The organism is Deinococcus grandis (assembly GCF_001485435.1).
Classification (GTDB): domain Bacteria; phylum Deinococcota; class Deinococci; order Deinococcales; family Deinococcaceae; genus Deinococcus; species Deinococcus grandis.
In genome coordinates this window covers 161517-216342 of sequence record NZ_BCMS01000001.1, presented here as the reverse complement: position 1 = coordinate 216342, position 54826 = coordinate 161517, and the positions used below count along the sequence as shown (strand labels likewise).

Annotated in this window: 61 protein-coding genes and 1 tRNA gene (1 of these 62 running past the window's edge); 28 read left to right on the top strand and 34 right to left on the bottom strand. The window is 69.8% G+C overall.

Annotated features, from left to right (window positions below):
- Positions 1 to 373: the beginning of an LptF/LptG family permease gene (locus DEIGR_RS01150; protein ID WP_058974552.1), read on the bottom strand. It extends 674 nt beyond the left edge of the window; 373 of the gene's 1047 nt are visible here — the first part of the coding sequence; it begins with the start codon at positions 371 to 373; its stop codon lies beyond the left edge, outside the window.
- Between the two features lie 73 nt (positions 374 to 446).
- Complete coding sequence (gene ddrC, locus DEIGR_RS01145; protein ID WP_058974550.1) at positions 447 to 1142, bottom strand: DNA damage response protein DdrC; 696 nt, start codon at positions 1140 to 1142, stop codon at positions 447 to 449.
- 206 nt (positions 1143 to 1348) lie between these two features.
- On the opposite strand from ddrC, the gene DEIGR_RS01140 reads away from it, so the two are divergent.
- Positions 1349 to 3238, top strand: a complete 1890-nt coding sequence (locus tag DEIGR_RS01140) for an acetate--CoA ligase (protein WP_058974548.1) — start codon at positions 1349 to 1351, stop codon at positions 3236 to 3238.
- Positions 3239 to 3346: 108 nt separating this feature from the next.
- Here the strand turns inward: DEIGR_RS01140 and DEIGR_RS01135 are convergent, their stop codons facing one another.
- The gene (locus DEIGR_RS01135) at positions 3347 to 3676 is read right to left on the bottom strand and encodes a hypothetical protein (protein ID WP_058974546.1); all 330 of its coding nucleotides are present in this window, start codon (positions 3674 to 3676) and stop codon (positions 3347 to 3349) included.
- 484 nt (positions 3677 to 4160) lie between these two features.
- Between DEIGR_RS01135 and der the strand changes: the two genes are divergently transcribed.
- The gene (gene der, locus DEIGR_RS01130) at positions 4161 to 5483 is read left to right on the top strand and encodes a ribosome biogenesis GTPase Der (RefSeq protein WP_058974544.1); all 1323 of its coding nucleotides are present in this window, start codon (positions 4161 to 4163) and stop codon (positions 5481 to 5483) included.
- A gap of 31 nt (positions 5484 to 5514) precedes the next feature.
- Here der and DEIGR_RS01125 read toward each other — a convergent pair whose 3' ends face one another.
- Complete coding sequence (locus DEIGR_RS01125) at positions 5515 to 6198, bottom strand: winged helix-turn-helix domain-containing protein (protein ID WP_058974542.1); 684 nt, start codon at positions 6196 to 6198, stop codon at positions 5515 to 5517.
- A gap of 108 nt (positions 6199 to 6306) precedes the next feature.
- Positions 6307 to 6382, bottom strand: a tRNA-Ala gene (locus tag DEIGR_RS01120).
- Between the two features lie 109 nt (positions 6383 to 6491).
- Here DEIGR_RS01120 and DEIGR_RS01115 point away from each other — a divergent pair.
- Positions 6492 to 7724 (top strand): class I SAM-dependent RNA methyltransferase, encoded by a 1233-nt coding sequence (locus DEIGR_RS01115; protein ID WP_058974539.1) that lies wholly within the window; start codon positions 6492 to 6494, stop codon positions 7722 to 7724.
- A 256-nt stretch (positions 7725 to 7980) separates the two neighbouring features.
- Positions 7981 to 8406, top strand: a complete 426-nt coding sequence (locus tag DEIGR_RS01110) for a hypothetical protein (protein ID WP_236704618.1) — start codon at positions 7981 to 7983, stop codon at positions 8404 to 8406.
- Here the strand turns inward: DEIGR_RS01110 and DEIGR_RS01105 are convergent.
- Positions 8378 to 8878, bottom strand: coding sequence for a hypothetical protein (locus DEIGR_RS01105; RefSeq protein ID WP_058974538.1), 501 nt, complete (start codon positions 8876 to 8878; stop codon positions 8378 to 8380). The two genes, DEIGR_RS01110 and DEIGR_RS01105, sit on opposite strands and share 29 nt — an antisense overlap.
- Positions 8879 to 8971: 93 nt before the next feature.
- Complete coding sequence (locus DEIGR_RS01100) at positions 8972 to 9355, bottom strand: 4'-phosphopantetheinyl transferase superfamily protein (RefSeq protein ID WP_058974535.1); 384 nt, start codon at positions 9353 to 9355, stop codon at positions 8972 to 8974.
- A gap of 50 nt (positions 9356 to 9405) precedes the next feature.
- Between DEIGR_RS01100 and DEIGR_RS01095 the strand changes: the two genes are divergently transcribed.
- Positions 9406 to 10116: a HepT-like ribonuclease domain-containing protein gene (locus tag DEIGR_RS01095; protein WP_058974533.1), complete on the top strand. Its 711-nt coding sequence runs from the start codon at positions 9406 to 9408 to the stop codon at positions 10114 to 10116.
- 33 nt (positions 10117 to 10149) lie between these two features.
- On the opposite strand, the gene cax is transcribed toward DEIGR_RS01095, so the two are convergent.
- The 6 genes from cax to DEIGR_RS01065 form a co-directional block, all read right to left on the bottom strand.
- Entirely contained in the window at positions 10150 to 11292 is a 1143-nt protein-coding gene (gene cax / locus DEIGR_RS01090) for a calcium/proton exchanger (protein ID WP_058974531.1), read from the bottom strand.
- A gap of 71 nt (positions 11293 to 11363) precedes the next feature.
- Entirely contained in the window at positions 11364 to 12332 is a 969-nt protein-coding gene (locus tag DEIGR_RS01085) for an aldo/keto reductase (RefSeq protein WP_058974529.1), read from the bottom strand.
- Positions 12329 to 12763 (bottom strand): hypothetical protein, encoded by a 435-nt coding sequence (locus DEIGR_RS01080; protein WP_058974528.1) that lies wholly within the window; start codon positions 12761 to 12763, stop codon positions 12329 to 12331. The genes DEIGR_RS01085 and DEIGR_RS01080 overlap by 4 nt, the downstream gene beginning before the upstream one ends.
- Complete coding sequence (locus DEIGR_RS01075; protein ID WP_058974526.1) at positions 12736 to 13113, bottom strand: hypothetical protein; 378 nt, start codon at positions 13111 to 13113, stop codon at positions 12736 to 12738. Before DEIGR_RS01075 ends, DEIGR_RS01080 begins: the two co-directional genes overlap by 28 nt.
- Positions 13114 to 13162: 49 nt before the next feature.
- Positions 13163 to 13543 carry a RidA family protein gene (locus DEIGR_RS01070; RefSeq protein WP_058974524.1) on the bottom strand — a complete coding sequence of 127 codons (381 nt, stop codon included), beginning with the start codon at positions 13541 to 13543 and terminating at the stop codon, positions 13163 to 13165.
- A gap of 85 nt (positions 13544 to 13628) precedes the next feature.
- Positions 13629 to 15323: a dynamin family protein gene (locus DEIGR_RS01065; protein ID WP_058974522.1), complete on the bottom strand. Its 1695-nt coding sequence runs from the start codon at positions 15321 to 15323 to the stop codon at positions 13629 to 13631.
- A gap of 280 nt (positions 15324 to 15603) precedes the next feature.
- Here DEIGR_RS01065 and DEIGR_RS01060 point away from each other — a divergent pair, with 280 nt between their 5' ends.
- The 5 genes from DEIGR_RS01060 (at position 15604) to DEIGR_RS01040 (ending at position 20376) form a co-directional block, all read left to right on the top strand.
- Positions 15604 to 17604 carry a DUF4900 domain-containing protein gene (locus DEIGR_RS01060; RefSeq protein ID WP_058974521.1) on the top strand — a complete coding sequence of 667 codons (2001 nt, stop codon included), beginning with the start codon at positions 15604 to 15606 and terminating at the stop codon, positions 17602 to 17604.
- Positions 17601 to 18074 (top strand): pilus assembly FimT family protein, encoded by a 474-nt coding sequence (locus tag DEIGR_RS01055; protein WP_058974518.1) that lies wholly within the window; start codon positions 17601 to 17603, stop codon positions 18072 to 18074. Before DEIGR_RS01060 ends, DEIGR_RS01055 begins: the two co-directional genes overlap by 4 nt.
- Complete coding sequence (locus DEIGR_RS01050; RefSeq protein ID WP_058974516.1) at positions 18061 to 18516, top strand: prepilin-type N-terminal cleavage/methylation domain-containing protein; 456 nt, start codon at positions 18061 to 18063, stop codon at positions 18514 to 18516. Before DEIGR_RS01055 ends, DEIGR_RS01050 begins: the two co-directional genes overlap by 14 nt.
- Entirely contained in the window at positions 18513 to 19361 is an 849-nt protein-coding gene (locus DEIGR_RS01045; RefSeq protein WP_083523882.1) for a PilW family protein, read from the top strand. Before DEIGR_RS01050 ends, DEIGR_RS01045 begins: the two co-directional genes overlap by 4 nt.
- Positions 19362 to 19473: 112 nt before the next feature.
- Complete coding sequence (locus tag DEIGR_RS01040; RefSeq protein WP_058974512.1) at positions 19474 to 20376, top strand: acyltransferase; 903 nt, start codon at positions 19474 to 19476, stop codon at positions 20374 to 20376.
- Positions 20377 to 20442: 66 nt separating this feature from the next.
- Here the strand turns inward: DEIGR_RS01040 and DEIGR_RS01035 are convergent, their stop codons facing one another.
- Entirely contained in the window at positions 20443 to 21123 is a 681-nt protein-coding gene (locus DEIGR_RS01035; RefSeq protein WP_058974511.1) for a metal-dependent hydrolase, read from the bottom strand.
- 218 nt (positions 21124 to 21341) lie between these two features.
- Between DEIGR_RS01035 and cdaA the strand changes: the two genes are divergently transcribed.
- The 5 genes from cdaA (at position 21342) to rsfS (ending at position 25635) form a co-directional block, all read left to right on the top strand.
- Positions 21342 to 22130 (top strand): diadenylate cyclase CdaA, encoded by a 789-nt coding sequence (gene cdaA / locus DEIGR_RS01030; protein WP_058974509.1) that lies wholly within the window; start codon positions 21342 to 21344, stop codon positions 22128 to 22130.
- Positions 22127 to 23101 carry a CdaR family protein gene (locus tag DEIGR_RS01025; RefSeq protein WP_236704617.1) on the top strand — a complete coding sequence of 325 codons (975 nt, stop codon included), beginning with the start codon at positions 22127 to 22129 and terminating at the stop codon, positions 23099 to 23101. Before cdaA ends, DEIGR_RS01025 begins: the two co-directional genes overlap by 4 nt.
- Before the next feature lie 223 nt (positions 23102 to 23324).
- Positions 23325 to 23849 carry a bis(5'-nucleosyl)-tetraphosphatase (symmetrical) YqeK gene (yqeK, locus tag DEIGR_RS01020; protein ID WP_083524091.1) on the top strand — a complete coding sequence of 175 codons (525 nt, stop codon included), beginning with the start codon at positions 23325 to 23327 and terminating at the stop codon, positions 23847 to 23849.
- A gap of 4 nt (positions 23850 to 23853) precedes the next feature.
- Positions 23854 to 25101, top strand: coding sequence for an LCP family protein (locus DEIGR_RS01015; protein ID WP_058974506.1), 1248 nt, complete (start codon positions 23854 to 23856; stop codon positions 25099 to 25101).
- Between the two features lie 162 nt (positions 25102 to 25263).
- Positions 25264 to 25635 carry a ribosome silencing factor gene (gene rsfS / locus DEIGR_RS01010; protein WP_058974504.1) on the top strand — a complete coding sequence of 124 codons (372 nt, stop codon included), beginning with the start codon at positions 25264 to 25266 and terminating at the stop codon, positions 25633 to 25635.
- A gap of 179 nt (positions 25636 to 25814) precedes the next feature.
- Here rsfS and DEIGR_RS01005 read toward each other — a convergent pair whose 3' ends face one another.
- Together DEIGR_RS01005 and DEIGR_RS01000 are read right to left on the bottom strand one after the other, a co-directional pair.
- Positions 25815 to 26282: a DUF3809 domain-containing protein gene (locus DEIGR_RS01005; RefSeq protein WP_058974502.1), complete on the bottom strand. Its 468-nt coding sequence runs from the start codon at positions 26280 to 26282 to the stop codon at positions 25815 to 25817.
- Between the two features lie 13 nt (positions 26283 to 26295).
- Positions 26296 to 26568 carry a DUF3248 domain-containing protein gene (locus tag DEIGR_RS01000; RefSeq protein WP_058974500.1) on the bottom strand — a complete coding sequence of 91 codons (273 nt, stop codon included), beginning with the start codon at positions 26566 to 26568 and terminating at the stop codon, positions 26296 to 26298.
- A 45-nt stretch (positions 26569 to 26613) separates the two neighbouring features.
- Between DEIGR_RS01000 and DEIGR_RS00995 the strand changes: the two genes are divergently transcribed.
- From DEIGR_RS00995 to coaD, 3 genes are all read left to right on the top strand, one after another.
- Positions 26614 to 26868: a hypothetical protein gene (locus DEIGR_RS00995; RefSeq protein ID WP_058974498.1), complete on the top strand. Its 255-nt coding sequence runs from the start codon at positions 26614 to 26616 to the stop codon at positions 26866 to 26868.
- Positions 26869 to 27096: 228 nt separating this feature from the next.
- Complete coding sequence (locus tag DEIGR_RS00990) at positions 27097 to 27675, top strand: RsmD family RNA methyltransferase (protein ID WP_058974496.1); 579 nt, start codon at positions 27097 to 27099, stop codon at positions 27673 to 27675.
- Positions 27676 to 27687: 12 nt separating this feature from the next.
- Positions 27688 to 28218: a pantetheine-phosphate adenylyltransferase gene (gene coaD, locus DEIGR_RS00985; protein WP_058974494.1), complete on the top strand. Its 531-nt coding sequence runs from the start codon at positions 27688 to 27690 to the stop codon at positions 28216 to 28218.
- Between the two features lie 58 nt (positions 28219 to 28276).
- On the opposite strand, the gene metK is transcribed toward coaD, so the two are convergent.
- On the bottom strand, positions 28277 to 29491 hold the full coding sequence (gene metK, locus DEIGR_RS00980; protein WP_058974492.1) for a methionine adenosyltransferase: 1215 nt from the start codon (positions 29489 to 29491) through the stop codon (positions 28277 to 28279).
- A gap of 250 nt (positions 29492 to 29741) precedes the next feature.
- Between metK and DEIGR_RS00975 the strand changes: the two genes are divergently transcribed.
- The 6 genes from DEIGR_RS00975 to DEIGR_RS00950 all read left to right on the top strand — a co-directional run bounded on the left by DEIGR_RS00975 (position 29742) and on the right by DEIGR_RS00950 (position 34901).
- Positions 29742 to 30431 carry a winged helix-turn-helix domain-containing protein gene (locus tag DEIGR_RS00975; protein WP_058974490.1) on the top strand — a complete coding sequence of 230 codons (690 nt, stop codon included), beginning with the start codon at positions 29742 to 29744 and terminating at the stop codon, positions 30429 to 30431.
- The gene (locus tag DEIGR_RS00970; protein ID WP_236704616.1) at positions 30428 to 31396 is read left to right on the top strand and encodes a sensor histidine kinase; all 969 of its coding nucleotides are present in this window, start codon (positions 30428 to 30430) and stop codon (positions 31394 to 31396) included. Before DEIGR_RS00975 ends, DEIGR_RS00970 begins: the two co-directional genes overlap by 4 nt.
- Before the next feature lie 207 nt (positions 31397 to 31603).
- Positions 31604 to 32248, top strand: coding sequence for a phosphate signaling complex protein PhoU (gene phoU, locus DEIGR_RS00965; RefSeq protein WP_046843648.1), 645 nt, complete (start codon positions 31604 to 31606; stop codon positions 32246 to 32248).
- 65 nt (positions 32249 to 32313) lie between these two features.
- Positions 32314 to 33546, top strand: coding sequence for a bifunctional phosphopantothenoylcysteine decarboxylase/phosphopantothenate--cysteine ligase CoaBC (gene coaBC, locus DEIGR_RS00960; protein WP_269083785.1), 1233 nt, complete (start codon positions 32314 to 32316; stop codon positions 33544 to 33546).
- A 193-nt stretch (positions 33547 to 33739) separates the two neighbouring features.
- Complete coding sequence (gene argR, locus DEIGR_RS00955) at positions 33740 to 34210, top strand: arginine repressor (protein WP_058974488.1); 471 nt, start codon at positions 33740 to 33742, stop codon at positions 34208 to 34210.
- A gap of 115 nt (positions 34211 to 34325) precedes the next feature.
- A complete protein-coding gene (locus DEIGR_RS00950; protein WP_058974485.1) occupies positions 34326 to 34901 on the top strand; it encodes an HD domain-containing protein in 576 nt (191 codons plus the stop codon).
- Here DEIGR_RS00950 and DEIGR_RS00945 read toward each other — a convergent pair.
- The gene (locus DEIGR_RS00945) at positions 34867 to 36072 is read right to left on the bottom strand and encodes a CaiB/BaiF CoA transferase family protein (protein WP_058974484.1); all 1206 of its coding nucleotides are present in this window, start codon (positions 36070 to 36072) and stop codon (positions 34867 to 34869) included. The two genes, DEIGR_RS00950 and DEIGR_RS00945, sit on opposite strands and share 35 nt — an antisense overlap.
- Positions 36073 to 36287: 215 nt before the next feature.
- Between DEIGR_RS00945 and DEIGR_RS00940 the strand changes: the two genes are divergently transcribed.
- Both DEIGR_RS00940 and DEIGR_RS00935 read left to right on the top strand, forming a co-directional pair.
- The gene (locus DEIGR_RS00940; RefSeq protein ID WP_058974482.1) at positions 36288 to 36824 is read left to right on the top strand and encodes a xanthine dehydrogenase family protein; all 537 of its coding nucleotides are present in this window, start codon (positions 36288 to 36290) and stop codon (positions 36822 to 36824) included.
- Between the two features lie 34 nt (positions 36825 to 36858).
- A complete protein-coding gene (locus tag DEIGR_RS00935; RefSeq protein ID WP_058974480.1) occupies positions 36859 to 38070 on the top strand; it encodes an MFS transporter in 1212 nt (403 codons plus the stop codon).
- 64 nt (positions 38071 to 38134) lie between these two features.
- Here the strand turns inward: DEIGR_RS00935 and DEIGR_RS00930 are convergent, their stop codons facing one another.
- The 13 genes from DEIGR_RS00930 to DEIGR_RS00870 all read right to left on the bottom strand — a co-directional run bounded on the left by DEIGR_RS00930 (position 38135) and on the right by DEIGR_RS00870 (position 50674).
- Positions 38135 to 38809 carry a V-type ATP synthase subunit D gene (locus DEIGR_RS00930; protein WP_046843652.1) on the bottom strand — a complete coding sequence of 225 codons (675 nt, stop codon included), beginning with the start codon at positions 38807 to 38809 and terminating at the stop codon, positions 38135 to 38137.
- 92 nt (positions 38810 to 38901) lie between these two features.
- Positions 38902 to 40317, bottom strand: a complete 1416-nt coding sequence (locus tag DEIGR_RS00925) for a V-type ATP synthase subunit B (protein WP_058974478.1) — start codon at positions 40315 to 40317, stop codon at positions 38902 to 38904.
- Complete coding sequence (locus DEIGR_RS00920; RefSeq protein ID WP_058974475.1) at positions 40314 to 42062, bottom strand: V-type ATP synthase subunit A; 1749 nt, start codon at positions 42060 to 42062, stop codon at positions 40314 to 40316. The genes DEIGR_RS00925 and DEIGR_RS00920 overlap by 4 nt, the downstream gene beginning before the upstream one ends.
- A gap of 112 nt (positions 42063 to 42174) precedes the next feature.
- Positions 42175 to 42516, bottom strand: coding sequence for a V-type ATP synthase subunit F (locus tag DEIGR_RS00915; RefSeq protein ID WP_058974473.1), 342 nt, complete (start codon positions 42514 to 42516; stop codon positions 42175 to 42177).
- On the bottom strand, positions 42513 to 43490 hold the full coding sequence (locus DEIGR_RS00910; protein ID WP_058974472.1) for a V0D/AC39 family V-type ATPase subunit: 978 nt from the start codon (positions 43488 to 43490) through the stop codon (positions 42513 to 42515). The genes DEIGR_RS00915 and DEIGR_RS00910 overlap by 4 nt, the downstream gene beginning before the upstream one ends.
- Before the next feature lie 8 nt (positions 43491 to 43498).
- The gene (locus DEIGR_RS00905; protein ID WP_058974469.1) at positions 43499 to 44068 is read right to left on the bottom strand and encodes a V-type ATP synthase subunit E; all 570 of its coding nucleotides are present in this window, start codon (positions 44066 to 44068) and stop codon (positions 43499 to 43501) included.
- 1 nt (position 44069) lies between these two features.
- Positions 44070 to 44372: an ATP synthase subunit K gene (locus tag DEIGR_RS00900; protein ID WP_046845058.1), complete on the bottom strand. Its 303-nt coding sequence runs from the start codon at positions 44370 to 44372 to the stop codon at positions 44070 to 44072.
- Positions 44373 to 44388: 16 nt separating this feature from the next.
- Complete coding sequence (locus DEIGR_RS00895) at positions 44389 to 46446, bottom strand: V-type ATP synthase subunit I (RefSeq protein WP_058974467.1); 2058 nt, start codon at positions 46444 to 46446, stop codon at positions 44389 to 44391.
- Positions 46443 to 46760: a V-type ATPase subunit subunit G family protein gene (locus DEIGR_RS00890; RefSeq protein WP_058974465.1), complete on the bottom strand. Its 318-nt coding sequence runs from the start codon at positions 46758 to 46760 to the stop codon at positions 46443 to 46445. Before DEIGR_RS00890 ends, DEIGR_RS00895 begins: the two co-directional genes overlap by 4 nt.
- 265 nt (positions 46761 to 47025) lie before the next feature.
- Positions 47026 to 48336, bottom strand: a complete 1311-nt coding sequence (locus DEIGR_RS00885) for an ammonium transporter (RefSeq protein WP_058974463.1) — start codon at positions 48334 to 48336, stop codon at positions 47026 to 47028.
- On the bottom strand, positions 48336 to 48713 hold the full coding sequence (locus tag DEIGR_RS00880; RefSeq protein WP_058974461.1) for a P-II family nitrogen regulator: 378 nt from the start codon (positions 48711 to 48713) through the stop codon (positions 48336 to 48338). Before DEIGR_RS00880 ends, DEIGR_RS00885 begins: the two co-directional genes overlap by 1 nt.
- Positions 48714 to 48970: 257 nt before the next feature.
- Entirely contained in the window at positions 48971 to 50278 is a 1308-nt protein-coding gene (locus DEIGR_RS00875) for an ammonium transporter (RefSeq protein WP_058974460.1), read from the bottom strand.
- A gap of 24 nt (positions 50279 to 50302) precedes the next feature.
- Positions 50303 to 50674: a P-II family nitrogen regulator gene (locus DEIGR_RS00870; protein ID WP_046843662.1), complete on the bottom strand. Its 372-nt coding sequence runs from the start codon at positions 50672 to 50674 to the stop codon at positions 50303 to 50305.
- 470 nt (positions 50675 to 51144) lie between these two features.
- Here DEIGR_RS00870 and DEIGR_RS19525 point away from each other — a divergent pair, with 470 nt between their 5' ends.
- Positions 51145 to 51642, top strand: coding sequence for a winged helix-turn-helix domain-containing protein (locus DEIGR_RS19525; protein ID WP_322787165.1), 498 nt, complete (start codon positions 51145 to 51147; stop codon positions 51640 to 51642).
- Positions 51624 to 52205 (top strand): IS630 family transposase, encoded by a 582-nt coding sequence (locus DEIGR_RS00865; protein ID WP_153013576.1) that lies wholly within the window; start codon positions 51624 to 51626, stop codon positions 52203 to 52205. The genes DEIGR_RS19525 and DEIGR_RS00865 overlap by 19 nt, the downstream gene beginning before the upstream one ends.
- 118 nt (positions 52206 to 52323) lie before the next feature.
- Here the strand turns inward: DEIGR_RS00865 and DEIGR_RS00860 are convergent, their stop codons facing one another.
- The 3 genes from DEIGR_RS00860 to pth all read right to left on the bottom strand — a co-directional run bounded on the left by DEIGR_RS00860 (position 52324) and on the right by pth (position 54760).
- Positions 52324 to 52881: a DUF4126 domain-containing protein gene (locus tag DEIGR_RS00860; RefSeq protein ID WP_058974456.1), complete on the bottom strand. Its 558-nt coding sequence runs from the start codon at positions 52879 to 52881 to the stop codon at positions 52324 to 52326.
- Positions 52882 to 52971: 90 nt separating this feature from the next.
- Positions 52972 to 54069: a M42 family metallopeptidase gene (locus DEIGR_RS00855; protein ID WP_236704615.1), complete on the bottom strand. Its 1098-nt coding sequence runs from the start codon at positions 54067 to 54069 to the stop codon at positions 52972 to 52974.
- Complete coding sequence (gene pth / locus DEIGR_RS00850) at positions 54044 to 54760, bottom strand: aminoacyl-tRNA hydrolase (protein WP_083523878.1); 717 nt, start codon at positions 54758 to 54760, stop codon at positions 54044 to 54046. Before pth ends, DEIGR_RS00855 begins: the two co-directional genes overlap by 26 nt.
- Positions 54761 to 54826: the final 66 nt, after the last annotated feature.

The window sequence follows — 54826 nt, the reverse complement described above, 5'->3', positions numbered from 1 at the left end:
GCGGCGCGAACTGGTTGGCGTTCCCGTACGTGACGGCCGCGACGAGCAGGAACGGCAGCGCGAGGGGCCACACGAGTCGCAGGGGCGGCACGCCGCCGGCGCTGATGGCCTTGAGTTCGTTGTCGCTCTGCATGCGCGCCAGCGCGAGCAGGATCGCGAAGGGCACGGCCAGGACGAGGCTGCGGTTCAGGAAGCTGGGCGCGAGGCTCAGGAAGGCTCCGGCGGCGGTGCTCAGGGGGGGTCTGTACGTGAGGAGGTTGGCGACGGTGCTGCTCAGGGCGTCCGTGAGTTGCAGCGCGAGGAACAGCGCGACGCCCGCCGCGTACCAGCGCGTGACCTCGGCCAGAACGAGGCGGATCAGGAGTGACGGCACGTGCCGGATTCTAGCGGGACTGCATGAGGGCGGCGGGGGACTTGCGCGTCCACCCGCCGCCCCCGTTCCCGGGTTATCCGGCCTGGGGAGGCTGCGCGCCGTCCCAGCCCTGCCGCTCGTGCCGGGCGAGGTGCTCGTGCACCCGCAGGATGGCGGCGTTGCCGTGCGCGCCGCGGTCCTGGATGGCGCGGGCGGTGGCGGCGTCGAGGTACGCGAGGCGCAGCAGTTCGGTGCTGCTCAGTCCGTCGCGGGTGTGTTTCACGCCGCGTTCCCGGCGGATGGTGGCGCTGTCGGTGCCCAGGACGCTGCGGTTGCTGATACTGCCCAGCTGCCCGTACACGTTCCCGGCGCCGCCGTGCCGGGCGACGGTGCTCATGAGTTCCCGGCGGGCGTGGGTGCTGTCCAGGCGCGCGGCCAGCCAGCGGCGCGCTTCGGGGTCCGGGTTGCGTTCGGCGATGCTGGCGGCGAGGCGCACGTCACCCTGGAGGGCGCCGGTCAGGAGGTCCTGGGCGCGCTTCCGCCAGCGGCGGGCCTGGGTGGTGTCCAGCGCGAAGCACAGCGCGGTGAAGGCGGGGACGCTCAGGGCGTCTTCCGGACCGGCGCCGAAGTCGGCGGTGTCGGGGGTCAGGTCGTGCGCGGCGAGGGTGGCGCTGTACGCGTCTTCGGGGACGCCCAGCTGCGTCAGGGCCGCCGCCGCGTGGAGGAGGCCGTCCGCGCTGACAGGCAGCCGGACGGTGCCGAAACCGAGGGTCAGGGGTACGTTCTTCACAAGAAAAGTATAGCACGGATTATGCTTTCAGCATAATTTGGTTGTGGGGTGTAGGTTGTGGGATGTGGGAACGGCAGGTCGCCCGGCATGCCTGCTACAACGGTGTTTTTTAATCTTTTCCGACAACCCACATCCCACCTCCCACAACCCCTATACACTGAGCGGCACGCACAATCCGACGCCGCTCCCCCACGGAGGTTTCACCCATGACGGATGCCCATCGCCCTGACCGCTGGTTCGTGCCCGAGTCCGTGCTGCGCCGCCTGAACAGCGACCCCGAGGGCGACATCGAGGCCGCCCGCCGCGACCCGGACGCGTTCTGGCTGGCGCAGGCCCGCGCCTTCGAGTGGACGAAGGCGCCCACGACGGGGCTGACCTGGGACCGCCCGCACATGCAGTGGTTCGCGGACGGCGAGACGAACATTACCCTCAGCGCGCTGGACCGCCACGCACGGGGCGAGGCGCGCACCCGCGCGGCGCTGATCTGGCTCTCGGAGACCGAGGAGGCGCAGGTCATCACGTACGGCATGCTGCACGAACGGGTCGAGCGGGCCGCCGCCGGGCTGCGCGCGCTGGGCGTGAATACGGGCGACCGCGTCGTGATCTACATGCCCCTGACCCCGGAGGGCGTGATCGCCATGCTGGCCTGCGCCCGTCTGGGCGCGGTGCACTCGGTCGTGTACGCGGGCCTGGGCGTGGGCGCGCTGCGCGACCGCATCACGGACGCCGGGGCGCGCGTGGTCATCACGGCGGACGTCGGGTACCGGCGCGGGAAACTCGTGGACCTGTACGCCATCGCCTCGGAGGCCATCGCGGACCTGGGCGGCGTGGAGCACCTCGTGCTGTGGGAACGCATCAAGACGTACCAGCGCGAACACGACGCCCGCACCGTCCCCTGGGAGAGCCTCTTCACGCACGGCCGCGCCGGGGCGGTGTCCGTGAACGCCGAGCACCCCCTGTACGTGCTGTACACGTCCGGCAGCACCGGGAAACCCAAGGGCGTCATCCACACGCACGGCGGGTACATGGTCGCCAGCACCTACCACCTCGGACAGCTGTTCGACGTCCGGGCCGGGGACGTGTTCTTCTGCACCAGCGACATCGGCTGGATCGTCGGGCACAGCTACATCGTGTACGCGCCGCTGGCCGCCGGGGCGACCGTCCTCTTCCGCGAGGGCGCGCCGGACTTCCCGGACCCCGGCGTGTTCTGGCGCGCCGTCGAACGCTACGGCGTGAACGTGCTGTTCACCGCGCCCACCGCGCTGCGCCTGTTCATGAAACTCGGCCCCGACGTCGTGAAGGGCCATGACCTGAGCAGCCTGCGCGTGATCGCCTGCGCGGGCGAGGCCCTGAACCCGGAGGCGTGGCGCTGGGCGCAGGAGCACCTCGCCGGGGGGCTGGAGGAGGGCGCGCACGCGGTCGTCATCGACCACTGGTGGCAGACGGAACTGGGCGCCCCGATCCTGGGGACCCACCCGCGCTGGCCCGCCCGGCCCGGCTTCGTGGGCCGCCCCCTGGCGGGCGTGGACGCCGACGTGGTCGACGAGCAGGGCCACAGCCTCCCGGACGGCGTGCAGGGGCACCTCGTGCTGCGCCGCCCGACGCCCGGCATGATGCGCGGCATTCACGGCAACCCCGACAAGTACGCGCAGGTCTGGAACGAGAACCCCGCCGGGTACCTGTCCGGGGACCTCGCCGTGCGGGACGAGCACGGGTACATCAGCATCCTGGGCCGCGCGGACGACGTGCTGAACGTCGCCGGGCACCGCATCGGCAGCGCGGATGTCGAGGACGCCCTGGTGTCCCATCCCGCCGTTGCGGAGGCCGCCGTGATCGGCATTCCCGACGACCTGAAAGGCGAGAGCATCGTCGCGCACGTCATCCTCAGAAAAGGTTTCGAGGATCAGGTGGGGCGGGGCCTGCGCGCCAGCATCAGCGAACACGTCCGGCGCGAACTCGGCCCCATCGCCACGCCCGGCGAGATCCGCGTCGTCACGGCCCTGCCCAAGACCCGTAGCGGGAAGATCATGCGCCGCGTCCTGCGCGCCCAGGCGCTCGGGCAGGACCCCGGCGACCTCACCACCCTGGAAGGATAGGCGGGAACAGCAATAAAAAATCCGCCTCGTGGGCGGTGATGTCCAGAACTATAGCGCGGTATGCAGGGGAGGTCAAGGATATCCACCCGAAACCGTCCCTGCCCCGATTCACGTACTGGGGCCTTCGCGGCGCAGGAGCTCCAGCCAGTTCAGGGCGACCGCCCACGGCAGGAACGCCAACCCCGCCGAAACGATGTTCCAGATGACCATCAGCACACTCCCTCTCAGGCCACCCGAGCTGGGGAAGAGGAGTTGCGGCGCGCTCCACATGACGATCATGGGGAGCAGACCGCCCATCAGGACCGCCACCATGACCCCCATGGCCGCCCGCAGGCCCAGATCACGGCGACCCAACCACACGCCGTACATGAAGATCAGGCCTGCCGCGAGGATGCCAGTGCTGGCGCCCAGACTGCTCAGATTCAGGGTGGTGTTCACACCTGCACGCTCCGCGGCCCGGACCGCCCGGGTTGCCTCACCTGCGGCACGCTCACGGGATCAAAACGAAAAATCCGCCCTTATCGGACGGTGATAAAAATAGGATAACGCGGTATGCGGCGCATGTCAACTCATGCGCATAGGCCTGAAAAATGCGTGCAGCACGACCTCTGCCAATCCGCCATCCAGCGGTATGCAGCCTCATCTCCCCTCTCCCGGCTGGAACCGTTCCTTGCGCACCGACGCCCGCACGGCCCGGTGCGGTAGACTCGTCTGTCGCAGGCCCCCTCACCGTGAGGCACAGGCCGTTTCGGCGGAACCCCCCAGACGCCCGGGGTGGAACCGACACCGTACAAGGAGCGTCACCATGCACCCAGACTGCACTCCTCCGGCCCGAGCCTGCCGGCCGTGCCTCCGGACTTCCGTCCGGGCGCAATAACTCCCACTCGCTTCGCTCGTCGCCCAGACGGGCGCGGAGGACACTATGCATAAAGTCGCCATCGTCGGCCGACCCAACGTCGGCAAGTCCAGCCTGTTCAACCGCCTCATCGGCCGCCGCGAGGCCGTCGTCGCCGACTTCCCCGGCGTGACCCGCGACGCGAAAGAAGGCCTGATGCTGTACCACAACCACCGCATCACCCTGATCGACACAGGGGGCCTCTGGAGCGGGGACGAGTGGGAAGAAGCCATCCGCCAGAAGGCCGAGTGGGCCATGGAAGGCGCGCAGGCCATCATCTTCGTCCTCGACCCCCGCGAGGGCCTGTCCGCCGCCGACTACGAGGTCGCCGACTGGCTGCGCCGCCTGAACAAACCCGTCATCATCGCCGCGAACAAGATCGACAGCCCCAAGCACGAGGTCTACATGGCGGAACTGTGGGGCCTGGGCTTCGGGGAACCCCTCCCCATCAGCGCCGAGCACGCCCGCGGCCTCGATGACCTCATGGACCGCGTCCTGACGCACATGCCCGAGGACACCGAGGACGTCCCCGAGATCGCCCCCATCCGCATCAGCCTGATCGGCCGACCCAACGTCGGCAAGAGCAGCCTCCTGAACGCCATCACCCAGACCGACCGCGCCATCGTCGCCGACCAGCCCGGCACCACCCGCGACAGCCTGGACGTCGAATGGGACTACGGCGGGCAGCGCTTCGTGCTCGTGGACACCGCCGGGATCCGCAAGAAACCCGACACCGCCATCGAGGACTACGCCATCCAGCGCTCCCAGGCCGCCATCGAACGCAGCGACCTGATCTGGCTGGTGCTGAACGCCGGGGAACTCGGCGATCACGAACTGAAACTCGCGAACCTCGCGTACGACAGCGGTAAACCCGTCATCGTCGTCGTGAACAAATGGGACCTCGTGCCCGACGAGGACCTCAAACGCGTCGAGAAGGACCTCAACCAGAAACTCAACCACATCTCTTACGCGCCGCGCGTGTACACCAGCGCCATCAACGAGTACGGCATTCACGACATGCTCGCCGAGGCCATGAAACTCCACGAGAAATGGCAGAGCCGCATCCCCACCAGCGAACTCAACCGCTGGCTGGAAGTCTGGCAGATGCGTCAGGCCGTCCCGAACTTCCACGGGAAGAAACTCAAGATGTACTTCATGACCCAGGTGGAAACCGCGCCCCCCACATTCGCGATCTTCTGCAACCGCGCCGACTTCGTCACCCGCGCGTACGAGGGCTTCCTGCAGAACCGCATCCGCGAGGACCTGCAACTCGCCGGGATTCCCGTCCGCCTGAAATGGAAGGAAAAGGGCCCCTACAAACGCGAGAAGAAAAACGAAGCCGACGAGTAACCACACAGCCCCCGCCCCACGCGGGGGTTTCTCACGGCGCCGGATTCAGGCCCAGGAAGGTATTCAGGTTGCGGGATAGGGAGAGGGTTCCAGCGGGCTGCGCGGGGTCGCTGAAAGCCAGCACGGCCAGCGTGCAGGAGTCTCCCGTCTCGCTGTGGCCCTCGGCGGCGGCGCGGGTCAGGACGTCACTCAGGTCGCGGGCCAGCCGCGCGTACCGTTCCGGGGTGAGGCGCAGCGTCAGGCGGTCGAGGTGGGCGGGGAAGGGCACGTGGATGGGGTCGGTCACGTCGTCCAGGGGCTCGGTAGGATGCTCCTCGTTCCCGAAGCCGACCACGTCCTCCTCGCCGTCACGCATGACGGCCCAGCAGCGCTCGTACGCCGCCAGGAACCCGTCCGTGAGGTCACGCAGGTCGCCCCGTCCGTTGCCGTCCGAGTCCTGCGGGGGCAGCAGGTCGCTGGCTACCCGGAAGGTGCGGGCGCGCAGCTGGTAGTACACGTGTCCGGCCTCGCGCCGCTGCTCGAACAGCAGGCCCAGGCCCGCCAGTCGCCGCGCGTGGTGATCCACGAGATTCGCGGGCATCCCGGCGCGGGCCGCCACGTCACTGGGCGAGGCGGGACTCAGGAACAAACCCAGCAGATGGGTGTCCTGCCGCAGGGCGCGGGCGGCGGGTTCGTCGGTGACGCGCAGGCTCTCCAGCTGGGTGGGTTCGGACATGGCCGCAGCATGCCCCGAGAGGCTTTCAATGCGCGACAGGCGGGGCTGAAAGCGCCTCAGCCAGTAGGGGGCACATGGAAAAACCCCTCCGGGTGGAGGGGTCTACTCTGGTGGAGCTGAGGGGATTCGAACCCCTGACCTTCTGAATGCCATTCAGACGCGCTCCCAACTGCGCCACAGCCCCTGATGCCTCAGGGCTCAGGGAATGTATCACTCCGTGGGGCGCGTGTCCAGTGGGGGCGTGTGTGGGGTCGGTCCTGCGCGGTGGGGGTCGTCCGCGCTACGCTGTGGGGATGTCGGACGCACTGCTTACGCTGGAAATCGAGAAACTTGTAGCCGGGGGGCTGGGGCTGGCCCGGGACGAGTCCGGCGTGGTGCTGGTCCGGGGGGCGCTGCCGGGTGAGCAGGTCACGGCGCGGGTGCGCAGCGGGAAGGGCGTGCGTCAGGGCGTGACGGTGGAGGTGCTGCGCCGCAGCCCGGACCGCGTGGACGGCCCGGACCTGCCCACGGCGGATCTGGCGCACGCGAGTTACGAGGCGCAGCTGGGCTTCAAGCGGGCGTTCGTGGAGGAGGCCCTGAGCCGCATCGCGAAGGTGCGGCACGGGGTGGCGGCGACGGTGCCCAGCCCGCAGGAGTGGGGCTACCGGAACACTGCGCAGTACCTCGTGACGCCGCAGGGTCTGGCGTACCGTGAGCGGCGCGGCAGTGATCCGCTGGTGGTGCGCGCAGACCCGCTGGTGATGCCGCAGATTCAGGCGGTGCTGGACCGCATTGACCCGGAGCGGCTGGACCCGGCGACCGAGGTGGCATTCCGCGCCAGCCGCCTGACGGGCGAGGTCGTGGCGGCGGTGATCGGCGCGGGGGAACCGAAGGCGTTCCTGCGGGCCAGCGATCACCTGATGGAGGCCGGGGTGGTGGGCGTGAGTCTGGCGCAGCCGGCGGGTCGGCGCTTCAGTGCGGGCGTGCGCCTGATCGCGGGTGAGGGCGAGATCACCGAGCAGTTCGGGGAGGTGCAGGTGCGGGTGTCCGCGACGGGCTTCGCGCAGGTGAACCCGGAGGCGGCGGGTCTCGCGTACCGCCGGGCGACGCAGCTGGCCGGTGAGGGCGAGCACGCGGTGGACCTGTACGGCGGGGCGGGCGCGATCGGTCGTCACCTCGCGAAGCACTTCCGGCGGGTGACGGTGCTGGATTCGTCGGCGGAGGCGCTGGCGCGTGGGCGGCAGGACGTGGCGAACACCGGCGAGGGGAACGTGACGTTCCGCAACGGGGACGCGGCGCGCTTCAGTGAGCTGGGCACGGACGTGATCGTGGTGGACCCGCCTCGGGCGGGGCTGGAGGAGGCGGCGCGGGATCACATTCACGCGAGCACGGCGGACCGGCTGGTGTACGTGTCGTGCGATCCGGCGACGTGGGCGCGGGACGTCGGGGATCTGGTGCGGCGCGGCTGGAAGCTGGGCGAGGTGGTCCCGCACGACTTCTACCCGCAGACGAGTCACGTGGAGATCGTGAGCGTCCTGAACCGCTGATACTGACTCCGGTTGAAAGGTTTGCAAAATCTTTCAACCCGAGCGGAGCGAGTGGGAGAAAAACGGGTTCCGGGCGTGGAGTTGGCAGATCGGCGGTGTTCCGATCTGTTAACGAAACAAACGGAACCCGCATGACGCGCCCTCGCCTGTTCGCCCTGCCCGGCCGCTCCGGTGGTCTGGGCAGGGCGACCTTCATGAAGCCCTTCGTGAGTGGACCCTGACGCAGGCTTCGCCTTCAGGCGCTAGGCTGCCGCGCGTGAAGGTGCTCCCCCTGCTGCTGTGTTCCGTCCTGCTGTGCGGCTGTCAGGACCGCGAGGCCCGCGCGCAGAACGCGGCGCTCCAGGCGCGCGTGACGGAACTGGAAGCGCAGGTAAGGGCCATGCAGGCCGAGCAGGAGACGGCCCTGCCGTCGGACGCCCGGAGCGTCACGGTGCGGGCGGCGGGGCAGACCTGCGCGAACGCCCTGACCCGCACGCTGGAGGTGTTCCGGGAGGACAGCCTGGATGACCGCTACCCGTCCGCGGCGCAGACGCAACTTCCGGCGGAGTGCGTGGACCTGCGGGTGAACTGGGTGGCGCGCAGCGAGCGGGCGTACACGTTCACGGTGACGGACGCCTCGGGGCGTGAACTGGCCCGCCAGAGTGGCGGTGTGCCTACGGCTGATCCAGCCAGCGGGGGCTGAGGCCCGCGACCGGGTCGTTCCCGGTCTCCCCTTCCCGCAGGATCACGAAGGTGCTCACGCGGGTGCCCGTGAAATCGATGATCAGTGCCCAGACGGTCGTCGGGTCGCGCTGGAAGGTGGCGCTGCGGACGTAGAAGGTCTCGCCGCCTCTGGTCAGGGTCCGCTCGCCGATCTGCTGCCGCTGCGCGCCGAAGGTCTGCACGCCCGCCTCGCGGTACGCGCGGAAGTCCGCCAGGGTGCCCCACTGCGCGCGGACCTCCGGCGTGAAGGCCTGCCACAGGGCATCGAGTTTCACGGGGTAGAACTCGGTCAGCAGGGCGCGACCACGGGTCAGGGCGGCCTGCTCGGCGGCGGCCTGCACGCTGGGTCCAGGCAGGCTCTGCGCGGGGGCCGGAGGCGCCACCAGCAGGCAGAGGCTCAGGCCGACTCCCCGGCCCACGGTACGGCACACGTCCCGGACGCTGGTGTTCATGCTCCAGCGTACGCCCGCCCTGTCGGGCACGCTGTCAGCGGGCGGACAGTTCCGGCCGCGTGCCGTCCAGCTCGGTAGCGCTCAGGCGGGGCCTCAACGCGCCTCCAGGATCACGACCGCCGAGGCGTGTTCCTTGGTGTGCGTCAGGGTCAGGTGCGCCACCCAGCCGCGTTCGGCCAGTTCGGCGGCGATGTGGGGCGCGAAGCCCAGCACGGGCGGCGCGAACGGGAAGGGACCGTCCGGGGTGCGGTCGCGCTGCACCCACACGTCCCGCCAGCCGTGCGGGCGCGGCCAGACCTTCTGGAAGGCTTCCTTGGCGGCGAAGCGCGCGGCGAGGCTGGGTGCGGGGTCGGTCAGGCGCGCGCAGTACTCGAGTTCGGTGGGCGCGAAGAGCTTCTCGGCGCGTCTGCCTTCACGCTCGAGCATGCGCCGGATGCGGCTGATCTCGATCAGGTCATGCCCCACGGCGACGATCATGAGGGTCAGCATAGCGGCTCGCCCGCGCCGCGCCCCCTATCCTGGGGCGCATGCCCGCCGCCGAGCCGCTGTTCCCGGACCTGCGCCTGCCGACCATCGCGGGGGCGCTGCGGGAGGCGCGGCCGCTGTGGGAGGCGCTGGGCGTGGCGCGCGTGCGGGTGTTCGGGTCGGTGGCGCGCGGCGAGGCCGGGCCGGACAGTGACATCGACATCCTGATCGACTTCCGGCCCGGTCCGGCGCGGGGTCTGCTGGACCTGATGCGGGTGCGGGACGTGTTCGAGGGGGTCCTGAACCGCCGGGTGGACGTGATGACCCCCGGGGCGCTGCGCCCGCCGCTGCGCGGGGAGATCCTCGCGGACGCGGTGGACGTCCTGGCGGTGCCGGAGCCCGCGCCCCGCTCGCACCGCCCGAAGCGCTGGCGCTGGCGGGTATTCGACCTGCTGGCGGCCATCGACCGGATCGTGGCGTTCACGGACCGGCACTCCCTGACGACCTTCGAGCGGGACGAGGTGGTGCGGGACGCCGTGCTGCACAACCTGACGCGGCTGGGCGAGACGACGAAGTTCATCCCGCAGAGCGTGCAGGACACCCACCCCGAGGTGCCCTGGGTGCTGCTGCGCGACATCCGGAACACGGTCGCGCACGACTACTTCGGGATCGAGCCTGGACTGGTCTGGCACACGGCGCGCGTGGACCTCCCGGCGCTGCGGCCCGCGCTGCAGGCCCTGGCGGACGGGCACGAAGACACGCCCGGCGGGTGACCGGGCGCGCTCTGATTCCTGGGGCAAGGTCGGTTACGCGCCCAGGGCCCGCAGGATCAGTCCGGCCTCCTCGGCGCCGCGCGGCGTGACGAAGTAGAACGCCAGTGCCAGGGCGATGTACACCGCGATCAGGAGCACGCCCTCGAACCAGGTGGTCTCGCCGTCCTTGGTGACGCTCGTGACGATCAGGGCCACGGCGATGATCGCGATGAGTTCCAGCGGGGAGCTGAACACGAGGTTCATGGGGTGACCCAGCAGCGCCCCGATGATGACCAGCAGCGGCGCGGTGAGCAGCGCGACCTGGATGGTGGCGCCCAGGCCGATGTTCACGGCGAGGTCCATCTGGCCCTTGCGGGCGAAGTACACGGCGGCGAGGTACTCCGCGAAGTTCCCGACGATGGCCAGCACGATGATCCCCAGGAAGAACTCGCTGAGGCCCAGGGTGCTCGCGGTGGCTTCCAGCGCGCCGGAGAGCATCTCGGATTCCAGGGCGATCAGGGCGGTGCCGCCCAGCAGGACGCCCAGCGCGACCGGCAGCGACCAGGGTTTCTCCGGGCCGTGCCCGTGCCCGGCCTCGCCCTCGGGGATGGCGAACACGTCCTTGTGGGTGACCAGGGTGTACACGAGGTTCAGCAGGTACACGACGATCAGCAGGATGGCCACGCCGATGCTCAGGCGCTCGTCGAGGTTCGCCCGGGTGCCCGCCTCGGCGGCGAAGGCGGGGAGCTGCTCGGTGTAGTCGAAGATCGCCGGGAGGGTCAGGGTGATGACGGTCAGGAACAGCATGGCGGACAGCTGCCCGGCGTTCGCGGCGTTGAACTTCTGCCGCCCGCCGCCCCTGACGAAGCCCGCCGCGACGATCGCGAGGCCCAGCCCCAGCAGCGCGTTCCCGATGATCGACCCGGTGATCTGCGCCTTCACGACCTGCGTGTTCCCGCTGATCAGGATGAAGATCGCGATGATGATTTCCGCCATGTTCCCGAAGGTGACGTTCAGCAGCCCGCCGATGGTGGGCCCGGCGTGCACGGCGACGTGCTCGGTGGCCTTGCGCAGCCAGTCGGCCAGCGGCACGATCGCCAGCACGGCCGTGAAGAAGATCCACATGGGCGGGGCGTGCACGCCGTACTTCAGCACGAGGCTGACCGGGATGAACGCCAGCAGGGCTTTCATGAACATGAGCGCAGTGTAAGCGGGCGCCGCGGGGCCGGGCCCCACGCAACCTTGAGGTCCCGGGCTGAGCTTCGGCCCTACTGCCAGGGCAGCGCGGCGCGGGCCGCCCAGTACTCGGCCGGCGGGCGCCTGAGGTCGCGCAGCGCGTCCACCGGGAGGGTCAGGCGCAGCGCGGCGAGGTTCTGCGCCAGCTGCCCGGTCGTGCTGGCGCCGCTGAGGACCACGTCCGCCCAGGGCTGTGCCAGCACCGCTGCGAGGGCCACGGCGTCCGGCGTAACCCCGTGCTCGTGGGCCAGCCGGGCCAGGGACGCGGGCACGTCGCCGCGCCCGGTCAGGCCGTGGGCGGTCAGGCGGCCGTTCGCCACGCCCTCCTTCACGACGACCGTCCAGCCCGCCGCGTACGCCTCGGCCAGGGCTGCGCCGGCCGAGGGGTCCAGCACGTTCCAGGTGGCCTGCACCACGCGGAAGGGACTCACGCCGTCCACCCGCACCGCCAGCGCCCGCCGCAGCGTGTCCGCCTGCGCGGGGCCGCTCGTGGACAGGCCCACCCGCACGCCCGACGCGGACAATTCCGCCAGTTGCCCCAGCACCCCCCGGTTCTCCAGCACGCCGGAGTCCAGCGTCGCCGAGTGGATCAGATAAGCGTCCGGCGTGCGCCCCAGCGCCGCCAGGGTCTCCGGCCACTGCCGCGTCAGCGTGGCGAGGTCGTGGGTCTTGACCTCGTGCGTCGGTGCGTCCGCGCGCCAGTCCGCGACGTACGTGTACCCCCACTTGCTGCCCACCCGCACGCCCGGCCCCGGCCCGAGCCCGCGCGCGGCCAGCCAGCCACCCAGGAACGCCTCGCCCAGTCCGTAACTGCGCGCCGTGTCGAAATACCGCACGCCCGCCGCCCAGGCCTCGTCCAGCACCGCCCACGCCTGCGCACGCAGCCCATCCACGCTGCGGTCCGCGAGGTCCGCGCCGTGCCCGAGATTGATGTACCCGGGGCGGCCCAGCGCCGCCAGTCCCAGCCCCAGTCGGGGCGCCTCAGCAGGAAGGAAGGTCATGCGTCCAGTCTGCCGCGCCGCAGCTCCTGCGCCAGCCGGTCGTCCAGTGCGAGCCCCAGCCCCGCCGCCAGGTCCAGCGTCCACGCGATCGCCGCCGCGTACCGGCGTTCCAGCCGGTCCAGCGGGCCGGTCAGCGCCGCGAAACGCGCCAGGGCGTCTGGACTGAGTTCCTGCTCCGCGCGGCGGGTCGCGTTTCCCCAGTGCCCGGTCGCGCCTTCCCGGAGGCGTGCCAGTCGCAGCAGGCCACCCTCAACCCACCACAGCGTCTCGTGGGCACGCAGCCGCTCGCCGCGCGCCAGGACGTTCAGGCCCAGCACCAGCCAGTTCACGCTGCGCTCCAGGGTGGCCTGCGCCTCGGCGGCCGGGTCGGGCGACCGCGCGGCCAGCGCGCGCAGGTGGCCCATCAGCTGCCCGTCCTCATCCCGGCGCACATGGCCTCCGGGCGGACGTGCTGCGGCGTCCACGTCTCGACCTCCGGGAGGCGCGCGGCGGGCGCGACGTGCAGTTCCACGCGGCGCAGGCCGGGCAGCACCGCGACCGCCCCGCCGAACTCGGTCGTCAGCACCAGCAGGGGGTCGAGGTGCCCGCGTAGCCAGTCGGCGGCGTCCACCGCCGCGCCGGGCGTCAGGAACGCCCAGAACTCCAGGTCGCTGAACCGGTCGGCGCGGCCCTGCGGCACGCTGCCGTACGCCGCCACGTGCGAGAAGCGCGCGTCGGCCCGCAGCGCGGCGCGCAGCCGGTCATCCAGCCGCCGAAGCTCATCCAGGGCACCCTCGGTCATGCGTTCCAGCGTGCCACGCCCGGCGCGGGCCGCCCAGCCGGGTTGCCCGTCAGGGGAGGATCGCCTCGGCCTCGATCTCCACGAGGTGCAGCGGGTCGATCAGCGCGGCGACCTGCACCATGGTCGTGGCAGGGCGCACCTCACCGAAGACCTCGCCGTGCGCGAGACCGATCTCCTCCCACTGGCGGATGTCCGTCACGTAGATGCGCGTGCGCACCACATCCTCCAGGCGCGCTCCGGCGGTCTCCAGGGCGCGGCGGATGATACCGAGGACCGCGCGGGTCTGCTCGGCGGGGTCGCCCTCGCCGACGACCTCGCCGTTCACGGTGGCGGTCGTCCCGCTGACGTGCACGACGTTCCCGACCTTGACGGCGCGGGCGTAGCCGATCTTCGCTTCCCAGGGGCTGCCGCTGCTGATGTTCTGCCTCATGCCCCAGGGTAGGCGCGGGCCCGGCGTGCAGGCAGCGGCGTCGTCTGCACGGGCGCTGTCACCGCGCGCGGCACAGCCGGGGCGGTTACCCCAGCGCCTTGACCTCGCCCTGCAGGGCGTCCAGTTCGGCGCGCAGCTCCCCGGAGCGGGTGCGGGCCGCGTCCAGCCGCGCCTGCTCCTGCCGCGTGAAACGCGTGAAAGGGCTGATCGCGTCGTGCAGGCGCGTGTCGGCGCGGTCCTGCTCGCGTTCGAACTCGCGCCGCACGATGCGCTCCAGGGCCTCGCGCAGTTCCGCCACGCGGCTTCGCAGCTGCCGGTGCGCCTGGATGCGTTTGTTCGGCAGGACGAACAGGCCCAGGCTGCCCAGCGTCAGGCCCGCCAGGATGCCCCCGGTGAAGTCCAGCGCGCTGGCGCCCACGAGCGCGCCGATGCCCGCGCCGATCCCGACGCCGCCCGCCAGGCCGCCGATCACGCCCTTCATGGCGTCCTCCGCGTCCCGCGAGAGGTTCCGCGCGAGTTCCTGCTCGGTCGTCGTCGCGAGGTGCTCGCGGGCCGACCCGGCGATCCCGTCGAGCAGCGCGGCGCGGTCGTACGAGAAGCGGGTGCGGGCCACCTCCTGGCTGGGCTGGCGGCGGATCAGGAACGCCTGCACGTCCTCCCAGAAGTGCAGGTTCGCCTCCACGAACCGGTCGATCATCGTGCCGAACTGCCGGTCGATCGCCTCCGGCAGGTCCGCGACCGCCTCGCGCCGGAAGTCCTCCTCCAGCTCACGGCTGTTCAGCAGGCCCCGCAGGTTCGAGAAGCGCAGCCGCGCGTCGATGAAGCGGTCGGCGCGGACCTCGAACTCGCTCAGGAGGCGAGAAACGCGGTTCAGCTGCCCGTCCAGTTCGCCCAGCATCGTCTCGCCGTGCGTGGCCCGCTGCGCTTCCAGGTCGCCCAGCACGCGCAGGTCGTCGCTCAGCGTGGCGCGGGCCGCGTCGGCGCGGGTGACCTCACCGCTCAGGAGCTGCGAGGCGGTATTCAGCGGACTCAGGAGTTTCAGGCGGGTGCGCTCCGTCTCCGACAGGCGCGCCTGCAGCAGCGAGCGCAGCGCCGCGAAGCCCGCGTCCCCGCCGCGCTGCTCGCCGCGTGCGCTGATCAGCAGCACGGGCGGGGTCAGGCCCAGCACGCCGCGCGCCCCCGTCTCCACGAACGTGCGGACCTGCTCGCGCTGCTCGGCAGTCTCGAGCAGGTCGGCCTTGTTCACGACCATGATCACGCCGCGCCCCCAGCGGGCCGCGAGTTCGAGGAACTGCCGTTCGGACTCCGTGAACGGCCGGTCCGCCGACGTCAGGAACAGCACGAGGTCCGCGCGCGGCAGGAACCCCTCGGTCAGCGCCTGATGCTGCCGCACGATCGCGTTCGTGCCCGGCGTGTCCACCAGTGCCACGCCCTCCAGACTGGGTAAGGGATATGTCAGACGGCTGACGAAGGGATCACTGGTGGGTTCCATCTGGCCCGGCTGCTCCCCGTGGACCAGCACATAGATGCGGTCCGTGGTGGGCGTCACACCCTCAGGGAGCACCGCCGCGCCCAGCAGCGCATTCACGAACGAACTCTTGCCCGCGTTGAACTCCCCGACCACCACCAGCAGGAAGGCCTCATCCAGATTCCGCAGCGCCTGCCGGGCATGCCCCACCACCTCCGGCGGCGCACCCTGCGCCTCCAGAAACGCCTGCACGTCCCCCAGCAGCCCCCGCTCACGCGACAGCAGCCCCTGCACCCGATCCGATACCAGCATGAGAACCAGCCTACGCGGCCCGACCTGACGGCACCTTCAGAAAAAGGCCACACCCCACGACCGACGCCCCCAATCAGGTCCCATCCCCGGGGGAAAGCCAAATGGGGGTATTTTGAAAAAGTTCACGCCCCAGGTCATACGCTTGCCAGAAACTTGCAAGAGAGGATAGGCGATATTTTCCACAGTGACCCGGGAGTCATTCCGGGCAGAGGAACGACAGACGATGAACACAGCACACGACAGGCAGGCAGGCGCAACACTGATTGTCACCGTACTTACCATGACGGTGCTCATTGCGGTCCTCCTGGTGGTCAGCAGTCAATTGACCATCACCGGTATGCGCAGCGCCGCAGACCGCCGCACGACACTGCAGGCGCAGTACGCCGCAGAGTCAGGTCTTGCAATCGCCAAGGTCCGGCTCCGCGACACGCAGGCCATCTTGAACGGGGTCACCAATCCGGACGGCACGATCTCACCTGTTCTGGAAATCCCGAAAAGCACAAAGGCCGCTGATCTGCTCAGCATGGCCGAAGGCTACTGTGGCAAGACCGGCTCGGCCGCCTGGACACAGACCAGTGCAGCCGGAACGTATCCGGTGAAGTACGAGTGCAGCGCGGCCGCACCCGCCGCAGGCGACAACCCCAACCGCTACAAGGTGTTGGCTGTCTTTGCCCGTATGGACCGGATGCCGCCCGGCCTTGCCAAGGGACGCAACCTGAAAACCAACACCGACCTGCAGACCTACTTTTCTCAGGCCTTCAGCCCCACCGGCATCACCACTACGCCCACCGGGGGCAATTACGAGGTCACATACCGCTTGGTCCCCACCCGCGTGGAGCGGACTGGGAATACCAACTTCAAGTTCTACATGCAGGTGCAGGGCTTACAGTCCACCGGTACGCAGGGGGTCTCCACCCGCGTTCTGAATGCCCGTTCCACCCAGCAGTCCGAGATCTGGTTCCAGATTGCCCTGCCCAGCTTCGTGGACCGCGTCCTGTTCACCAACCACCACACCACGACCACTGGGACGCGCCCCAACTTCACCAACCAGGTGTTCGACGGTCCAGTCCACACCAATGACCGCTTCACCTTCGCCGCAGGGGCTACCGCGCAGTTCAAGAGCAAGGTGACCAGCGCGGGATGCACGGCCTACAACAACGACGGCACCTGTGCCACGAACACGGACGGCAGCCTGAAAACCAAGCCGGGACTGTACGTGGGTGGAACCCTGAACCAGCTGGGCAGCGGCGGCATCACCAACCTGACTGGCCTGACATCCAGCGTGCCCGGCGGCGTCACCTTCGCCCCGGTCAACGGCGTCGTCACCCCCGACTGGCAGTCGGAATTCCAGCCCATGCCCGAGAACGCCGAGGACCAGGCGGCCGCTGCCAACGCCGGAGGCCTGAATATCCCCACCGGCGCGACCGTCACGCTGGCGGCCAGCACCTCGGGAAGCTCGGTCGTTCCTCCGACCAGCTACTCGGCCGCCGACAAGAAGTGGAGCCCTGCCCCCACCTATCAGTTCATCACCGTCAAGAACGGCGCCACGACCACGGTGTACCGCGTGGACGCCGCCGGCAAGATGGACGTCCAGAGCGGTAGCGGCTGGACCACCTACCGCAACCCCTTCAACGGCGTGCTGTACTCCAACGACGGCGATGCAAGCAAGACCGGCAACATCACCATCAGCGGCCCCGGACGCACCACCACCGGGCAACCCCTGCCGGCCATCGCCGGTTTCTCCCAGCTCACCATCGCCTCTGAAGACAACGTCGGTATCGCCAGCGACCTGACCTACAGCGACGTACCCTGCAAGGCCCCGGACAGCTGTGCCAGCAAGGACACCCCCAAGAACCTGCTGGGCATCTACTCCCAGAGTGGCAATGTCAGCATCCTGAAATCCGCCCCCGACGACGTCAACATTCACAGTGTCCTGATGGCCGGCGAAGGCGAGGTCAACGTCCAGAACCATGACAGCAACACCGTCTGCACCTCATACGACTGGTACGGTAGATGCACGGCCACCACTGGGCGCGGCAAGGTGAACCTGATCGGCGGCCTGATCGAGAACTATTACGGTGCGTTCGGCACCTTCAGCACGAAAGATCCGAGCACCACAACCAGCGGGTATGGCCGTAACTTCTCCTTCGATGAGCGCATGGGCGAAGGCGTCGGCATGAGCCCGCCCTACTTCCCACTGTCCCCGAAATGGAAGATCGAATCACCCAACAGCGCCTCAGTGGCCCTGACGAACCTGACGTGGCAGCAGAGCGCACGATGAACGCCCGAGCAGGCTTCACGCTGGTCGAACTGCTGATTGTCCTGGCCATCCTGGGCATCCTGATGTCCATCGGGTTCAGCAGTCTCCTGCGCCAGATCCGCACGAACGAGGTCGCCGACGGGGCCCGGCAGTTCGGAGGGGATCTCACCGTCCTGCGGGACGGAGCCCAGCGCCACAGCGTCAGCAGCGGACTCAACTGGAACACGGCGGCCAGCGGCGACCTCACCACTTACACGCTGACCAACAACGGGCAGACTTCCAGCCGCACGGTGAACAGCAAGGTGAAGATCACCTGCATTGAACCTGTCGCCACGGTCTGCACCCCCCGGACCCTCACGTTCAACGCGCCCTTCAGCGAGATGTCCAGTGGCGCCGTCTTCAGGGTGCAGCACGCGATCAGCTCCATTCCTCCCATCTACGTCAAGGTGACCGGCGTGACCGGCAAGGTGATGTACAGTGCACAACCCTGATTCCCACTCGCATATTCGCGCCGGTTTCACCCTGATCGAGATTCTGGTCGCCACCCTCCTGCTGGGCGTCCTGGTCCTGACGGTCCTGGCACCAGTCACTGGCCTCTTCGGTCTGAGTCGCTCCACCAACCAGCGGCTCACGACCACCACTGCCGCGCAGAACGCCATGGAGCAGATCAAGGGCTTGTGGCGCAACAACGGCGGGAACTTCGACCGGAACTGCCTCCCTGGACTGACCCTCGCCGACACCGTCGTCACGGTAAAGGATCTCGACGGGACCTTCGCTGAGCAGGGAACCAGCACCACGCCGTCCACAGCCCCTACCTGCGGGGCCACGACGCTGCCCGGCAGTTTCACTCCCGTCCCGGCAAAGCGGGTCAAGGTTACGACCGGCAGTGGCAAAGACGCGACAACTCTCACCCTGGATATCGCTCACCCATGAAGCGCGCTGCCCACTCAAGAGCTGGATTCACGCTGGTGGAACTACTGATTGGCATGGCCCTACTCGCCCTGATCCTGACGGCGACCGTGCAGATCTTCATGTCGTCCTCGCGCGCGTCCAGTCGGCTGAACGCCATGGGTGACGCACAGCAGGAGGCGATCAACGGCCTGCAGTTCATCAGCGCGCGCGCCAAGGAGGCCTGGTACATCTACCCGGCGGGTACCGTCCTGAACTTCAGCCTGCCCGCCGGTGCGCAGCTGGCGGCCAATCCAGCGACCGGCACGCGCGCCGGAACGACCAGTTACGCGGTTGGGCAGGAGCCGGCACTCGCGATGATCCTGCCCCCGCAGGATGCCAGCGCGGCCTGTAACGTGACCACCTCACCGCTGGGCTGCTACCGCTTCTTCGGGTACATCGCCGTGGACCGTGGCGTCTGGGCGTCACGGGCAGCGTCGTTCAATCAGCCGGGACCGTCCACCGGTTCCAGTCCGACCTGGGTGCTGGCGGAGTACCGGGCCCTGTACGCTGTCCCCCCAGCTATCGTGGAGGGCGGCGTGCTGCCCGCCGTGGCTACCGGTGTCCCACAACTCAATCTGCTGATGACTGATCTGGCACCTGCCACAGGAGGGGCCGCGCCGAACTATCAACTGTTCACCCTGCAGTCTGTCACGTTGACGGCTCCCCGCGCGTACCAGCTGCCCGCTTGGCCCCTCGCGCAGGTCGAACAGATCCGGCAGGATCTTCGGGTGCTGCGCCAGCAGGGAGGCCAGTCACAGTCCCTCCCCAGTTCCACCACCACGTTCCAGTTGAACGTGGTGCCTGAAAATATAGGACGGGCCCCCTGAACTCCCGTGTGACGGCTGCTCATGCCGTTTGCGTGAAACTCACCTGAGGTGCGGGCTTCTGAACATAGCCCGCACCTACTTTGTTTTTCACTGTAGGTGGTAGCCTGTGGGGGTGACGTGGCTCAAGCCGGTGGAGATTGGTCAGGACGCGCAGGCGACCTATAACGAGTTCCTGCGTGATCTGGACGCGCGGCTGTCGGATCCGGGCACGGACCGGTTCGAGCTGGCGGCCGGGGTGCTCGCGGAGATCATGTATGGGCGCCCGCTGGCGCAGCTGCGGGCGGAGGCGCCGCTGGCGGCGTTGAATGTGGACGCGCGGAACGTGACGTTCGAGGCGGAGTACTACATGGCGACCGACACGGAGGCGTTCACGCGGGTGAAGCCGCTGCTGTGGCTGTGGAAGAACGCGGACCTGACGCCGGTGGGGCAGAATCCGGTGCTGGGGATTCCGCTGCGGCGGGTGCTGGCGGGGCACGTGTTCCGGCGGGTGGGGCGGGAGTTCAAGTGCTGGCAGAACGTGGAGTTCAGCGTCGGGTACAACATGGAGGTCGGGGATGACGTGGTCGTGCACCGGCACGTGCTGCTGGACGACATCGGCGGGATCGAGCTGCACGACAACGCCAGCATCAGCGATTACGTGAACGTGTACAGTCACACGCACAGCGTGCTGGACGGCCCGGACGTGACGTTGCGGCGTACGGTGATCGGGCGGGGCGCGCGGGTGACGTACCACTCGACGGTGCTGGCGGGCAGCGTGATCAGCGACGACGCGATGCTGGCCACGCACGCACTGCTGCGCGGGGATATCCCGCCGCATGGGATCGCGATGGGCGTCCCGGCGCGCACGACGCGCTTCAAGGTGCGCCCGGCGCAGGACGTGCACGTGGATTCGCGGTCGTTCGTGCGCGCGGCGGACCGCAAGGCGAACCCGGAGTTCCCGGAGCCCACGCCGAACCAGACGCGGCTGCCGGAGGAGCAGGAACAGGCGCGCCCGCTGGTGACCGGTCAGGGCTGAGGCCGAGCAGCACAGAGGGGGGCGACCGGGAATCCACCCTGGTCGCCCCCTCTCCCCTGTCTTGCGTTACAGCGTGGTGTGCTCGCCGGGCTTGAGGACGCGGACGTCCACGCCGCGCGCCTCGCCTTCACGCTGGAAGACGGCGGGGTCGCCGGTCAGCGGGGGGAAGGTGCCGTAGTGCATGGGGATCGCCACCCTGGGCTTGAGGAGGTCCAGGGTACGGGCGGCTTCCTCGGGGCCCATGGTGTAGTGGTCGCCAATGGGCAGCAGGGCGGCGTCCAGGCCGCGCTCGCCGATCAGGCTCATGTCGCTGAACAGGTTCGTGTCGCCCGCGAAGTACACGCGTTTTTCCCCCAGTTCGATGATCAGGCCGGTGGGCATGCCGCCGTAGGTGCCGTCCGGGAAGGACGAGGAGTGCCACGCGGGCGTCAGGGTGACGCTGCCCCACGCGGCGCGGTAGGTGCCGCCGATGTTCATGCCGACCGGCTGGGTCGCGCCGTGCTTCCCGGCGTACCCGGCGATCTCGGCGGTGGCGATCAGGGGCACGCCGGTCCGGGCGAAGTCCAGGGCGTTGCCCCAGTGGTCCCCGTGCGCGTGGCTGATCAGGACGGCGCTGGGCTTCCATGCCAGGGCTTCTGGCAGGGTGACGCTGGCCTGCGGGTTGCCCTCGATGAAGGGGTCGATGAGCAGGCGGTGCTCGCCGCTCTCGAGCAGGAAGGTGCTGTGGCCGATGAAATGGATGTTCATGTGGGACCTCCGGTCGGGTCAGCTTCCCTCGTGGGGGCGGCGGGCGACTGTGGGCGTTCCCGCGTTCCGGCCCTGACCGTGCCCGGCGTCCATCTTCCGGGGGACGCGCGGGGCGTGGACGCGACGTTCTCATGGAGCGCAGACCGTATAGTGGGCGCGACTTCGCTTGCCCAGCCCTGCCCCTCCGCCCCCGCGCCCGTGAAAGGAGTACGCCGCTGATGCCCCCGCTTGGACAGGTCAGTGTCCGGGACGTTCTGGACATCCTGCTGGTCGCGTTTCTGGTGTACCAGGGGTACCTGCTGGTCGCGGGCACGCGCGCCGTGAACGTCGTGCGCGGCATCCTGGTGTTCGCGGGCGTGTGGGTGGCGGCGCAGCTGCTGAACCTCACGACCCTGTCGTACCTGCTGGGCCGCGCCGGGACGGTGGGGATCTTCGCGCTGATCGTGCTGTTCCAGCCGGAGCTGCGCGCCGTGCTGGAACGCGTGGGGCGCCCGCGCGGGCGGGACACCGGCGCGAGCGGCGCGGCGCTGCAGGACCTGGCGCGCGCCATGGAGCGGCTCGCGGAGCGCAAGACGGGCGCGCTGATCGCTATCGAGCGCCGCACCCCGCTGGGGGAGTACGCCGCGACGGGCGTGTCGCTGGACGCGCTGGTCAGCGTGCCGTTCCTGGAGGCGCTGTTCGCCCGGAACGCGCCGCTGCACGACGGGGGCGTGATCATCCAGGGGTCGCGGGTGATCGCGGCCGGGTGCCTGTTCCCGCTGCAGTCCAGTGACGGCACGTACCGCCGCTACGGCACGCGGCACCGCGCGGCGATCGGCCTGTCGGAACTGACGGACGCGGTGGTGCTGGTCGTCAGTGAGGAGCGCGGCAGCATGCGCGTGGCGCTGGGGGGGCGGCTGGGCCCGGATCTGACGGGCGCGGAGCTGCGTGAGCACCTGCGGACGCTGGTGTACGACCCGGCCGGGTACAGTCCCCTGACGGACCCGGCGCCGGAGGTGCAGCCGTGAGCGTGGGGGACCGCGTGCAGGGGCGGCTGCACTGGCTGCGGCGCTGGCTCAGCCCCCGCTACGCCTGGGGGAGAACGACGCACAACCTGCTGCCGAAGCTGCTGGCGCTGGCGGTGTCGGTGACGCTGTGGTTCGTGGCGACCGCCGACCGCCGCGCGAACGTCGAGCAGGGCTTCGACGTGCCGGTCACCGTGCGCGACACGACCGGCAACGGGCAGGAGAAACGCGCGACGAGCAACCTGAATCCGGCGTCCGTTCGGGTGATCCTGTCGGGCCGCCCGGAGCGGCTGCGGGACCTGCAACCCGACAGTATCGAGGCGGTGGTGGACGTCACCGACGCGCCGGAGGGCAGTTTCACGCGCACGGTGACCGTGACCGCGCCGGGCGGCACGGCCCTGCAGCGCGTGACGCCCACGCGGGTGCAGGGCTTCGTGGACACGCAGGTGGCGCGCACGCTGCCCGTGACGCTCAGCGTGACCAGCCCGCCCGAGTCGAGCCTGCCGCGGTATCAGGTGACGCCGGGCGAGGCGACCGTGTCCGGCGCGGGGCGCGTGGTGGTGGGCGTGGCGCGGCTGGTGACCAGCCCGGTGGCGCTGGGCGCGAACGCCGAGCGGGAGGTGCCGCTGGTCGCGCTGGACGCCGCGGGGCTGCCCGTGGCGGGCGTGACGATCCGGCCCAGCACGGTCACGGTGCGCCGCGTGGACACCGGGGAGCTGCCGGTCAAGACGCTGCGGGTGGTCCTGAACGACCCGCCGTCCGGCCTGCAGGTCACGTCGGTCAGCGTGCAGCCGGGCACGGTGCGGGTGGTGGCCGCGCCGGAGCTGCTGGGGCGCCTGCGGGAGATCGCGGGGCAGGTCACCTACCGGGAGGGCACGTACACCGCGCCGGTGCGCCTGAACGTCCCGGCGGGCGCGCAGGCGCTGGAGACCGTGAGCGTGCGTCTGACGGTGACACGCCGGGACGCGCCTTAATGCACCGGGCGGCCCGGACCCCCGCAGGGCGGAAAAATGTCGCGTGGCACGCCGGTCAGACGGGCGTCAGAAAGTGACCCGGGTGTCAGCTGAGTCGGGGCCAGCGGCGTATAGTCGAGGTCATGATGTGGAGAAGCGGCCACATACTCGCGTGATCGCCCAGCTGCTGCCCCCGCCTCCCGGCGTGGCGGCCTGGACGGGCTGGGAGGAACGGGTGCGGCTGATGGTCAAGCCGCGCCGCTACGAGCACGTGCTGCGCGTGGCGGAACTCGCGGCTCAGATCGCCCGCGCCAACGGCCTGGACGACATGCGCGCCTACGCCGCCGGGGTGCTGCACGACATCGCCCGCGACCTGCCCGACCATGAACTGCTGCGCCTCGCGCCGCCCGAATGCGACATCGACGCGGCGCACCCGCTGGCCCTGCACGGCCGGGCCGCCCGCACGCTGCTCGAACGCTGGGGCTACCAGGATCAGGTCGTGCTGGACGCCGTCGAGGACCACACCACCGGGCCGCGCGGCGGCAACCCCGTCTCCTCGTGCGTGTACATCGCCGACGTGTCCGAACCCGGCCGCGGCGTGAACGCCGACATCCGCGAACTGGCCCTGACCGACCTGACGGCCGCGCTGGAGCGCGCCATCGTCTCCAAGGTCACGTACCTCCAGGGGCGCGGCATTCAGGTCCACCCCCGCACCCTGAAGGCCTACCACGCCCTGCCCTGCAACGCCCACCTTCCCTGCCCCACGTGACACTGTGACCCCATCCCCTGCCCCCCGCATCGCCGGGCTGCGCGCCCTGCAGGCGTTCGGCCTCTCCCTCTCCGCCCTGTCCCTGGGGGGCTTCGCACTCCTGAGTGGCGCGGGGCCCTCGGCCGCCGCCGTCACGGCCGGGCAGGCGCCCAGTTTCACGCTGCTGATCGCCGGGCGGGACATCGTGTACTGCTACTACCGCCAGCCCTGCAAGAATCAGGACCAGCGCACCGGGCTGGCCCAGCCGCCCAACACCGACACCGTCATGGTCGTCAAGGTGCAGGGCACCACGGTGCACGCCCTGAACATTCCCCGCGACACCAACGTCGGGCCCTTCGACCGCTCCAAGTCCGTGGCGCTGCAGAAGATCAACAGCCAGTACTTTGCGGGCGGGCCCGAGGCGCTCGTGAAGGCCGCCGAGACCATCACGGGCGAGCACATCGACTCGTACGTGATCGTCCGCACCGACTACGTCGAGCGGGTCATCGACGCGCTGGGCGGACTGGACGTCACCGTGCCCGAACCCGGCATCGAATGGATCGACAACGCCGCGGGCGTGAACCTGAACCTCGCGCCCGGCGCGCACCACCTGGACGGCAAGGAGGGCGTGCTGTTCCTGCGGGTCCGCAAGGGCTTCGGGGACGACTACGGCCGCATCGACCACCAGAAACAGGCGCTGACACAGCTGGCCGGGAAGCTCCGCACCCCGCAGGGCCTCGCGGCGCTCCCCACCATCCTGGGCGGCATCGGCAACGGCGTCGAGACCGACGTGAACCCCACCACCATCGCCGCCATGCGCCCCTACCTGGGCCAGATGAAACTCAGCTTCGCGACGCTGCCCACCGACGACATTCCGGGCACCTTCAACCTCGCCGTGAACCGCGACCGCCTCGCGCAGGTGTGGGGCGACGTGCCCGCCACGCCCCCCAACCCCGACCTGAAGGTCACGGTCGTGGACGCCAGCGGCGAGAACCTCGGGCCGGCCCTGACCCGCGCCCTGACCGCGCTGGGCTACCGCAACGTGCAGGTCACGCCCGCCCCCCGCAGCGGCGAGGCCAGTCAGGTGTTCACGCAGCAGGACGTCTCCGACGCGTCGCAACTGGCCGACACCCTGAACCTCCCCCGGCTGCAGGGCGAACGCTTCCCGGTCAGCGCGGGCGAGGTCGGCATCCTGCTCGGCGCGGACGCCGCCGAGAGCCTCGCCGGCTTGAAGGGCCTGGGCGCCCCCACCCCCGGACCCGCCACCCCCTGAGCCCCGAAATGAAGTCACGGCAGGGGCGTGTCCCGCCCCGCGCCCTGTAGACTGACCCATTGCAGCGCGCCCCGGCCCGCTCAGGCCCACGCGGCCCCACACCGGCCCCCAGCAGGCGCGCCAGACCACCCCACCCGCCCCCACTCAACACCCGGAGCACCCATGACCCCCGACACCACCACCATGAACCAGCTGCGCGCCATCGTGGACGCCGCCCGCGAACGCCGCGCCGAAGACGTCACCGTCCTCGACCTGACCGACGTCAGCAGCACCCTCGAATACTTCGTGATCTGCACCGCCACCGCCGGACTGCAGCTGAACGCCGTGCAGGAAAACATCCGTGAGAAAGCCCAGGCGACCGGCCTGCCCCGCCCCAGCGTCGAAGGCCCCAGCGAACGCTGGCTGCTCCTCGCGTTCGGCGGTAGCGTCGTCGTGCACATCATGACCAAGGACGCCCGCGAGTACTACGACCTCGAAGGCCTCTGGAGCGACGCGCGCGTCCTCGACTTCCCCGAACCCGAAGTCAAAGCGTAATCACTCCGGTTGAATGGGGCGCAGCTCCGTTCAACCCGAGCGGATGCGAGTAGGAGTCAGGCGGGTTCCGGGAGTGGAGGTGGCCGATCGGTGCCCTTCCGATCAGCCACCGAAACGGACGGAATCCGCTCAAAAAATGCGTCCCAGCCCCGATTCGGCTGGGGCGTTTCCATTTCGCGCTATTCCTGCGCGGCCTGTGCGATTCCGGCGGGCAGTTCACGGGCCACGCGGTCCAGGGTGCGGGCAGCGGCGGCGCGGATCATCTTCTCGAACGCCGCGCCGCCCCAGCCCTGCGCGTCCGGCGTGGCGAGGTGCGCGCGGAACTGGAACGCGAAGTGCAGCGTGCCCCCGTCCAGGCGGGCCTGCCCGGCGACCTCCACCCACGCGCGCTCGCCGCTGATGGCCTGCGGCGTGAGCGCCCCCCCGTCCGGCGTGGCGGTCAGGACGCTGTGGAACGGCAGGTCCACCTCGCCCAGGCCGGGGAGCGGCACGAGCAGTTCGCCACGCACGCCCTCGCCGTCGGCACGCAGGTCACGCAGGAAACGCACGCGGGACAGCGCGCGGGCCGGGTCGCGCACGAACGCCAGCGCCGCCGCGTCGTCCCCGGTCCAGGGCAGCGTGAAGTCCTGCGTCGCCTCGACGATCACGCGAGCACCGGAATCAGTCCACCCACTCGATCACCACGCGGTTCTCCGCCAGCGCCGCCTGCAACTCGGCGTCCCCGGCGCTGCGCAGGCGGGGCAGGTGCGCGAAGCGGGGCGTGGCGGACGCGAAGCCCAGCCGCACCACGACGTCGTCGCTGGCCTCGTCCTTCCCGATGCGCCACACGAGCTGCCCGCCCAGCGCGTCCAGGGCGCGCGCCAGTTCCGGCGAGGCGGCCTCCAGGGCGCTGGAGTCCGGCAGCTCGGCAGGGTCGCCCGGCAGATCGGTCATGCCCGCCATTGTACGCGGCCCGCCGCACGGCGTAGAACGGGTGGCATGACGAGCATCAGCTGGCGCGCCCTGGAAACCCACGTGGGCCTGAACGACCTGCCCGCCTTTCACCGCGCGTTCCTCACGTGGCGCGGCGTGGCGGGCGCGGACGGCATGCCGCTGCGGCGCGTGCAGCAGCGCGTGGAGGCGGAACTGAACCGACTGGTGCAGGCGGGGCAGGCGACGCGGGACGGCGAGGACTGGCACCTCCAGCCCGGCACGCTGGACGGCTTCGACGCCGCCGCGCCCCACCTGGGCTGAGCCGGGTCAAGTGCAGCGTGCTCTATCCTGAAGGGATGACGTTCCCCTCCCCCACCCACCTCCGCAGGGGCCTGAAATGAAGCGGATTCCATCTGTTCCGTGGCTCCCCCGGAACCCCACCGGGGCAGCCACTCCACGCCCGGAACCCGCACGACTCCCACTCTGCGGGGCAGCTCTGAGAGTCGCGTCCGCTCGGGTCGAACGGCAGGCCGTTCAACCGGAGTTGCTATGAGCCTGCGCATCCTGGGCGGCACCGCGAAGGGCCGTAGCCTGCAGGTGCCCGACAGCGCCCGGCCCAGCGGCGCGCGCGTCCGCAAGAGCCTGTTCGACCTGCTCGCCGCCCGCGCGCCCGCCGGGCGATACCCGGAATTCATCGACCTGCACGGCGGGAGCGGCGCGATCGGGCTGGAGGCCGCCAGTCGCGGGTACCGCGTGACGCTGGTCGAGAAGGACGCGCGGGCCGTGCGGGCACTGGAGGCGAACGCCCGCGCCCTGGACCTGCGCGTGCGGATCGTGAAGGGGGACGCCGGGGCGCTCCTGAAACGCCTGGGGCAGTTCGACGTGGTATTCAGCGATCCGCCGTACGAGGCGGACATCCCGAAGCTGACCGCGCAGATTCTCGCCAGTGGCGTCCTCGCGCCCGGCGGGCTGCTGGTGTGCCAGCATCCGGACCGGCTGCACCTGCCCGAGCACGCGGACTTCACGCGGGAGGAACGCGAGTACGGCAGCAACACCCTCACGCTGTACTGGCACCCGGACGCCCCGGAACTGGACGCGGACGGCGACGATGACGGCGAAATCGGGTAAGGTGGCGGGGTTATGAACGCCGTTTTCCCGGGCTCGTTCGACCCGATCACCAGCGGGCACATGGACGTGCTGACGCGCGCCGCGCGGATCTTCGACCACGTGACCGTGACGGTCATGCACAACGCCCGCAAGCAGGGCCGCCACCTCTTCACGCTGGACGAACGCCTGGAGATCCTGCGCGAGGCGACCGCGCACTTCCCCAACGTCAGCGTGGACACCTTCGGCGGGCTGCTGGTGGACTACATGGCCCGGCAGGAGACCGGCAGCGTGATCGTGCGCGGCCTGCGCGCCGTGTCCGACTACGAGTACGAACTGCAGATCGCGCACCTGAACCGCCAGATCGGGGACGCGGAGACGGTATTCATCATGGCCGCGACCCGCTGGAGCTTCGTGAGCAGTTCCATGGTGCGCGAGATCGCCAGTTACGGCGGGAACGTCAGCGAGATGGTCCCCCGCGCCAGCGCCAGCGCCCTGCGCCGCAAGCACGCGGACGTGTACGAGGAACGCGAGACGGAACTGCAGACCCAGACCGCAGGCAGCTGAAGCCGGAGAACGCGCCGCCCCCAGCCTGAACCGGGGGCGGCGCGTCCGTGTGTGTGGGTCAGGCCTGCTGCGCGGCGGCTTTCAGCGCCTGGGCCTTGTGGGTCTGTTCCCAGGGGAATTCGGGGCGGCCGAAGTGGCCGTACGCGGCGGTCTGCGCGTAGATGGGGCGGCGCAGGTCGAGTTCCGCGATGATCGCCTGGGGGCGCGCGTCGAAGTGCTCGGCCACGATCACGGCGAGGCGGTCGTCGCTGACGGTGCCGGTGCCGTACGTGTCGACGCGCAGGCTGACGGGCTGGGCGCGGCCGATGGCGTACGCGACCTCGACCAGCGCGCGCCGGGCGAGGCCCGCGGCGACGATGTTCTTGGCGATGAAGCGGGCGTAGTACGCGGCGCTGCGGTCCACCTTGGTGGGGTCCTTGCCGCTGAACGCGCCGCCGCCGTGCGGGACCGCGCCGCCGTAGGTGTCCACGATGATCTTGCGCCCGGTCAGGCCGGTGTCGCCGTGGGGGCCGCCGATGACGAAGCGCCCCGACGGGTTGATGAAGTACTTCGTGTCGGCGGTGAGGTACTCGGCGGGGATCACGGCCTTGATCACGTGCTCGATCATGTCGGCGCGGATCTGCTCCTGGCTCACGTCCTCGCTGTGCTGGGTGCTGATGACGACGGTGTCCACGAGCGTTTCGGTGGCCTCGTGGGGTTCACCGTCGCGGACGACCGTGACCTGCGCCTTCGCGTCGGGGCGCAGGTAGGGCAGCGTGCCGTCCTTGCGCAGCTGCGCGATGCGTCGCGTGAGTTTGTGCGCGAGGCTGATGGGCAGCGGCATGAGTTCCGGCGTTTCGTCGGTGGCGTAGCCGAACATCAGGCCCTGGTCGCCCGCGCCGACCATCGAGTGCGCGTTACCGGGTTGGGCGCGCTCCTCGTCGGTCATGCCGCGCCACTCCTCGCTGTGGTTCACGCCGCCCGCGATCTCGGGACTCTGTTCGTGCAGGCTGACCAGCACGGCGCTGTATTCGGCGTCGAAACCGTAGTTCGCGCGGGTGTAGCCGACCTGCTTGACGGCGTCGCGGACGGTCTTCTGGACGTCCACGTGGGCGGTCTCGGCGGTGACCTCGCCCGCCACGACGGCCATGCCGGTGGTGAGCAGCGTCTCCACCGCGACGCGACTGCCGGGTTCCTGGCGCAGGAACTCGTCGAGAATGCTGTCCGAGATGAAGTCGGCCAGCTTGTCGGGGTGCCCTTCGGACACCGATTCCGAGGTGTAGTACTTCCGCATGTTCGCTCCTTGCGTGCGGGGGGGCGTCTCACAGAACCACCTGGAGAGGGATGTCGCTGCGGTCCCTGCACGGCTCCCAGCGCCGGGACTGGCGCGCGGTTGCACCCAGCAGCGTACCGCACGGGCGCAAGGAGGCGACAGGGGCGAACGCCACCGATGTCCAGCCTGCGCCGCCTCACCGCCGCCGCACCGGGGCAACTGTGGGCGCGGGCTGACACTCGCCTGACCTGAGCCTTAAGAATGAAGGGACATGAGCCACGTCGTTGTCATCGAGGATGAGGGGACGGTCCGGGACGTCCTGCGCTTTCACCTGGAGCGGGCGGGGCTGCGGGTCACTGCCCTGGAGTCCGTGACCGGCGCGTTCGACGTGCTGCCCGGCGCGGACGCGCTGGTGCTGGACTGGATGCTGCCCGGCGAGAGCGGCCTGAGCTTCCTGCGCCGCCTGCGGGCCGATGCGGAACTGCGCCGCATGCCGGTCCTGATGCTCACCGCCCGCGCCGCCGAGGCCGAGCGGGTCGAGGGCCTGGAGTCCGGCGCGGACGACTACCTGACCAAGCCCTTCAGCGCGGCGGAACTCGTGGCGCGGGTGCGGGCGCTGCTGCGCCGCACGCAGCCGGACGTGCCTGCCGTCCTGAGCAACGGCCCCCTGAGCGTGGACGTGAGTGCCGCCGAGGCGCGCGTGGGCAGCCGCCGCATGAACCTCACGCGGCGCGAGTTCGACCTGCTGGCGTTCATGACGCAGCACGTGGGGCGCGTCTATACCCGCACGGAACTGCTCGACCGGGTGTGGGGCGCGGACTTCCTGGGGGGTGAGCGGACCGTGGACCAGCACGTCACGCAGCTGCGCGCGCACCTGGGCGACGACCCGGGTAAGCCCGGCTTCCTGGAGACGGTGCGTGGCAAGGGCTACCGCATGCGCCCCTGGACGGACGGCGCGTGACGGCCCCGGACGCCGCCGGCCGCGCGGTGGGCGCGCCCGATCACTGGATCGACGCGCTGCCGCAGGCGGTCCTGCTGACGGACGCGGGGCTGGTCACGCGCGTGAACGCGGCCGCCGCGCGGCTGTGGGGCGTGCCGCAGGAGCGCGCCGCGGGCCGCCCGGTGCTGGAGGTCGTGCGCCGCCACACCCTGGAGACCCTGCTCGAACGCGGCGGAGAGCTGGAACTGGAGGTCACGGGCCGCACGCTGCGCTGCACCGCCACCCGCGACGGCACGCTGGGCGCACTGATCGTGGAGGACGTCACCGAGCACCGCCGCCGCGAGGCGGAACTGCGCGAGGCGACCGCCGTACTCTCTCACGAGTTCCGCACGCCCGTCGCGGCGCTGCGCGGCGTGCTGGAGGCCCTGGAATACGACATGCCCCGCGACCTCGCGCAGAACTTCGTCCGGCAGGGCCTCCAGGAAACCGAGCGCCTCGCCCGGCTGGCCGAGGACCTCGCCGTGGGATTCCGGCCCACCCGCGCCCGCACCCTGCCGCTGGCCGAGGCCTTCGCGCGCGCCGAGCGGCTCCTGACGGCCGATCTGAACGCCCGCCGCGCCAGCGTGACGTTCGGGCAGGATCACCTCGTGCGGGCCGATCCGGACAAGCTGCTGCAGGTGCTGCTGAACCTCATCGAGAACGCCCTGAAGTACGGCCCGCCCGCCGCTCAGGTCGAGGTGCAGACCCATGAGCGCGGCACCTGGATCGAGGTGAGCGTCCTCGACCGGGGCACGCCCATTCCCGACACGGAGAGCCTCTTCAAGGCGCACACGCGGGGCCGCGCCGCGACCGGGCAGGGCAGCGGCATGGGCCTGTACATCGTCCGGAGCATCGTGCACGGCTGGGGCGGGCAGGCGTGGGCCGAGCGGCGCGGCGACGCGAACGCCTTCTGCTTCACCCTCCCCGGCGTGGGCGGCATAGGCTGACGGTGGTCCGGGTGCGTGAAGGTGCCGTTCCTGAAAGCGCCCCGGATCCGAGCGGAGCGAGAAACCGACCGGAACAGGCGCGTGAAGTGGAGGTGATGGGCGTGCCGTCCGCCCGTCACCGCAGCGTAAAGCGCCTGCCCCCGTCAGCTGACCGTTCCCTGACACTCCCCCGCCGTGCGGGGTGCTACGTTCAACACAGGAGTCCCCATGCGTGAAGCCCTCGAAAACGATCTGCGTGCCGTCCTGAACGGCGCACTGAACATGCTCGGCACCGTCGAGCGCATGCTCCCCGTCGCCGGGGACGTCCTGCTGCGCGAGAACGTCGAACGTCTCGCGGAGGTCAAGGCCCTCGACCGCGAGGTGGACGCCCAGGAGGCGCAGATCGAGGCCGAATGCCTGCGGATCATCGCGCTGCACCAGCCGGTCGCGCGGGACCTGCGGATGGTCGCCCTGATCCTCAAGAGCCTCAGCGACATCGAGCGCATGGGCGACTACGTCGTGCACGTCGCGGAGGACGGCGCGGAACTCGCGCAGGCCCCGGCGCTGAAACGCTACGTGAACCTCGCGCGGATGCTCGACCGGCTGGGCGAGATGAGCCAGAACCTCCGCACTGCCATCGCCGACCGCGACGTGGCGCGCGCCGAGGCGACCGTGCAGATGGACGACGAGGTGGACGACCTGTACGAGCAGATCCAGCGTGAACTCGTCACGTACATGCTCGAGGACCCCCGCAACATCAGCAAGGCGCTGATGCTCATGCGGGTGGGTCGCAGCCTGGAACGCGTCGGGGATCACATGGAGAACATCTCAGAACGCGTCCGCTACTGGGTGACCGGCCAGCGCGAAGGCTGAACCCGGAAGACGCGATACCGCCCATCCGGGAACGGAGGGCGGTTGTTTACGCCTATCCTGTACGCGTGAGAACGGCTGATGAGCGTCCGTGCGTGCTGGTGATCGTGGGGGGGAGCATGGCGGCGGTGAAGGCCCCGTCGGTGCTGCGCCGGTTGCGGGAACGTGGGGCACAGGTGCGGGTGATCGCGACCCGCGCGGCGCTGGCGTTCATCACGGAACTGAGCCTGAGCACGGCCGCGGATAGTCCGGTGGGCACGGACGCGCACTGGTTCGAGGCGCGGCCGGACGCGCTGCACCTGTCCTTTGCGCGGGTGGACGCGGCGGTGGTGGTGGGCGCGTCGGCGGAGTTGCTGGCAGGCGCGGCGCACGGGCACGCGGGGGATCTGGCGCTGGCGACGCTGCTGAGTGTGCGCGGCCCGGTGTTGTGGGTGCCCGCGATGAACGAGCTGATGTGGACGCATCCGGCGGTGCAGGCGAACGCGGAAACGCTGCGCGGCTGGGGGCACGGGTTCCTGGGGCCGGAGGTGGGGGCGTTCGGCACGCGCGGCGAGGGGCGCGGCGTGGGCCGCATGAGCGAGCCGGACGACATCGCGGACGCGACGCTGGCCCTGCTGAAGAAGGAGGCCTCCCCTGCGCCGGTGCGGGATCTGGCGGGCGTGCGGGTGGTCGTGTCGGCCGGTCCGACGCGGGAGTACCTGGACCCGGTGCGGTTCATCAGCAACCCGTCGAGCGGGAAGATGGGCTTCGCGGTGGCGGAGGCCGCGCGGGACCGGGGCGCGGAGGTGACGCTGGTGACCGGCCCGGTGACCCTGCCGGACCCGGCGGGCGTGCGGGTGGTGCGGATCGAGTCGGCGCTGGAGTTGCGGGACGCCGTGGTGGACGCCGCGCGGGACGCAGGGATCGTGGTGATGACGGCGGCGGTCGCGGATTACCGCGCGGCCACGCAGAGCGGTGAGAAGCAGGCGAAGGTGGCGGGTGACGTGACGATTCACCTGACGCCGAACCCGGACATCCTGGCGGAGTTGGGCCGCGAGAAGGGGGACCGGGTGCTGGTGGGCTTCGCGATGGAGACGCACGCCGGGGTGGAACGCGCGGCGGGCAAGGCGCAGCGGAAGAACGCGGATTTCATCCTCCTGAACTACCCGACGCGGGAGGGCACGGCGTTCGGCGGGGACGACAATCAGGTGACGCTGGTCCGCGCGGACGGGTCGCATGAGGACTGGCCGCGCGTGAGCAAGCGCGAGGTGGCCGAGCGCCTGCTGACCGAGGCGGCCCGGCTGCTGCCCGCAGCCCGCTGAATCTGGCTGTTCCGTGTCTTCTCCTCCCCCTTGAGGGGGGAGGCCGGGTGGGGGTGAGCAGGACTGGCCTCGTGGTAAGCGCCATCATGAGTTCCGGGCGGTGTCTGGGCCTCCTGCCGAGGGGTGGGCGGGGTTCTGGTCGTCGGGACGCCCGTCATTGAATTATGCAGTGCATATGCATATGCTGTGTGGAATGGCGGGTACGCTCAGCAAGGAACAACGTCAGAAACGCATTCAGGACATCATCGCCCGCGACAGTGTCAGCACCCAGGGAGAACTCGTCGAGCGCCTCCAGGCCGAGGGCATCCGGGTCACGCAGGCCACCGTCAGCCGCGACATCAACGAGCTGCGGCTGGTGCGCCTCCCGGTCGGCAAGGGCCGCCACCGCTACGCCCTGGCGCAGACGGCCGGGCACGTGGGCGCGCAGGAGGAACTCGCGCGGCTCTTCCAGAATTTCGTGCATGACATCGACCGGGGCGAGAACATGCTCGTGATCCGAACGGCGGACGGGCACGCGACCGGCGTGGCGCTGGTGCTGGACCGGGTGCGGCGGGACGACATCATCGGCACGCTGGCGGGCGAGGACACGATCTTCGTGGTGGCGCGGACCACGGCGGACGCGGAGAACATCATGGAAGAGTTCCACGCGCTGATGCTGGGGTAAGTCTTGCGGTGAGTCGTAGACGAACCCGACCGGAGGGAGTAGCAATGAGGAACGGCATTCAGGAGATGGACGGTTATCCGGTGTGGTTCCGGATAACCGGGAATCGGATGAATCCGTGACAGGTACGCACGAACAGGCCCTGTTGACCGCCGCCGAGGCGTTCGCGGGGCCGTTCTACGCCGAGCCGGGCCGGGCGTACCACACAGGGGTGCATGTGCGGGCGCTGCTGGACGCTCTGGCGGGGCGTGGGGTGTGGACGCCCGCGCTGGCGCTGGCCGCGTGGGGCCATGACCTGATCTACGATCCGCGCGCGTCGGATAACGAGGTGCGCAGCGCGGACGTGTTCGGGGACTGGCTGGCCGCGCAGGGGGCGCCCGCCGACCTTCAGGCGGAGGTGCGGGCGCTGACCCTCGCGACCCGGCACACCGTTCCCGTGACCACGCGGGCGGAGGCGCTGTTCGTGGACGCCGACCTGAGTGTCCTGGGCGCCGCTCCGGAGGCGTTCGACGCGTACGACCGGGCCATCCGGGTGGAGTACGCGCACGTGCCTGGGGACGCGTACCGCGCCGGGCGGGCAGCGGTCCCGCGGGGCTTCCTGAACCGCGAGTGGCTGTACCTCACGCCGGAGTTCGCGGGGCTGGAGCCTCAGGCGCGGATCAATCTGGCTCGGGCGCTGGCGCGGCTGAGCTGATCTCGGGGCTCAGTCCCAGTTCGCTCAGCACCTCGCGGGTGTGCTGCCCGGGCGTGGGAGGCGCGAGGCGCACGGGGAGGGCCTCGCCGCCGAAGCGCCAGGGGGGGCTGGTGACGGTCGTCTCGCCCAGGGTGGGGTGCGGGACGGGCACGGCGACGCCGCGCGCCTGCACGTGCGGGTCGTTGAAGACGTCGGACAGGTCGTTCACGGGGCCGCAGGGGACGCCCGCGACCTCCAGGCGGGTCATGAGGTCGGCGCGGGTGTGGCGGGCCAGGGCGGGCAGCAGCAGGTGGTCGAGGTCGGCGCGGTGCGTGACGCGGCCCTCGTTCGTGGTGAAGCGGGCGTCCGCGCCCAGGTCAGGGTCGTTCAGCGCCGCGCAGAAGCGTCGCCACAGGGCGTCGTTGCCCACGGCGATGTTCACGAACCCGTCCGCGCAGGGGAAGGTGCCGTACGGGACGATGGACCGGTGGTCGTTCCCGGTGGGCACGGGGACCTCCCCGGTAGCGAGGTAACGGCCCACCTGCGAGGACCCCAGCGCGATCACGCTTTCGAGCAGGTTCACGTCCACCCGCGCGCCGCGTCCGGTGCGTTCACGGGCGTACAGCGCGGCGAGGATCGCCTGGGTGATCAGCGCGCCGCTGTACACGTCCGCAACCGCCACGCCGACCCGCAGGGGCTCGCCGCCCGCCTCGCCGTTGTAGCTCATGAGGCCCCCCATGCCCTGCGCCACGACGTCGTACCCGGCGCGGTCGCGGTACGGGCCGCTCAGGCCGAAGCCCGTGATGCTGGCGTAGATCAGGCGGGGGTGCGCGGCGTGCAGGTCCTCCCAGCCCAGCCCCAGGCGCTCCAGCGTGCCGGGCCGGAAGTTCTCGACGAGCACGTCGCTGCCCGCGATCAGGCGGCGGGCAGCCTCCAGCCCCTCCTGAGCCTTGAGGTCCAGGGTGACGCTGCGCTTGTTGCGGTTCACGCTCAGGAAGTAACTGCTCTCGCGCGCCCCGTCCGGCCCCGTCTGGAAGGGCGGTCCCCAGGCGCGGGTGTCGTCCCCGCCGGGCGGCTCGACCTTGATCACGTCCGCGCCGAGGTCGCCGAGGAGCATGGTGCACAGCGGGCCGGTCAGGACGCGGGTGAAGTCCGCGACGCGCACGCCACTCAGGGGCAGGTCTGGGGTCATGTGCCCGGATGCTAGCGCGGGCGCAGACTCCGGAGGTTCCAAGTTCCCCTCTTTCCCCTTCTTCTGGAGGTTTCACCTGTGACACGGATTCCGTCTGTTTCGTTCACAACCCGGAACATCGCCGGGTTGCCAACTCCACGCCCGGAACCCGTTCTGCTCCTTCTCGCATCCGCTCGGATGGAACGGTGTGTGCACACCATTCCATCGGAGACCGTATGACCACGCCTGAACTGTCGGCCCGCACGCACCTGGGTCGTCCGCGCAAGATCATCGACGGTCTGGAGAAACTCGTGGGCCGCGCGCCGTACGTCGCGGACCGGCGGGTGCCGGGGCTGCTGCATGCCCGCGAGGTGCTGTCGCCGTACCCGCACTCGCGGATTCGCGGTGTGGACCGCGCGGCGGCGCTGGCCGTGCCGGGCGTAAAGGAGGTGCTGCTGGGCGCGGACCTGAACGTGAAGCCCATGCACTCGCGGCCCAGTCTGCTGCTGGCGGGGGACACGGTGGTGTTCGCGGGGCAGCCGGTCGCGCTGATCCTGGCGGACACCGAGGCGCAGGCGGCGGACGCGGCGGCGCTGCTGGACGTGGACTACGAGATGCTGGATGCCGTGGAGGACGCGGAGGCGGCCCTGGCGAACGCGGTGCGGGAGGCGGCGGGCGTGCGCGTGACCGAGCTGCCGGTGACGGCGGAGGCGGTATGGCGGCTCCGGCAGGCGCAGGCTGTGGGAGGCACCCCAGACCGTTCATCAGAGTAAACCGGTTTAAGTTTTAAAGCGTATAGTGGAGGGCATGTCCACGCCTGCCCCCTCCCCCACCGCGCCCGGTCAGGCCCCACCCGACCGGGTCACGCAGGCCACCCTGCTGCTCCTGTCGGCCCTGACGGTCATGTCCGGCGCGACCATCGCCCCGGCGCTGCCCGCCATGCAGGCGCACTTCGCGGACACCCCGAACGCCGCGCTGCTCGTGAAACTGGCCCTGACCATCCTGGGCATCGTCATTGCCGTCACCGCCCCGCTGTTCGGGGTGCTGGCCGACCGTTACGGCCGCCGGCCGGTGCTGCTCGCGGCGCTGGCGCTGTACGTGATCGGGGGCGGCAGCGGCCTGATCGCGCAGAGCCTCGGGCAGGTCCTGCTGGGGCGCGTCGTGCTGGGCCTCGCCGTGGCGGGCACCATGACGGCCGCCGGGGCGCTCGTGAACGACCTGTTCAGCGGCGCCGCGCGCGGCCGCTTCCTGAGTCAGCAGGCGGCGTTCACCAGTTTCGGCGGCGCGGTCCTCCTTCCGCTGGGCGGCGTGCTGGCCGCCGTGGGCTGGCGCGCCCCGTTCTTCCTGTACCTCGCGGCGGCGCTGCTGCTCCCGCTGCTCCTGCGGCTCCCGCGCGGCATTCCCGGCGTCGCGCCGGACCTCACCGGCCCGGTGCAGGCCCCCCGCTGGGGCGCGGTCACGCTGGTGTACGCGCTGGCGCTGGGGTACATGGTCGTGTTCTACCTGATGCCCGCCCAGGGGCCGTTCCTGCTGCGCGCCCTGGACGCCAGCCCCGGCCTGACCGGCCTGATGCTGGGCAGCTCCACCCTGATGGCCGCCGTGACCTCGCTGGTGTTCTCCCGTTTCGCCGGGCGGTTCGATCCGCGCCGCCTGGCGGGGCTGGGCATGGTCGTCGTGGCGCTGGGCTGGCTGCTGGTGTTCCGCGCGCCGGGCCTGGCGGTCGTCGAGGCGGGCCTGCTCGTGGCGGGCCTGGGCGGCGGGCTGATCTTCCCGAACCTGTACGCGTGGCTGGCGGACCTGACGCCGCCCGCGTGGCGGGGCCGCGTGACGGCCGGCATGAGCAGCGCCGTGTTCCTGGGGCAGTTCCTCAGCCCGCTGCTGCTGGCCGCGCCTGCCGGGCACGAGGCGCAGGGCTTCGCGACCGGCGCGGCGCTGGCGGCCGGGATGGGCGCGCTGCTGCTGGTCCTGAGCGTGCGGGGCCGCCGCAACCCGGTCGCCCCGGTGCCCCAGCAGGGCTGACGTCAGGTCGTCAGCACAGGAAAAACCGCCCTCCGGCTGGGGGGCGGTTGCTGTGATGTCGGGGTCAGTCGGCGGCGCTGCCGTGGCTCTGCGCGTTCTGCGCGTCGCGGGCGGCCTCGGCTTTCGCCTCGATCTTCGCCTTGATCTTCTTCTGGGTGAATCCGGCTTCGCGTTCGCGCTGGTCGAGCACGCTGCGGATGAAGCGGATGTCGTCCTGAATGCCGGGAATCACGACCTGCTCGAGCGCGTTGACGCGGCGGCTGGTCTTCTTGATTTCCTCGCCGATGCGGCGCAGTTTCGTCTCGGTCGCGGCGACCTTGACGATCGCCTCGAGGACGCCGCCGAAGTCGGTGGCGGCCTGGATGGTGCGGGCGCCGACGTTGATCGGACTGAAGTTCGCCTGCGCGGCGCGTTCGGGCACGCTGATGCGCGGCACCTTCACGCCGTACAGGTTGTCGATCTGCATGTCGATCTGGTAGTCGCCGCTGCCGGCCAGCGAGAGGCTCTCGACCGCTTCGGGGCTGTCCCAGGCTTTCGCGCTGAAGAGGCTGGTGTACGCGCCCTTGCTGACGCCACTGAGCTGCTCGCGGGCGGCCAGGGCGTCCTTGACGAGCGCGAAGAATTCGCCGATGAGGGCGTCACGCTTGCGCTTGAGGAGGTCCGCGCCGCCGGAGGCGGTCTTCAGGCTGGCCTTGCTGGCCAGCAGGGCGCTGCGGGTGGGGCTGATCTGTTCTGCCATGTGTGTTCACCTCCTGACGTTCTGGCGTTCATGGTCAGGGGTTGAAGGGCGAGTCCGCAAGCGGTGGGGTCCCCCTTCAGCCCCTGGGGGGGTTACTTCGTGGAGCGGCTGCCCTTCCACATCTCGTCCATCTTCGTGCCGTAGTACTTGTCGATGGCGTCCTTGCCGATGCGGGTCAGCTGGCTCTGGGGCAGCTTGCTGAGGATGCCCCACGCGACGGTCAGGCTGTCCTCGATGCTGCGGTCCTGGTCGCCCTGGCCGATGAAGTATTCCTCGAAGTCGTTGGCGAACTTCAGGTACAGCTTGTCGGTCTCGGTCAGCGCGTCTTCACCGGTGATGGCCACCAGTTTGCGCAGGTCCAGGCCGTTGGCGTACGCGGCGAACAGCTGGTCGCTGATGTTCTTGTGGTCGGCGCGGGTCTTGCCCTTGCCGATGCCGTTGCCCTGAAGGCGGCTCAGGCTGGGCAGGGGGTTGATCGGGGGGAACACGCCCTTGGAGTTCAGGGTGCGGTCGACCACGATCTGACCTTCGGTGATGTAGCCGGTCAGGTCGGGGATGGGGTGGGTGATGTCGTCGTCGGGCATCGACAGGATCGGCACCTGGGTGACCGAGCCGGGCTTGCCGTCCACGACGCCCGCGCGCTCGTACAGGCTCGCGAGGTCGGTGTACATGTAGCCGGGGAAGCCGCGGCGACCGGGGATCTCCTCGCGCGCGCCGCCGATTTCACGGAGGGCCTCGCAGTAGTTCGTCAGGTCGGTCAGGATCACCAGCACGTGGTAGCCGTGCTCGAAGGCCAGGTACTCGGCGGTGGTCAGGGCCATGCGGGGGGTCAGCAGACGCTCGACCGCGGGGTCGTCGGCCTTGTTCAGGAACAGCACGGAGCGGGCCAGGGCGCCGGTGCGTTCGAATTCCTGCGTGAAGAAGCTGACCTCGCGCTGGGTCAGGCCCATCGCGGCGAACACCACGGCGAAGTCACCCTCGTGGCCGGGCACCTTGGCCTGGCGGGCGATCTGCGCGGCGAGTTCGTTGTGCGGGAGGCCCGAGCCGCTGAAGATCGGCAGCTTCTGGCCGCGGATCAGGCTGGTCTGCACGTCGATGGTGCTGATGCCGGTCTGGATGAACTCCTCGGGCTTGGCGCGCGCGGCGGGGTTCATGGGCTGGCCGTTGATGCTCAGGCGCTTCTCGGCGACCACGGCGGGCAGCCCGTCGATGGGGCGGCCCAGGCCGTCGAAGCGGCGGCCGATCATTTCCTTGCTGACGCCCAGGCGGGCCACGTCTTCGACGAGGCTGACGCTGGCGGTCGCGAGGTCCAGACCGCGGGTCTCTTCGAACACCTGAATGACGGCGTTCTGGTCGGTCACGGAGATGACCTGACCGCCGCGGAGCTTACCGCTCGCGTCCTTGATGTTCACGATGGCGCCGTACGCGAGGTCGCTGGCGGCATTCACGAACAGCAGAGGGCCGGAGATGTACGCGACGTCGTTGTATTCCTTCTGGAGGAGGGTCACGCTTTCACCGCCTTGAAGCTGCTGTCGAGCTCGCCGAGGACGCTGTCGGTGTACGCGGCGAAGTCACCTTCGGGCGTGTAGCGGGCGCGGGCGAGTCGCTCGATGATGGGGCTCTGGATGATTTCGTCGATGGTGCTGCCGCTCCTCAGGGCCGCGTCGGCCTGGTCGTAGAACTTCAGGAACATGCGCATCAGGCCGTAGTTCTTGGGCATGCTGGCGCTGGCGTCGACGGGGTCGAAGCCGTTCTGCTGCAGGAAGTCCTGCCTCAGCATGCGGCCGGTCTCGATGATCAGGCGCTCGTTGTCCTGCAGGGCGTCGGGGCCGACGAGCTGCACGACTTCCTGCAGCGCGGCCTCTTCCTGGAGGATCGTGCCGATGCGCTGGCGCAGTTCCGGGAAGTCCTCGCCGACGTTGGCGCGGTACCAGGAGTCCAGGATCGGGGTGAACAGGCTGTAGGAGCCGTTCCAGTTGATCGCGGGGAAGTGACGGCGGCGGGCGAGGCCGGCGTCCAGACGCCAGAAGGCGCCGGTGATACGCAGGGTGGCCTGCGTGACGGGCTCGGACATGTCGCCGCCGGCGGGGCTGACGGCGCCGATCACGGACACCGCGCCGTCTTCACCGGCGAGGGTCTTGACGGCCCCGGCGCGCTCGTAGAACGCGGCCAGCTTGGCGCCCAGGTAGGGCGGGTAACCTTCTTCGGCGGGCATCTCTTCCAGGCGGGAGGAGATTTCGCGGAGCGCCTCGGCCCAGCGGCTGGTGCTGTCGGCCATCAGGGACACGCTGTAGCCCTGGTCGCGGAAGTACTCGGCCAGCGTGATGCCGGTGTAGACGCTCGCTTCGCGGGCGGCCACGGGCATGTTGGACGTGTTGGCGATCAGGATCGTGCGGTGCATCAGGGGGCCGCCGGTCTTGGGGTCTTCCAGTTCGGGGAATTCCACGAGCACGTCGGTCATCTCGTTGCCGCGTTCACCGCAGCCCACGTACACGACGATATCGGCGTTGCCGTACTTCGCGACGGACTGCTGGGTCACGGTCTTGCCGGAACCGAAGGGCCCGGGGATCGCGGCGGCGCCACCCATGACCAGGGGGAACAGGACGTCCAGGATGCGCATGCCCGTGAGGAACGGCAGGCTGGGGTCGAGTTTCTTGGTGACGGGGCGCGGGGCGCGCACGGGCCAGTAGTGGGCCATGCGCAGCTCGGTGCCGTCTTCCAGTTTCGCGATGGTCTGGTCGATGTTGTACTGACCGGCCGGGGCGATCCAGGCGACGCGGCCACCCTTGTCGGGGGGCGTCAGGACCTTGTGCGTGAAGCTGAACTCGGGCACGGTGCCCAGGATGGCGCTGCCGCCGACGGTGTCGCCGACCTGCACGCTGGGCGTGAAGTCCCACAGCTGGGTGCGGTCCAGGCTGGAGACCTCAATGCCGCGCGCGATGAAGTCGCCGCTGGCCTCGCGGATCTTGCCCAGGGGGCGCTGGATGCCGTCGTAGATGCCGTTCAGCATGCCGGGGCCCAGTTCGACGCTCAGGGGGAGGCCCGTGGTCTCGACGGGTTCACCGACGGTCAGGCCGCTGGTGTCCTCGTACACCTGGACGAAGGCGGTGTTGCCGTCCAGTCGGATGATCTCGCCCACGAGGCGTTCCTGGCCCACGCGGACGATGTCGTACATTTTCGCGCCGTACATCCCGTCCGCGATGACGGCGGGTCCGGCGATGCTCTTCACGACGCCGCTCTTGTTCTGCGTCATTACGTTCTCCTTCGGAGAGGTTGATGGTGGAGAGTGGATGGTTGACGGGTCAAGCGTTCAGTCACTGAAAGTCCTGTGTACCATCATCCCTCTGCTCTCGACCATCAACTCCTTACAGTTTGATATCGAAGCCGATGGTGTCGCGCACCAGTTTGCCCATGTAGGCCTTCGCGTCGACGGTGTCCGGGTTGAACGCGTCGCGCAGGCTGGGGATGGGCAGCAGGATCGGCAGGTCCCGGCCGCGCATGACGCGGGCGGTGGCGGTGGCCGGGTCCGGGATCAGGCCGGTGTCGACGGCGACGAGGCCGTACTGACCTTCGGTGATCAGGCGTTCCAGGGTGGCGAGGGCCGTGTCGGGGGTGGCCTCGATCACGGCGGCTCCGGCCAGGCGGTAGCCGGTGGCGGTTTCGGCGTCACTCAGCACCGCGACGCGTTGCGTGTTGGGCTGGGTCATGCCTGCACCTCGCGGCGGATCTGGTCGGTGGGCAGGTCGTAGAACTTGCCGCGCCCGATCAGGCGGAGTTTGGCGATCTCGATTTCCTTGCGGCGCAGGAAGTCCAGGATCACGCCGACACCTTCCGGGTCACCGGCCGCGACGTTGCGGGTGGCGGTGTCCAGGGCGGTGCGGGCGGCGACCTCGGCGTCTTCGAGGCTGGGGGCGTCGAGGATCGCGCTGACGTCACTCAGGCCGCCGGCGTCGCCGCCGCTCAGGCGGGCGTAGCCGGCCGCGTCGAGCTTGCCGCCGGCGACGAACAGGCTGGGGTCCAGGGGCTGTCCGGCGCCCGCGCGGGCGATCAGGGCGTTGGTGATGTCGATCTCGCGGCTGAGGTAGCGGCGCAGGCTGGTGTTGCGCGCCACGCTCAGCGCGTGCCGGTAGTAGCCCTGGTCCAGCGCGACTTCCAGGTCCAGCATGCGGTTGCTGCTGGCGTAGGCCTGCGCGGCCGTGCGCAGCGCGGCGGCCAGCGGGTGGCCGCTCAGGGCGATGGCGGCGGCGGCGCCGGGCAGGTCGGTGCTCTGCGCGGCGGCCTGCAGCGCGGCGGGTTTCAGGGTGCCGCCGGGGATCAGGTTCGCCAGGATCGCGTCGGTGCCGCGGCCGGTGATGATGCCGCGGGCGACGGTCTTGAGGTTCACGAGGTCCCATTTCATGAGCAGGGCCTGGATTTCGCGTTTGGCGTCGCCGTCGGCGAAGCCCAGGACCTTGCGGGCGGTGTCGAACAGGTTGCGGCTCAAGGCCTGGTCCAGTTCGGCGAGGCCCGCCTGCTCGGTGGTGGTGTCGCGCAGGTTCGCGGCGAGGTCCGTTTCGGTCAGGACCCGCAGGAACTCCTGGTAGCTGCCCGCGGCGAGCGCCGAGTCAAGCGAGCGTCCGTCGAGCAGTTTGGTCCGCATGATGCGGACGCGCGTGTTGATGTAAGCGTAGTCGTCGGGCATGTCGGTCCTTACTCGGCCAGCAGTCGGCTGATCTGCGGGGCGAGGTCGCCGCGCACGCGGTTCAGTCGACCCACGAGCGTGTTCTGAATGCTGGCCTTGCCGCCCTTGCCGACCAGGCGCACGCCGGTCTTGACCTGCTCGTTGGGGCGCACGTCCAGGTGCCGGCCCAGCTGGGCCAGGGCCTGACGGACGGCGTCGTGCTCGGCCAGGGCCGCCTCGACCACTTCGGCGTCGGGCAGGACCTGCAGGGCTTCTTGCAGGAGTTTGCTGACGATCATGGGGTACTCGGCGGAGGTGGTCACGGAGTGCAGGTACTGCTCGGAGACCGTGAACGCCTGGGCCTGGAGGCTGTCGGCGGCGGCGAGACGCTGGGCGCTGCTGTCGAGGTCAGCGGCGCTGCGGGCGCGGACCAGTTCGGCCTGACGCGCGCCGGCCAGCTGGCGGGTGCGGGAGTCGATCAGGGCCTGGGCCTGTTCGTGGGCCTGGGCGACGATCTGCTCGGCGCGGCCCTGGGCTTCGGCGCGGATGCGCTCGATGTCCTGCTGGGCTTCGTTCTCGAGGAGCTTGTCGAGCGCCATATCAGTTCAGGATGAACAGCGCGAGGAAGCCGAAGATCACGAGGGTTTCGGGCAGCAGGAAGTACAGCAGCAGGCTGCCGGCCTTGCTGGGGTCCTCGGCGACGGCGCCGACGAGGCTGGAGCCGATGCGGGCCTGGGCGATACCGGTGCCGATGGCGCCGAGGCCGAGCGCGAGGCCGGCGCCGACGGCGCGCAGGCCCTGGTACAGACCGTCGTTGTTGGCGGCGCCGGCTTCAGCGGCGAGACCGGTGCTGACGAGGGCGAAGGCGAGGGACGCGAGGACGATCTTGTTGTACTTGGTCATGGTGAACACTCCTGGGTTATTTAACCTGCCCCTGGGCGGGGCTGAGGCGACGAAGGGGGTTGTAGCGGGGGCTGGAGTCGGCGTTGAACCCGGTGGGGTTGAGGAACTCCACCATGTGAAGACGCAGCGGCTGCAGCACGTGGCCGATCAGGGTCAGGGCCAGCACCAGGAAGTGCAGGACCAGGCCCAGCAGGATACCGATGATGATGCCGAGGAAGCCGATGTTCTCGTACAGGCTCCAGCCGAGGTCGGTGCAGAGCTTGGCGAGAATCGCGGAGACGAGGCCCACGGCGAAGATACGGGCGTAGCTGACGACCGCGCCGCCCTGCGAGAGCAGTTCGATGGGCAGCAGCGGGTAGTGCTTGATGACGCGCAGCCAGCCGACCACGAAGGCGGCGAAGCCGACGTACATCAGCAGGACGCGGGGGTCGCTGAAGTTCGTGAACGCGCCGAAGTCCTTGCCCGCCTTGGTGGCGAAGGCCATCAGGATCAGGGCGCCGACGCCGCCGAACAGCGCGATGCCTTCCCAGGTGTGCACAGGGTCCTTGTGCTTCATGCCCTGCTGCACGCGGATGGCCCAGCCCCACAGGACCTGCAGGATGCCGAAGCACAGCGCGAAGACCAGCGCGACGTTGCTGAAGTACCCGGTTTCCAGGCGCGGGAAGAGGATCGGGATCAGGCCGTAGTGCTTGACGCCTTCCTCGATCGGGTAGCGGACGCCGGTCCAGCTCCAGAGGCTGTTGAGCAGTTCCGGGTTGATGTAGAAGACGTGCAGGTGCTCCAGGAAGGTCCCGAAGAACTCGCCGGTCAGGACGCCCCACAGGATGGTCCAGGCGGCCATGACGTTCGTCACGAAGCCCAGGTCCTTCAGGGTGACGGGCGGCACGTACGCGCCGAAGAAGCTGAGGTCCCAGCCCTCGTTGCGGTTGGCCTTGCCCAGCAGCCACAGGCCGAACCACAGGAACAGCAGGCCGTAGCCGATGTCGGCCATGATGATCCCGAAGAACAGCGGGAAGAACAGCGCCACGACCCAGGTGGGGTCGAAGGTGCCGTACTTGGGCGGCGTCATGAGGCCCATCACGGTCTGGAAGGGCTTGACGTAGCTGTTGTTCTTCAGTTCGACCGGCACGAGGTCGTCGTGGTGATCGTCGACGGGGTGCAGGTCGTAGCTGACGGCGCTGCCGAAGCGGTCCAGGGCGCCCTTGAGGGCCGCGAGGCGGTCCTCGGGGACGTACCCCTGCAGCGCGAGGCTGTACTTGCCGCGCGCGGAGACGGCCCGGACGTCGTGGATGGCCACGCGGTCTTTCAGGGCGTCGCGGATGGCGTACAGCGCGGGCGCGTGGGCCTGCGCCAGACGGTCACGTTCGGCGTTCAGCTCACCCAGGCGGGCGGTGCCGGTGCTCGCGACGCGGTCCATCTCGGCGGCGGCTTCGCCCAGCGGCAGGCCGTCGAAACGGCCGGGCAGGCGCAGTTCGCCCAGGCGGACCTTGCCCAGCGCGGCGCGCGCGAGGTCGCGTTCGCTGCGGCGGGTGGCGATCAGCCCGACGCGGTTGGCACCGACGGTTTCGGTGGCCAGGACGTAGCGGTCGGCCAGATCGGCCTTCAGCGCGGCGTCCAGTTCACCGGGGTTGTCGGTGGCCTGCAGCACGAAGGGCAGCAGCGAGACGCGCTGGCTGCGGTCCAGGCTGCCCGCCATGCGGCCCAGGGCGCGCACGGCGTCGCCGTAGGCACTCTCGGCGTCCAGGTCGGCCTGGAGGTCCTGACGCTGACGGGCCAGGGTCGCGGTGGGCTGCGCGGCCTGCTCGATCAGGTCGGCCCAGCTGCCCGCGGCGGGAAGGGAGGCGGGCGCGGGCCGGTAACTGCCGAGTTCCGCGAGGGTGCTCTCCGCGCGGGCGAGCAGGCGCTCGTCCTCGCGGCGGCTCTGGGCGTCAGCCCCGGCGAGGCTGCCGGTGCTCAGCGGGCCACCCGTGATGGGCTTGAGGTGCAGCACCCCGGCGTCCTGCAGCGCCGCAATGACCGCTTCACTGTCGCGTTTGCGCGTGGCGATCACGACCTGCTGCATGGGGTTGATCACGGAAGCACCGCCCTCATGATGGTGTCCACGGCCTCGCCCAGTTTGGCTTCCGCGCGGGCGCGGATGGCCTGCGCCTGCGCCTGGGCGCTGACGCTGGATTCCTCGCGCACCTGCTGCACGTCGCGTGCGAGCTGCTGGTCCTGCTCGGCCTGCATGGCCTTCACGCGGGCTTCCGCGTCGCGGAGGATGCTCGCGGCCCGCGCCTGGGCAGCGTCCACGGTTTCCTGCGCCTGCGCGCGGGCCGTTTCGATCTGCGCGTCCAGCGCTGCCTCGCGGCTGGCCAGTTCACTTAAGACTCGACTTGAGACGTCCAAAACTCACTCCTCCTTTCCCGTCGTGACTCAAGCACCCCGGTCAAGCGCCCCAGAAACGTCATGGGGTGTGGCGGGGGTGCGGTGAGTTTTTCGGTGGCCCGACCCTGGTGATGGTGATGTCAGACTCACCTTGCATCCTAACACACCATCTTTATGCTTCAGGCAGGGCAAGCGTCCCTGCGCTTGACAACGCAAACCCCCCGGCGTATGGGCCAGGGGGCAGTCGCAGCGCAGATGGGCGGTGGCGGACGGGTTGTCGGACGGGTCAGTCGTTGCCGACGAACACCGGGGCGGCCAGCGGGCTCTGCGCCTCCTGGTACCCCTCCTCCTGGTGTTCGCTGAGGTCCACGCCGCGCACCTCCTGCTGCTGGGTGAGGCGCAGCGGGGTGATCAGCGCCGTGAGTTTCAGCAGGACGAACGTGCCCGCGCCTGCCAGGGCGGCGGCGGCCAGCACGCCGATCAGCTGCTTGCCGACCTGCGCGGGGTTCCCGGCCAGCAGGCCCGTCCCGGCGGGGTTGATGACCGGGCTGGCGAGCACCCCGGTCAGGAGCGTGCCGACCACCCCGGCGGTGCCGTGGCAGGCGAAGACGTCCAGCGCGTCGTCGGGCAGCAGGCGGTGCTTGTTGGCGACCAGGAACCACGAGACGGTGCTGGCGACCGCGCCGATCAGCAGCGCGCCGCCGGGCGTGACGAAGCCGCAGGCGGGCGTGATGGCGACCAGTCCGACGACCGCGCCGGTCGCGGCGCCGATGGCGGTGGGTTTCCCGCCGCGCAGCTGATCCCACAGCAGCCACGTGAGCAGCGCGGCGGCGGCGGCGGTGTTCGTGTTCAGCAGGGCGTACGCGGCGGTCTGCCCGGCGGCCAGGGCGCTGCCGGCGTTGAAGCCCATCCAGCCGAACCACAGCAGGCCGGTGCCCAGCAGGACCAGTGGGACGTTGTGCGGCACGCTGACCATGCGGGGGAAACCCAGGCGCGGCCCGAGGACCAGCGCCGCGACGAGGCCGCTGACGCCGGACGCGACCTCGACGACGGTGCCGCCCGCGAAGTCCAGCAGGCCCAGCTTGAACAGCCAGCCGTCGCTGCTCCAGACCCAGTGGGCCAGCGGGGCGTAGATCAGCAGGACCCACAGCGTCCCGAACAGCACGAACGCCGGGAAGCGCATGCGTTCCACGACGCTGCCGCTGACGACCGCCAGGGTGATGACCGCGAAGAGGATCTGGAACACCGCGAACAGCGGGGTGGGGATGGTGCCGGTCAGTTCACCGGCCATGTTCCCTAGGCCCGCGTGGCTCAGGCCGCCGATCAGGGCGTTCCCGCCGGGGCCGAAGGCCAGGGTGTAGCCGACGGCGACCCAGGCGACGCTGGCGATGCCCAGCGCGGCGAAGCTCATCATCATGGTGTTCAGGACGCTGCCCGCGCGGACCAGGCCGCCGTAGAAGATGGCCAGGCCCGGGGTCATCAGCAGGACCAGGGCCGAGCACAGCAGGATGAAGGCGGTGTCGGCGCCGTTGAGGGTGGGGGTCTGCGCGGCGGCGGTGCCGCCCAGCAGGGTCAGGAGGGGCCACGTGCGGCGCATCAGGGCTGGTCCGGGCTGAGTTTGGTCTCGGTGATGGGCGTCAGGGCGGCCGTGTCCTCCTCACCGGTGCGGATGCGGATCACGCGTTCCATGGCCTGCACGAAGATCTTGCCGTCGCCGACCTCGCCCGTCCGCGCGCCCTTACAGATCGCGTCGATGGCGGCCTGCACGAAGGGTTCGCTGACGACCATGCGGAACTCGACCTTGTCGTGGAATTCCACCATGACGCGGGTGCCGCGGTAGTGCTCCACGACGGACTGTTCGCCGCCGTGCCCGCTGACGCGCGAGAGGGTGATGCCGCTGATGCCCGCCTGAAAGAGGGCTTCCTTGACCTGCTGGACCCGTTCGGGCCGGACGACGGCCGTGACCAGTTTCATGCCCCGAGGGTACCGGGCCGTCAAGGCCAAAGTGCAGATTTGTCCAACATGAAGACCTGACCTTGCAGAAATCGTGGGGTTGTCGCGCAGATTGTCATCCATCCAGACGTCATCTGGCCCTTCCAGGGCAGACAAAGTGCTGGCCCCCGGGGATGCGGTCGGGGGCCAGCGGACGTGGAGGGTCTTGTTTGGATTCAGGCCGGGTCAGGCCCCGTGGAGGTCAGAGGAAGGAGCAGAGGAGGTGACGCAGGGGGACGTCAGTCGCCGCCGACGAAGACGGGGGCACCCAGGCCGGTCTCGCTGTCGGAGTAGCCCTGCTCGCTGTGGGCGCTGACGTCGATCCCGGCGATCTCCTGGCTGACGGGAACGCGCAGCGGCATGACCAGCCCGACCAGTTTCAGCAGGATGAAGGAGCCCAGTCCGGTCCAGAGGACGCTGGCCGCCACGCCGATGATCTGGATGAGCATCTGCTCGCTCCAGGGCTTGCCGCTGCCGGTGGTGAAGGCCAGCGCGCCGGTCAGCAGGGCGCCGACGATCCCGGCGACGCCGTGGCAGGCGAAGACGTCCAGCGCGTCGTCGGCCTTCATGCGGGCCTTGAACTGCACGGCGGCGAAGCTCGCGGCGGCGCCCAGCGCGCCGACCAGCACCGAGGCGAGCGGGGAGACGAAGGCGCAGGCGGGGGTGATGGCGACCAGACCCACGACCAGACCGGTGGCGGCGCCCACGGCGGTGGGTTTGCCGGTGCGGACGCTTTCCAGGCCCAGCCAGGTGAGCATCGCGGCGGCGGGGGCGATCAGGGTGGTCATGAAGGCCAGCGCGGCGGTCTGGTTGGCGGCCAGCGCGCTGCCCGCGTTGAAGCCCATCCAGCCGAACCACAGCAGGCCGGCGCCCAGCAGCACGAAGGGGACGTTGTGGGGCACGTGCGCGGTCTTGGGGAAGCCGATGCGGGCGCCCAGCACGGACGCGGCGACCAGACCGCTGACCCCGGCGGCGATGTGGATGACGGTGCCGCCCGCGAAGTCCAGCGCGCCCAGCTTGAACAGCCAGCCGTCGGCGTTCCAGACCCAGTGGGCCAGCGGGGCGTAGATCAGCAGGCTCCAGAGGCCGCCGAACAGCACGAAGGCCCCGAAGCGCATGCGCTCAATGACCGCGCCGCTGATCAATGCGACGGCGATGATCGCGAACATCGCCTGGAAGGCCGCGAAGATGTAGCTGGGGATGGTGCCGGTCAGCTGCCCCGCCAGACCATTGAAGCCGAAGTTGCTCAGGCCGCTGAAGAAGGCGTTGCCGCCGGGCGCGAACGCGATGGAGTACCCGCCGAGCAGCCACAGCACGCCGACCAGTCCGATGCAGACGACGCTCATCATCATGGTGTTCAGGACGCTCTGGGTGCGGCTCAGGCCGCCGTAGAAGAAGGCGAGGCCGGGGGTCATCAGGAGGACCAGCGCAGAGGCGACGATCATCCAGGCGGTGTCGCCGGTGTCGAGTTTGGGCGCCTCGGTCTGCGCGAGGGCCGCGCCGCCCAGCATCAGGGCCAGCGGGAGGGTCTTGCGGAGGTGGGTCATGGGTGCACTCCTGTGGATTCCGCCTCAGGCGGGGGTGAGGCGGGTCTCGGTGACGGGGGTCAGGGCGGCGTTGTCGCGCTCGCCGGTGCGGATGCGCACGACCTGCTCAAGGGGCTGGACGAAGATCTTGCCGTCGCCGACCTCGCCGGTGCGCGCGCCGAGGCAGATGGCATCGATGGCGGCCTGCACGAAGGGTTCGCTGACGGCCATGCGGACCTCGACCTTGTCGCGGAACTCGACCATGACGCGGGTGCCGCGGTAGTGCTCGACGACTTCCTGCTCGCCGCCGTGCCCGCTGACGCGCCCGAGGGTGATGCCGCTGATGCCCGCCTGGAAGAGGGCTTCCTTGACCTGCTGGACCCGTTCGGGCCTGATGACAGCCGTGACCAGTTTCATGGCGTCTCCTTTTTTCCGCGCAATTTGCAGCGACCGCATCCCTGCATGCCCCCAGCTTAGGAAGATGTGTGCGGAATGTCAAAATTTATTTGAGCATTTGGCTAGGTTTCTCTGAACAAGATGCAGCGAAACCTCATCCCGGCATGCCAGGTGACCCCGCCACCGTGCACGGTGAACCGGAAACCGCGCACAACGTGCACGCCCCCCACAGCGGTTTCCAGTTCCATTGAAGGACCAACGGCACGCCCCTGGGCTCCACTCCAACCGCTGATGTTGACGGCTTCTCGCTCTGCTCGGTTCATACGGATTCCGTTTGTTTCGTTGACAGATCGGAACACCACCGATCTGCCAACTCCACGTCCGGAACCCGTTTCTCTCCTGCTCGCTCCGCTCGGGTTGAAAGATTTTGCAAACCTTTCAGCCGGAGTCCGTATCATACGGACTCCGATTAAAAGGTTTATGATTGTCAGATCAAACAGACACTCCTGACGGCTCCCCTGGCGCATGACGCCGACACTTTCTGGCACCTCTACACGACCAGCACCTGCGCCGTCGAGCGGCGCAGAGCCCAATTCATGGCCCTCCTCGCTGAAGGACGCCCCCTCCCAGAGATTCTCCAAGTGACCCGGTACAGCCGGGTCACCGCCTACGATCTGGTGAACCGCTACCGCGACCGGGGACTTGCCGGGCTGTGTGACGGGCGCCACACGAATCAGGGTGCACCCCGGCTATTGAGCGCTGAGCAACAACAGACCCTGGCGACCCGATTACACGCCGACTTCGAGCAGGACATCGTCTGGTCTGGGAAAGACGTTCAGAACTGGCTTCAGGAGCAGTACGGACTGTCCGTTCACCTCGGGCGCACCTATGAATTCCTTCGAGCGGCTGGCTTTACCCCCCAACGACCCCGCCCCCGGCACGTTGGGGGCGATGAGGCCGCGAAGGAAGCATTCAAATCAAAGTCCTGATCGAGACGCTCCGCCAGGCGGAGCGTCTCTCACCGCGCGTCTCCCTGTGGTGTATGGACGAACATCGGATCGGGCTCAAGCCAATCCGCCGTCCAGTCTGGGCACCAACTGGGCAGCCGTTGACCTGTCCGGTTCAGCCTGGGTACGAGTGGCTCTACGTGTACGCGTTTGCCAATCCGGAGAGCGGCGAGAGCCTGTTTTGGTTGATCCCAGTCGTCAACAAACAGGCGTATGTGGCCGTCATGGCTGCGTTTGCCCGCATGGTCGGCGCCAGCGCCGACCATCGTGTGCTGGTCGTTCAGGATGGGGCCGGTTTCCACGTGCCACCCGATGATGGGCATCCGGAGGGCATTCAGACCGTGACGCTCCCGCCGTATTCGCCGGAATTGCAGCCAGCAGAACGGCTCTGGGCGTTGACGGATGTACCAATCGCGAACCGGGCGTTCGACAGCATTGAAGAGGTGGAATTGGCACTCTCCGAACGCTGCGTGTGGTTGGAAGCTCAACCTGATCTCATCACTCAGCAGACCCTCTTTCACTGGTGGCCTTTATTAGCGAATTAATCGGAATCCGTATCAGAGGCATTGAGCACACCCCTCAACGCCTCTGAACACCGCTGTCACAACGCAGCGGGGAGAGGCCACCCGCTCGCCTCTCCCCTCCCCTGTTCCCTGTCCCGGCCTACGTCAGGCGCCGCACCCGCCGCGCCGACCAGAAGCGGTACACGCCCACCACGATCACCACCAGCAGCAGCGCGGCCAGCAGCGGCGCGAACACCGCCAGCGCACTGAGCAGCAGACTCGTGCCGTCCTCCACGGTGCTCACCACCGGGTTGCCCAAACCGGCCGTCGTCGCCGTCGCGACCGGCCTCACCGCCGTGCGGGTCGCCTGCACGCCCCCCGCCACGATCAGGCCCAGCGCCATGCTCAGCGCCGGGGGCACGTCCGCCACGCCCGCCTGCGAGGCGAACAGCACCGCGCCCGCCGCGGCGTTCACCACGCCACCCGCCACGTGCAGCACGTGATCCACCCCCGGAATCTTGTCCCCCACGAAATCCAGCAGGCCGACCACCGCCACCCCCAGCAGCACCCACGGGTTCGCCAGCAGATCGAACGGCGCGTTCAGCTGAATGACGTCCGCGCGGGACAGCAACCCCACGACCAGCAGCGGGATGAAGGCGTTCAGGCCCGCCGCACCCGACAGACCCAGCGACGACAGCAGACCGGACAGGAGTTCCATACGCCCCCCATTACGACCCGCGCCGCCCCCCGGTTGCCAGGGGGCGGCGTTGGGTGAACCCTGACCCAGCAGGGGGCCAGGATGCCCGGCTCAGCGCAGGTAGGCGACGAGCAGGTCCACCCCGGCGCGCAGGTCGTCCACGTGCACGGCTTCGACGACCGTGTGGATGTAGCGGGTGGGGAGGCTGAGGGTCAGGGTGGGGACGCCCCCCCGGCTGCGCTGGATGGCCGCGCCGTCCGTGCCGCCGAGCGCCAGGACCTCCAGCTGCGCGGGAATGCCGCGCTCCTGCGCCAGGTCCCAGAACTGATCGACCAGGCCCCGGTGCGAGATCATGCTGGAGTCGAACACCTTGATACCGATCCCCTGTCCCAGGGTGGTCACGGCCTCGTCCGGACCGACACCGGGGGTGTCCACCGCCAGGGTCACGTCCAGGCCGATGCCCACGGTGGGCTGCACGCCGTACGCGGCGGTGATCGCGCCGCGCAGGCCGACCTCCTCCTGGGTGCTGAACACGGCGATCAGTTCGTGCCGCAGCTCCTGGCCGCGCAGGGCGCGCAGGGTTTCCAGCAGCAGGAACACGCTGGCGCGGTCGTCCATGGCCTTGCCGCACACCAGCCGCCCGACCTGCCGGGCCGTCTGGTCCAGCGTGACCATGTCCCCGACGCGCACCCGCGCGCGGACCTCGTCGGCACTCAGGCCCAGGTCGATGAAGAACTCCCTGACCTCGGGGATCTTCTTGCGTTCCTCGGGGCTGGCGATATGCACGGGTTTCCCGCCGGGCGTCAGGATGCCCGGCCGCGCCCCGCCACGCGCGTGCACCGTGACGTCCCGTGCGAAGAGGTTGCGGGTGTCGAACCCGCCCAGCGCCTGCACCCGCACGAAGCCCCGGTCGTCGATAAAGCGCACCAGGAAGCCGATCTCGTCCATGTGCGCGCTGATCATCACGCGCTCGGGAACCTCGCCCTTCCTGGGCTTGCGGGGCGCGCGGCGGGCGATGACGTTCCCCATGGCGTCCACGCGCACCTCGTCCACCAGACCGTCCAGTTCGGCCAGCACGAGGGCCCGCACGGCGTCCTCCTGACCGGGCACGCCCGGCAGGTCCGACAGGCGCATCAGGAGATCCAGGCGCAGGTCCGCTGCCGTCGAGGCGGCCGGGGCCGCGTCAGCCTTCTTCTGTTTTTTCGACACGCCCGCCAGTATGCGCCGCGCCCGCCGGGGCGTCCGGAAGGGTTCGCCCAGTCGGGACGGCCTCCCCGGCCGGGGCGGGCTTCGGAGGTTTCGGCGGGGCCGGCGGTTTGGGGCGCAGGTCCGTGCCGTTGAACTGCCCCTGCGCCTCCGCCAGCCCGGACGTGGCCCAGACCTCGGCGGCGTTCGCGCCCAGCCGCACGAGTTCCGCCAGATCGGCCTTCTCCTCCTCGCGCCAGCGGCTCAGGACCCAGTCCGGCACCGCCCAGCCCGCCGGCGGGCGCGAGATCCCGACCTTCACGCGCGCGAAGGCCTCGTGCCCCAGCAGCCGGATGATGTCCCGCACGCCGTTCTGCCCGCCGTGCCGCCCGCCCATCCGCACGCGCAGCAGCCCGAACGGACTGTCCAGGTCGTCCTGCAGCACCAGCAGCGACTCGCCGCCCAGCTTGTAGAACGACATCAGCGGCGCCACCGCCTTCCCGGACGCGTTCATGAACGTCAGGGGCCGCACCAGCAGCACCTTCGCGCCCACCCCCGCTCCCAGACGGACCTCGGCGAGCTCGGCGTCCTTGCCTTCCCTGCGCCAGGACGCCCCGGCGCGGCGGGCCAGTTCGTCCAGCACCAGCCAGCCCACGTTGTGCCGCGTCTGCGCGTACTGCGCGCCCGGATTGCCCAGGCCCACGATGATCTTCATGCAGACTCCGGTGGACTGGGTTGGCCAACCCAGTCCACCCGAGCGGATGCGAGCGGGAACAACACG

Coding starts and splice junctions, on each gene's coding strand:
- DEIGR_RS01140 (WP_058974548.1), top strand. CDS start 1,349: ATGACGGATGCCCATCGCCCTGACCGCTGGTTCGTGCCCGAGTCCGTG.
- der (WP_058974544.1), top strand. CDS start 4,161: ATGCATAAAGTCGCCATCGTCGGCCGACCCAACGTCGGCAAGTCCAGC.
- DEIGR_RS01125 (WP_058974542.1), bottom strand. CDS start 6,198: ATGTCCGAACCCACCCAGCTGGAGAGCCTGCGCGTCACCGACGAACCC.
- DEIGR_RS01115 (WP_058974539.1), top strand. CDS start 6,492: ATGTCGGACGCACTGCTTACGCTGGAAATCGAGAAACTTGTAGCCGGG.
- DEIGR_RS01105 (WP_058974538.1), bottom strand. CDS start 8,878: ATGAACACCAGCGTCCGGGACGTGTGCCGTACCGTGGGCCGGGGAGTC.
- DEIGR_RS01100 (WP_058974535.1), bottom strand. CDS start 9,355: ATGATCGTCGCCGTGGGGCATGACCTGATCGAGATCAGCCGCATCCGG.
- DEIGR_RS01095 (WP_058974533.1), top strand. CDS start 9,406: ATGCCCGCCGCCGAGCCGCTGTTCCCGGACCTGCGCCTGCCGACCATC.
- cax (WP_058974531.1), bottom strand. CDS start 11,292: ATGTTCATGAAAGCCCTGCTGGCGTTCATCCCGGTCAGCCTCGTGCTG.
- DEIGR_RS01085 (WP_058974529.1), bottom strand. CDS start 12,332: ATGACCTTCCTTCCTGCTGAGGCGCCCCGACTGGGGCTGGGACTGGCG.
- DEIGR_RS01075 (WP_058974526.1), bottom strand. CDS start 13,113: ATGACCGAGGGTGCCCTGGATGAGCTTCGGCGGCTGGATGACCGGCTG.
- DEIGR_RS01070 (WP_058974524.1), bottom strand. CDS start 13,543: ATGAGGCAGAACATCAGCAGCGGCAGCCCCTGGGAAGCGAAGATCGGC.
- DEIGR_RS01065 (WP_058974522.1), bottom strand. CDS start 15,323: ATGCTGGTATCGGATCGGGTGCAGGGGCTGCTGTCGCGTGAGCGGGGG.
- DEIGR_RS01060 (WP_058974521.1), top strand. CDS start 15,604: ATGACGGTGCTCATTGCGGTCCTCCTGGTGGTCAGCAGTCAATTGACC.
- DEIGR_RS01055 (WP_058974518.1), top strand. CDS start 17,601: ATGAACGCCCGAGCAGGCTTCACGCTGGTCGAACTGCTGATTGTCCTG.
- DEIGR_RS01045 (WP_083523882.1), top strand. CDS start 18,513: ATGAAGCGCGCTGCCCACTCAAGAGCTGGATTCACGCTGGTGGAACTA.
- DEIGR_RS01035 (WP_058974511.1), bottom strand. CDS start 21,123: ATGAACATCCATTTCATCGGCCACAGCACCTTCCTGCTCGAGAGCGGC.
- cdaA (WP_058974509.1), top strand. CDS start 21,342: ATGCCCCCGCTTGGACAGGTCAGTGTCCGGGACGTTCTGGACATCCTG.
- yqeK (WP_083524091.1), top strand. CDS start 23,325: ATGGTCAAGCCGCGCCGCTACGAGCACGTGCTGCGCGTGGCGGAACTC.
- rsfS (WP_058974504.1), top strand. CDS start 25,264: ATGACCCCCGACACCACCACCATGAACCAGCTGCGCGCCATCGTGGAC.
- DEIGR_RS01000 (WP_058974500.1), bottom strand. CDS start 26,568: ATGACCGATCTGCCGGGCGACCCTGCCGAGCTGCCGGACTCCAGCGCC.
- DEIGR_RS00995 (WP_058974498.1), top strand. CDS start 26,614: ATGACGAGCATCAGCTGGCGCGCCCTGGAAACCCACGTGGGCCTGAAC.
- DEIGR_RS00990 (WP_058974496.1), top strand. CDS start 27,097: ATGAGCCTGCGCATCCTGGGCGGCACCGCGAAGGGCCGTAGCCTGCAG.
- coaD (WP_058974494.1), top strand. CDS start 27,688: ATGAACGCCGTTTTCCCGGGCTCGTTCGACCCGATCACCAGCGGGCAC.
- metK (WP_058974492.1), bottom strand. CDS start 29,491: ATGCGGAAGTACTACACCTCGGAATCGGTGTCCGAAGGGCACCCCGAC.
- DEIGR_RS00975 (WP_058974490.1), top strand. CDS start 29,742: ATGAGCCACGTCGTTGTCATCGAGGATGAGGGGACGGTCCGGGACGTC.
- phoU (WP_046843648.1), top strand. CDS start 31,604: ATGCGTGAAGCCCTCGAAAACGATCTGCGTGCCGTCCTGAACGGCGCA.
- argR (WP_058974488.1), top strand. CDS start 33,740: ATGGCGGGTACGCTCAGCAAGGAACAACGTCAGAAACGCATTCAGGAC.
- DEIGR_RS00945 (WP_058974484.1), bottom strand. CDS start 36,072: ATGACCCCAGACCTGCCCCTGAGTGGCGTGCGCGTCGCGGACTTCACC.
- DEIGR_RS00940 (WP_058974482.1), top strand. CDS start 36,288: ATGACCACGCCTGAACTGTCGGCCCGCACGCACCTGGGTCGTCCGCGC.
- DEIGR_RS00935 (WP_058974480.1), top strand. CDS start 36,859: ATGTCCACGCCTGCCCCCTCCCCCACCGCGCCCGGTCAGGCCCCACCC.
- DEIGR_RS00930 (WP_046843652.1), bottom strand. CDS start 38,809: ATGGCAGAACAGATCAGCCCCACCCGCAGCGCCCTGCTGGCCAGCAAG.
- DEIGR_RS00920 (WP_058974475.1), bottom strand. CDS start 42,062: ATGACGCAGAACAAGAGCGGCGTCGTGAAGAGCATCGCCGGACCCGCC.
- DEIGR_RS00915 (WP_058974473.1), bottom strand. CDS start 42,516: ATGACCCAGCCCAACACGCAACGCGTCGCGGTGCTGAGTGACGCCGAA.
- DEIGR_RS00910 (WP_058974472.1), bottom strand. CDS start 43,490: ATGCCCGACGACTACGCTTACATCAACACGCGCGTCCGCATCATGCGG.
- DEIGR_RS00905 (WP_058974469.1), bottom strand. CDS start 44,068: ATGGCGCTCGACAAGCTCCTCGAGAACGAAGCCCAGCAGGACATCGAG.
- DEIGR_RS00900 (WP_046845058.1), bottom strand. CDS start 44,372: ATGACCAAGTACAACAAGATCGTCCTCGCGTCCCTCGCCTTCGCCCTC.
- DEIGR_RS00885 (WP_058974463.1), bottom strand. CDS start 48,336: ATGCGCCGCACGTGGCCCCTCCTGACCCTGCTGGGCGGCACCGCCGCC.
- DEIGR_RS00880 (WP_058974461.1), bottom strand. CDS start 48,713: ATGAAACTGGTCACGGCCGTCGTCCGGCCCGAACGGGTCCAGCAGGTC.
- DEIGR_RS00875 (WP_058974460.1), bottom strand. CDS start 50,278: ATGACCCACCTCCGCAAGACCCTCCCGCTGGCCCTGATGCTGGGCGGC.
- DEIGR_RS00870 (WP_046843662.1), bottom strand. CDS start 50,674: ATGAAACTGGTCACGGCTGTCATCAGGCCCGAACGGGTCCAGCAGGTC.
- DEIGR_RS00860 (WP_058974456.1), bottom strand. CDS start 52,881: ATGGAACTCCTGTCCGGTCTGCTGTCGTCGCTGGGTCTGTCGGGTGCG.
- pth (WP_083523878.1), bottom strand. CDS start 54,760: ATGAAGATCATCGTGGGCCTGGGCAATCCGGGCGCGCAGTACGCGCAG.